The organism is Mesorhizobium sp. CNPSo 4661 (assembly GCF_057784215.1).
In genome coordinates this window covers 111,955-166,685 of record NZ_JBWGIO010000007.1, presented here as the reverse complement: position 1 = coordinate 166,685, position 54,731 = coordinate 111,955, and the positions used below count along the sequence as shown (strand labels likewise).

57 protein-coding genes (2 of these 57 only partly in view) are annotated in these 54,731 nt (G+C 64.1%); 25 read left to right on the top strand and 32 right to left on the bottom strand.

The genetic code is table 11. The features are described 5' to 3' along the window. Positions 1 to 760: the 3' portion of a PhoX family protein gene (locus AC0YKC_RS12485; RefSeq protein WP_488511240.1), read on the top strand. 1,238 nt of this gene lie to the left of the window's left edge; 760 of the gene's 1,998 nt are visible here — the last part of the coding sequence; the start codon falls outside the window, past its left edge; it ends in the stop codon at positions 758 to 760. A gap of 280 nt (positions 761 to 1,040) precedes the next feature. On the opposite strand, the gene AC0YKC_RS12480 is transcribed toward AC0YKC_RS12485, so the two are convergent. Beyond that, the gene (locus tag AC0YKC_RS12480) at positions 1,041 to 1,259 is read right to left on the bottom strand and encodes a GNAT family N-acetyltransferase (protein ID WP_488511239.1); all 219 of its coding nucleotides are present in this window, start codon (positions 1,257 to 1,259) and stop codon (positions 1,041 to 1,043) included. A 94-nt stretch (positions 1,260 to 1,353) separates the two neighbouring features. On the opposite strand from AC0YKC_RS12480, the gene AC0YKC_RS12475 reads away from it, so the two are divergent. Beyond that, positions 1,354 to 2,391, top strand: a complete 1,038-nt coding sequence (locus AC0YKC_RS12475) for a phosphatidylglycerol lysyltransferase domain-containing protein (RefSeq protein WP_488511238.1) — start codon at positions 1,354 to 1,356, stop codon at positions 2,389 to 2,391. 258 nt (positions 2,392 to 2,649) lie between these two features. On the opposite strand, the gene AC0YKC_RS12470 is transcribed toward AC0YKC_RS12475, so the two are convergent. The 8 genes from AC0YKC_RS12470 to AC0YKC_RS12435 all read right to left on the bottom strand — a co-directional run bounded on the left by AC0YKC_RS12470 (position 2,650) and on the right by AC0YKC_RS12435 (position 10,638). Beyond that, positions 2,650 to 3,411 carry an ABC transporter permease gene (locus AC0YKC_RS12470; RefSeq protein ID WP_320293843.1) on the bottom strand — a complete coding sequence of 254 codons (762 nt, stop codon included), beginning with the start codon at positions 3,409 to 3,411 and terminating at the stop codon, positions 2,650 to 2,652. Beyond that, positions 3,408 to 4,334, bottom strand: coding sequence for an ABC transporter ATP-binding protein (locus AC0YKC_RS12465; RefSeq protein ID WP_488511237.1), 927 nt, complete (start codon positions 4,332 to 4,334; stop codon positions 3,408 to 3,410). Before AC0YKC_RS12465 ends, AC0YKC_RS12470 begins: the two co-directional genes overlap by 4 nt. Positions 4,335 to 4,466: 132 nt before the next feature. Next, positions 4,467 to 6,170: a phospholipase D-like domain-containing protein gene (locus AC0YKC_RS12460; protein ID WP_488511236.1), complete on the bottom strand. Its 1,704-nt coding sequence runs from the start codon at positions 6,168 to 6,170 to the stop codon at positions 4,467 to 4,469. A gap of 639 nt (positions 6,171 to 6,809) precedes the next feature. Further along, entirely contained in the window at positions 6,810 to 7,544 is a 735-nt protein-coding gene (msrA, locus tag AC0YKC_RS12455; protein ID WP_488511235.1) for a peptide-methionine (S)-S-oxide reductase MsrA, read from the bottom strand. 285 nt (positions 7,545 to 7,829) lie between these two features. Continuing rightward, the gene (locus tag AC0YKC_RS12450; protein WP_488511234.1) at positions 7,830 to 8,102 is read right to left on the bottom strand and encodes a hypothetical protein; all 273 of its coding nucleotides are present in this window, start codon (positions 8,100 to 8,102) and stop codon (positions 7,830 to 7,832) included. A gap of 89 nt (positions 8,103 to 8,191) precedes the next feature. Continuing rightward, positions 8,192 to 8,878, bottom strand: coding sequence for a DUF1223 domain-containing protein (locus AC0YKC_RS12445; protein WP_488511233.1), 687 nt, complete (start codon positions 8,876 to 8,878; stop codon positions 8,192 to 8,194). A gap of 183 nt (positions 8,879 to 9,061) precedes the next feature. Then, positions 9,062 to 9,433 carry an endonuclease domain-containing protein gene (locus AC0YKC_RS12440; protein WP_488511232.1) on the bottom strand — a complete coding sequence of 124 codons (372 nt, stop codon included), beginning with the start codon at positions 9,431 to 9,433 and terminating at the stop codon, positions 9,062 to 9,064. Positions 9,434 to 9,537: 104 nt separating this feature from the next. After that, positions 9,538 to 10,638, bottom strand: coding sequence for a TadE/TadG family type IV pilus assembly protein (locus AC0YKC_RS12435; protein WP_488511231.1), 1,101 nt, complete (start codon positions 10,636 to 10,638; stop codon positions 9,538 to 9,540). Positions 10,639 to 10,964: 326 nt separating this feature from the next. On the opposite strand from AC0YKC_RS12435, the gene lepA reads away from it, so the two are divergent. Next, positions 10,965 to 12,770, top strand: a complete 1,806-nt coding sequence (gene lepA, locus AC0YKC_RS12430; RefSeq protein WP_320293852.1) for a translation elongation factor 4 — start codon at positions 10,965 to 10,967, stop codon at positions 12,768 to 12,770. 157 nt (positions 12,771 to 12,927) lie between these two features. Here lepA and AC0YKC_RS12425 read toward each other — a convergent pair whose 3' ends face one another. Together AC0YKC_RS12425 and AC0YKC_RS12420 are read right to left on the bottom strand one after the other, a co-directional pair. Continuing rightward, positions 12,928 to 13,488 (bottom strand): ImmA/IrrE family metallo-endopeptidase, encoded by a 561-nt coding sequence (locus tag AC0YKC_RS12425; protein ID WP_488511230.1) that lies wholly within the window; start codon positions 13,486 to 13,488, stop codon positions 12,928 to 12,930. A gap of 2 nt (positions 13,489 to 13,490) precedes the next feature. Further along, positions 13,491 to 13,802 carry a helix-turn-helix domain-containing protein gene (locus AC0YKC_RS12420; protein ID WP_488511229.1) on the bottom strand — a complete coding sequence of 104 codons (312 nt, stop codon included), beginning with the start codon at positions 13,800 to 13,802 and terminating at the stop codon, positions 13,491 to 13,493. A 192-nt stretch (positions 13,803 to 13,994) separates the two neighbouring features. On the opposite strand from AC0YKC_RS12420, the gene AC0YKC_RS12415 reads away from it, so the two are divergent. The 8 genes from AC0YKC_RS12415 (at position 13,995) to AC0YKC_RS12380 (ending at position 18,208) form a co-directional block, all read left to right on the top strand. After that, positions 13,995 to 14,375, top strand: a complete 381-nt coding sequence (locus tag AC0YKC_RS12415) for a YegP family protein (RefSeq protein ID WP_488511228.1) — start codon at positions 13,995 to 13,997, stop codon at positions 14,373 to 14,375. A 56-nt stretch (positions 14,376 to 14,431) separates the two neighbouring features. After that, a complete protein-coding gene (locus AC0YKC_RS12410) occupies positions 14,432 to 14,662 on the top strand; it encodes a DUF2188 domain-containing protein (RefSeq protein WP_488511227.1) in 231 nt (76 codons plus the stop codon). Between the two features lie 9 nt (positions 14,663 to 14,671). Further along, positions 14,672 to 14,884 (top strand): hypothetical protein, encoded by a 213-nt coding sequence (locus AC0YKC_RS12405; protein ID WP_488511226.1) that lies wholly within the window; start codon positions 14,672 to 14,674, stop codon positions 14,882 to 14,884. Between the two features lie 105 nt (positions 14,885 to 14,989). Continuing rightward, the gene (locus tag AC0YKC_RS12400) at positions 14,990 to 15,502 is read left to right on the top strand and encodes a hypothetical protein (protein WP_488511225.1); all 513 of its coding nucleotides are present in this window, start codon (positions 14,990 to 14,992) and stop codon (positions 15,500 to 15,502) included. 11 nt (positions 15,503 to 15,513) lie between these two features. Then, positions 15,514 to 16,023, top strand: coding sequence for a hypothetical protein (locus AC0YKC_RS12395; RefSeq protein WP_488511224.1), 510 nt, complete (start codon positions 15,514 to 15,516; stop codon positions 16,021 to 16,023). A gap of 309 nt (positions 16,024 to 16,332) precedes the next feature. Beyond that, complete coding sequence (locus tag AC0YKC_RS12390; RefSeq protein ID WP_488511223.1) at positions 16,333 to 16,680, top strand: hypothetical protein; 348 nt, start codon at positions 16,333 to 16,335, stop codon at positions 16,678 to 16,680. A gap of 218 nt (positions 16,681 to 16,898) precedes the next feature. Next, positions 16,899 to 17,489 (top strand): DUF308 domain-containing protein, encoded by a 591-nt coding sequence (locus AC0YKC_RS12385; RefSeq protein ID WP_488511222.1) that lies wholly within the window; start codon positions 16,899 to 16,901, stop codon positions 17,487 to 17,489. A gap of 131 nt (positions 17,490 to 17,620) precedes the next feature. After that, positions 17,621 to 18,208: a TetR/AcrR family transcriptional regulator gene (locus tag AC0YKC_RS12380; protein WP_488511327.1), complete on the top strand. Its 588-nt coding sequence runs from the start codon at positions 17,621 to 17,623 to the stop codon at positions 18,206 to 18,208. Positions 18,209 to 18,374: 166 nt separating this feature from the next. Here the strand turns inward: AC0YKC_RS12380 and AC0YKC_RS12375 are convergent, their stop codons facing one another. From AC0YKC_RS12375 to AC0YKC_RS12360, 4 genes are all read right to left on the bottom strand, one after another. After that, positions 18,375 to 19,904, bottom strand: a complete 1,530-nt coding sequence (locus AC0YKC_RS12375; protein ID WP_488511221.1) for a YifB family Mg chelatase-like AAA ATPase — start codon at positions 19,902 to 19,904, stop codon at positions 18,375 to 18,377. Between the two features lie 189 nt (positions 19,905 to 20,093). Then, entirely contained in the window at positions 20,094 to 21,035 is a 942-nt protein-coding gene (gene gshB, locus AC0YKC_RS12370; protein WP_488511220.1) for a glutathione synthase, read from the bottom strand. Between the two features lie 223 nt (positions 21,036 to 21,258). After that, positions 21,259 to 21,624, bottom strand: coding sequence for a GtrA family protein (locus AC0YKC_RS12365; RefSeq protein ID WP_488511219.1), 366 nt, complete (start codon positions 21,622 to 21,624; stop codon positions 21,259 to 21,261). A 114-nt stretch (positions 21,625 to 21,738) separates the two neighbouring features. Continuing rightward, a complete protein-coding gene (locus tag AC0YKC_RS12360) occupies positions 21,739 to 22,743 on the bottom strand; it encodes a glycosyltransferase (RefSeq protein ID WP_320293870.1) in 1,005 nt (334 codons plus the stop codon). A gap of 127 nt (positions 22,744 to 22,870) precedes the next feature. Here AC0YKC_RS12360 and AC0YKC_RS12355 point away from each other — a divergent pair, with 127 nt between their 5' ends. The 7 genes from AC0YKC_RS12355 (at position 22,871) to AC0YKC_RS12325 (ending at position 31,315) form a co-directional block, all read left to right on the top strand. Then, entirely contained in the window at positions 22,871 to 24,667 is a 1,797-nt protein-coding gene (locus tag AC0YKC_RS12355; RefSeq protein WP_488511218.1) for a GtrA family protein, read from the top strand. A gap of 263 nt (positions 24,668 to 24,930) precedes the next feature. Continuing rightward, positions 24,931 to 26,280, top strand: coding sequence for a putative bifunctional diguanylate cyclase/phosphodiesterase (locus AC0YKC_RS12350; RefSeq protein ID WP_217578399.1), 1,350 nt, complete (start codon positions 24,931 to 24,933; stop codon positions 26,278 to 26,280). A 153-nt stretch (positions 26,281 to 26,433) separates the two neighbouring features. Beyond that, on the top strand, positions 26,434 to 27,201 hold the full coding sequence (locus AC0YKC_RS12345) for an SDR family NAD(P)-dependent oxidoreductase (RefSeq protein WP_434724695.1): 768 nt from the start codon (positions 26,434 to 26,436) through the stop codon (positions 27,199 to 27,201). After that, positions 27,198 to 28,133 (top strand): 2-dehydro-3-deoxygalactonokinase, encoded by a 936-nt coding sequence (locus AC0YKC_RS12340; RefSeq protein WP_488511217.1) that lies wholly within the window; start codon positions 27,198 to 27,200, stop codon positions 28,131 to 28,133. The genes AC0YKC_RS12345 and AC0YKC_RS12340 overlap by 4 nt, the downstream gene beginning before the upstream one ends. Beyond that, the gene (locus tag AC0YKC_RS12335; protein ID WP_488511216.1) at positions 28,130 to 28,765 is read left to right on the top strand and encodes a 2-dehydro-3-deoxy-6-phosphogalactonate aldolase; all 636 of its coding nucleotides are present in this window, start codon (positions 28,130 to 28,132) and stop codon (positions 28,763 to 28,765) included. The genes AC0YKC_RS12340 and AC0YKC_RS12335 overlap by 4 nt, the downstream gene beginning before the upstream one ends. Before the next feature lie 2 nt (positions 28,766 to 28,767). Then, positions 28,768 to 29,640 carry an SMP-30/gluconolactonase/LRE family protein gene (locus AC0YKC_RS12330; RefSeq protein WP_488511215.1) on the top strand — a complete coding sequence of 291 codons (873 nt, stop codon included), beginning with the start codon at positions 28,768 to 28,770 and terminating at the stop codon, positions 29,638 to 29,640. Between the two features lie 622 nt (positions 29,641 to 30,262). Then, positions 30,263 to 31,315 (top strand): D-alanine--D-alanine ligase family protein, encoded by a 1,053-nt coding sequence (locus tag AC0YKC_RS12325; protein WP_488511214.1) that lies wholly within the window; start codon positions 30,263 to 30,265, stop codon positions 31,313 to 31,315. 236 nt (positions 31,316 to 31,551) lie between these two features. Here AC0YKC_RS12325 and AC0YKC_RS12320 read toward each other — a convergent pair whose 3' ends face one another. The 9 genes from AC0YKC_RS12320 to AC0YKC_RS12280 form a co-directional block, all read right to left on the bottom strand. Then, entirely contained in the window at positions 31,552 to 31,839 is a 288-nt protein-coding gene (locus AC0YKC_RS12320) for a DUF1330 domain-containing protein (RefSeq protein WP_320293877.1), read from the bottom strand. Between the two features lie 239 nt (positions 31,840 to 32,078). Continuing rightward, a complete protein-coding gene (pyrF, locus tag AC0YKC_RS12315) occupies positions 32,079 to 32,762 on the bottom strand; it encodes an orotidine-5'-phosphate decarboxylase (RefSeq protein WP_488511326.1) in 684 nt (227 codons plus the stop codon). Between the two features lie 23 nt (positions 32,763 to 32,785). Then, positions 32,786 to 33,382 (bottom strand): NADPH-dependent FMN reductase, encoded by a 597-nt coding sequence (locus tag AC0YKC_RS12310; protein ID WP_488511213.1) that lies wholly within the window; start codon positions 33,380 to 33,382, stop codon positions 32,786 to 32,788. 356 nt (positions 33,383 to 33,738) lie between these two features. Then, positions 33,739 to 34,344 carry a phospholipid N-methyltransferase PmtA gene (gene pmtA / locus AC0YKC_RS12305; protein WP_488511212.1) on the bottom strand — a complete coding sequence of 202 codons (606 nt, stop codon included), beginning with the start codon at positions 34,342 to 34,344 and terminating at the stop codon, positions 33,739 to 33,741. Positions 34,345 to 34,476: 132 nt separating this feature from the next. Next, on the bottom strand, positions 34,477 to 35,607 hold the full coding sequence (gene dnaJ / locus AC0YKC_RS12300; RefSeq protein ID WP_320293880.1) for a molecular chaperone DnaJ: 1,131 nt from the start codon (positions 35,605 to 35,607) through the stop codon (positions 34,477 to 34,479). A 202-nt stretch (positions 35,608 to 35,809) separates the two neighbouring features. Beyond that, entirely contained in the window at positions 35,810 to 37,726 is a 1,917-nt protein-coding gene (dnaK, locus tag AC0YKC_RS12295) for a molecular chaperone DnaK (RefSeq protein ID WP_434724702.1), read from the bottom strand. Between the two features lie 462 nt (positions 37,727 to 38,188). Next, entirely contained in the window at positions 38,189 to 39,154 is a 966-nt protein-coding gene (locus tag AC0YKC_RS12290) for a substrate-binding domain-containing protein (protein ID WP_488511211.1), read from the bottom strand. 18 nt (positions 39,155 to 39,172) lie between these two features. After that, positions 39,173 to 40,468, bottom strand: coding sequence for an ABC transporter permease (locus AC0YKC_RS12285; protein ID WP_488511209.1), 1,296 nt, complete (start codon positions 40,466 to 40,468; stop codon positions 39,173 to 39,175). Next, positions 40,465 to 42,045 carry a sugar ABC transporter ATP-binding protein gene (locus AC0YKC_RS12280; protein WP_488511208.1) on the bottom strand — a complete coding sequence of 527 codons (1,581 nt, stop codon included), beginning with the start codon at positions 42,043 to 42,045 and terminating at the stop codon, positions 40,465 to 40,467. The genes AC0YKC_RS12285 and AC0YKC_RS12280 overlap by 4 nt, the downstream gene beginning before the upstream one ends. 218 nt (positions 42,046 to 42,263) lie before the next feature. Here AC0YKC_RS12280 and AC0YKC_RS12275 point away from each other — a divergent pair, with 218 nt between their 5' ends. Next, entirely contained in the window at positions 42,264 to 43,283 is a 1,020-nt protein-coding gene (locus AC0YKC_RS12275; RefSeq protein ID WP_488511207.1) for a LacI family DNA-binding transcriptional regulator, read from the top strand. Here the strand turns inward: AC0YKC_RS12275 and AC0YKC_RS12270 are convergent. The 5 genes from AC0YKC_RS12270 to AC0YKC_RS12250 form a co-directional block, all read right to left on the bottom strand. After that, positions 43,273 to 44,073, bottom strand: a complete 801-nt coding sequence (locus AC0YKC_RS12270; protein WP_320293886.1) for an inositol monophosphatase family protein — start codon at positions 44,071 to 44,073, stop codon at positions 43,273 to 43,275. The genes AC0YKC_RS12275 and AC0YKC_RS12270 overlap by 11 nt on opposite strands. A 72-nt stretch (positions 44,074 to 44,145) precedes the next feature. Next, entirely contained in the window at positions 44,146 to 45,144 is a 999-nt protein-coding gene (locus tag AC0YKC_RS12265) for an LLM class flavin-dependent oxidoreductase (protein WP_488511206.1), read from the bottom strand. 3 nt (positions 45,145 to 45,147) lie between these two features. After that, complete coding sequence (locus AC0YKC_RS12260; protein ID WP_488511205.1) at positions 45,148 to 45,969, bottom strand: arylamine N-acetyltransferase family protein; 822 nt, start codon at positions 45,967 to 45,969, stop codon at positions 45,148 to 45,150. A 121-nt stretch (positions 45,970 to 46,090) separates the two neighbouring features. After that, entirely contained in the window at positions 46,091 to 47,260 is a 1,170-nt protein-coding gene (locus tag AC0YKC_RS12255; RefSeq protein WP_320293889.1) for an AI-2E family transporter, read from the bottom strand. Positions 47,261 to 47,368: 108 nt separating this feature from the next. Continuing rightward, positions 47,369 to 48,430 carry an LLM class flavin-dependent oxidoreductase gene (locus AC0YKC_RS12250; protein WP_488511203.1) on the bottom strand — a complete coding sequence of 354 codons (1,062 nt, stop codon included), beginning with the start codon at positions 48,428 to 48,430 and terminating at the stop codon, positions 47,369 to 47,371. A gap of 222 nt (positions 48,431 to 48,652) precedes the next feature. Here AC0YKC_RS12250 and AC0YKC_RS12245 point away from each other — a divergent pair, with 222 nt between their 5' ends. Further along, the gene (locus tag AC0YKC_RS12245) at positions 48,653 to 49,081 is read left to right on the top strand and encodes a DUF6481 family protein (RefSeq protein WP_320293891.1); all 429 of its coding nucleotides are present in this window, start codon (positions 48,653 to 48,655) and stop codon (positions 49,079 to 49,081) included. 178 nt (positions 49,082 to 49,259) lie between these two features. On the opposite strand, the gene sugE is transcribed toward AC0YKC_RS12245, so the two are convergent. Together sugE and AC0YKC_RS12235 are read right to left on the bottom strand one after the other, a co-directional pair. Beyond that, positions 49,260 to 49,574 carry a quaternary ammonium compound efflux SMR transporter SugE gene (gene sugE, locus AC0YKC_RS12240; protein ID WP_320293892.1) on the bottom strand — a complete coding sequence of 105 codons (315 nt, stop codon included), beginning with the start codon at positions 49,572 to 49,574 and terminating at the stop codon, positions 49,260 to 49,262. Positions 49,575 to 49,769: 195 nt separating this feature from the next. After that, positions 49,770 to 49,895 (bottom strand): hypothetical protein, encoded by a 126-nt coding sequence (locus tag AC0YKC_RS12235; RefSeq protein ID WP_095819016.1) that lies wholly within the window; start codon positions 49,893 to 49,895, stop codon positions 49,770 to 49,772. Positions 49,896 to 50,108: 213 nt separating this feature from the next. Here AC0YKC_RS12235 and AC0YKC_RS12230 point away from each other — a divergent pair, with 213 nt between their 5' ends. From AC0YKC_RS12230 to AC0YKC_RS12220, 3 genes are all read left to right on the top strand, one after another. Further along, complete coding sequence (locus AC0YKC_RS12230) at positions 50,109 to 50,918, top strand: transglutaminase-like domain-containing protein (protein WP_434725601.1); 810 nt, start codon at positions 50,109 to 50,111, stop codon at positions 50,916 to 50,918. 122 nt (positions 50,919 to 51,040) lie between these two features. Continuing rightward, complete coding sequence (locus AC0YKC_RS12225) at positions 51,041 to 52,000, top strand: cation diffusion facilitator family transporter (protein ID WP_320293893.1); 960 nt, start codon at positions 51,041 to 51,043, stop codon at positions 51,998 to 52,000. Between the two features lie 34 nt (positions 52,001 to 52,034). Continuing rightward, positions 52,035 to 52,439: a GFA family protein gene (locus AC0YKC_RS12220; RefSeq protein WP_488511202.1), complete on the top strand. Its 405-nt coding sequence runs from the start codon at positions 52,035 to 52,037 to the stop codon at positions 52,437 to 52,439. A 286-nt stretch (positions 52,440 to 52,725) separates the two neighbouring features. On the opposite strand, the gene AC0YKC_RS12215 is transcribed toward AC0YKC_RS12220, so the two are convergent. Then, entirely contained in the window at positions 52,726 to 53,979 is a 1,254-nt protein-coding gene (locus AC0YKC_RS12215; RefSeq protein ID WP_488511201.1) for a DNA recombination protein RmuC, read from the bottom strand. Between the two features lie 103 nt (positions 53,980 to 54,082). Here AC0YKC_RS12215 and def point away from each other — a divergent pair, with 103 nt between their 5' ends. Further along, positions 54,083 to 54,613 carry a peptide deformylase gene (gene def / locus AC0YKC_RS12210; protein ID WP_434724712.1) on the top strand — a complete coding sequence of 177 codons (531 nt, stop codon included), beginning with the start codon at positions 54,083 to 54,085 and terminating at the stop codon, positions 54,611 to 54,613. A gap of 58 nt (positions 54,614 to 54,671) precedes the next feature. Then, positions 54,672 to 54,731 carry the 5' end (the start) of a methionyl-tRNA formyltransferase gene (fmt, locus tag AC0YKC_RS12205; protein ID WP_488511200.1) on the top strand. The gene runs 876 nt beyond the window's last position, so only the first 60 of its 936 coding nucleotides appear in the window; it begins with the start codon at positions 54,672 to 54,674; its stop codon lies beyond the right edge, outside the window.

Below are 54,731 nucleotides of genomic sequence, written 5' to 3'. Positions count from 1 at the left end.
GATGCCGATCGTCTTCGGTAAGGCGCCGCTGACGGCGGAGAACGGCTTTGCATCCCAGGCCGACGTGCTGATCGAGACGCGCCGCGCCGCCGACCTGCTCGGCGCCACCAAGATGGACCGGCCGGAGGATATCCAGCCCAATGCCGGCAACGGCAAGGTCTATGTCATGCTGACCAACAATTCCAAGCGCAAGGCCGAGCAGGTCGACGCCGCCAACCCGCGCGCCGACAACGCCTTCGGCCACATCATCGAGATTGTCGAGGATGGCGGCGACTTCGCCGCTGCCAAGGGCAAGTGGGAAGTGTTGTTGAAATGCGGCGACCCGTCGGTGGCCGATGTCGGCGCCACCTTCTCGACCGCGACCACCGCCCATGGCTGGTTCGGCATGCCGGACAATTGCGCCGTCGATTCCGCCGGGCGGCTGTGGGTCGCCACCGACGGCCAGGGCCCGAAGGCCACCGGCCGCACCGACGGCCTCTGGGCGGTCGACACCGAAGGCCCGGCGCGGGCGACCTCGAAACTGTTCTTCCGCGTGCCGATCGGCGCCGAAATGTGCGGCCCGCTCTTCGCGCCGGACGACCAGACGGCTTTCGTCGCCGTCCAGCATCCGGGCGACGGCGGCGAGGACTGGGACGGCTTTGGCCGTCCGTCCTACTACGAGGATCCGTCGACCCGCTGGCCGGACTTCAAGCCGGACATGCCGGTGCGGCCTTCGGTCGTCGCGATTACGAAGCAGGGCGGCGGCAAGATCGCGGTGTGAGTTGCTGCCGCATCGGCATGCATGATCACGGACGTTGGGGATTGGCCGAAACCTCCCCAACGTCGTCATTCCAGGGCGGAGCAGGAGCGAAGCTCCGTCGCGGAGACCCTGGAATCCATGCCGTTACCTTGGTCGTAGAGTACAGCGGAGCAGAATTCTGCACCGCTGCAGCGCCGCCTTAGAGTCACGGCATGGATCCTCGGGTCTACGTGTCCGCTTCGCTCCCGCTCCGCCCGTGGATGACGAAGTCACGGCGCCTTGAGCCAATCTCCTACGTCAATTATCCGGCGCGTTGAACCACCGCCATGTTCATCATGCTTCGGAGACGGAAGCCGATGGACTCGTAAAGCCCGATCGCCGCGGCATTGCTCTCATAGGCGTGCAGGTACGGAACCTCACCGCGTGCCGCGATCCGGCCCGCGACGAAGCTCGCGCCCTGTTGCGGCCACCGATGGACGATACGGACGCTTTCGGACGTTTGCCCTTCATTCGCCGCCAATTGCATCCTATATCGCGCTGGCGCGACGTGACCGGCCGCGCGGCGATTCGCGACCTGAGGGCGGCAGGTCATCACTTCTTGGCACGCGGAGCTCATGGCGCCCCTGCGCATCTATTTCGACAGGCTTCTCGATGCCGTGGCGCCCAAGGTTCCGCGGCGCGAACTGGCCGATGAGGAGCGCCTGGCGCTGGTGCGCCGCCACGGCGATTTCTCGCTCGCCTATTCCACCGCCGTGCAGAAGAAACTGTCCTATTTCAGCGATGGCGACGGCTACATCGCCTTCGGCACCAAGATGAGCCGTCACTTTGCGCTGGGCGACCCGGTCGCCGATCCGGCCGACCGCCCGGCCTATATCAAGCGCTTCGTCGAGGCCGCCGGCCGCCCCTGGTTCGTCCAGATCGGCGCCGACACGGCCAAGGTGCTGGCCGGCCTCGGCTACCAGGTCAACCGCCTCGGCATCGACACCAGGCTGCTTTTGCCGGCGCATGATTTTTCCGGCAAGCGCAACGAGACCGTGCGCTATTCCGAGCGCTGGCTGACCAAGAAGGGTTTTACCCTCGCCGAGGCCAGGGGCGACATCCTGCAGGACGAGATCAAGCAGCTGTCCGCCGACTGGCGCAAGGAGCGCATCATCAAGCGCTGGGAGATGGGTTTCCTCAACCGCCGCTTCTCCGAAGAGCTCGGCGCCGACATGCGCCGTTTCCTCCTGCACAGCCCCGAGGGTCGGCTACTCGCCATTCTCGATTTCGACCCGCTGTTTCGCGACGGCAAGGTGATCGGCTACACCACCTCCTTCAAGCGCAAGCAGGTCGACGCGACGCCGCATGCCGAAATCGGCCTGACCAAATTCGCCGTCGACCGCTTTCGCGAGGAAGGCATCTCACAGGTGACGCTCGGCCTCTCGCCGCTGCTCGACATCGAGCCGAGCGGCTTTGCCGAATCGGATTTCTGGCGCGGCGCTTTCCAGCGCGCCTACAACTCGCCCTGGGTCAACCGCTCGCGCTTCAACCTGCAGGGCCAGGCCGCCTTCAAGCGCCGCTTCCACGGCGTCGAGGAGCCGACCTATATCGCGTTCCGCAAGGGGACTTTCGTGGAGATGCTCGGCCTGCTGCGGCTGATCAAGGCGATCTAGCGGAGCTACTAAGAGAAGATCACTAGGCGCCGCGATCCTTCACACCCCCCTCTGTCCTGCCGGACATCTCCCCCGCAAGGGGGGAGATTGGCAGCTTCGGTGGCCGCGCTTTTCCTGCAACGCTGGCGATTGGCGAAAGCGGGGCAACATCCGATCTCCCCCCTTGCGGAGGAGATGCCCGGCAGGGCAGAGGGGGGTGCTGTCCCGCCGGCATTTCGGATTTTCCTGGAACCACAGCTACGACGAACGTCGGTCCGGTCAGTTCCTCAGCCGATATCCGGTCTTGAAGATCCACGCCACGATCGCGATGCAGATAGCCAGGAACACCAGCGTCATGCCGAGGCTGACGCCGACCGAAACGTCGGCCTTGCCGTAAAAACTCCAGCGGAACCCGCTGATCAGGTAGACGACCGGGTTGAACAGCGTGATCGTCTTCCAGATGCCGGGCAGCATGTGGATCGAATAGAAGCTGCCGCCGAGGAAGGTGAGCGGCGTGACGATCAGCAGCGGCACCAGCTGCAGCTGCTCGAAGGTCTTTGCCCAGATGCCGATGATGAAGCCGAACAGGCTGAAGGTCACCGCCGTCAGCACCAGGAAGGCGATCATCCAGAACGGATGCTCGATCCTGAGCGGCACGAACAAGGCCGCGGTGGCGAGGATGATCAGGCCGAGCATGATCGACTTGGTCGCCGCACCCCCGACATAGGCGATGATGATCTCCAGATAGGAGACCGGCGCCGACAGGAGCTCATAGATCGAGCCGACGAATTTCGGGAAATAGATGGCGAAGGAGGCGTTCGAGATCGACTGCGTCAGAAGCGACAGCATCATCAGGCCGGGCACGATGAAGGCGCCGTAGGGGATGCCGTCGATCTCGTTGATGCGCGAGCCGATGGCCGAGCCGAAGACGACAAAATAGAGCGATGTCGAGATGACCGGCGAGATGATGCTCTGCAGCACCGTGCGGAAGGCGCGCGCCATCTCCACCCGGTAGATCGCCCATACTGCGCGCAGGTTCATGGCTCTTGCCTCAGGAGATTGACGAAGATCTCTTCGAGCGAGCTGTTCTTGGTGTCGAGATCGCGGAACTGGATGCCGGCCGCCTCGAGGTCGCGGATCAGTGAGGCGACGCCTGGACGGTCGCTCTGGTTGTCATAGGTGTAGGTGAGCTGATTGCCGTCGGCGGACAGCTCCAATGAATAGCGGGAAAGCCCGTCGGGCATGGCGGAAAGCGGCGCGCGCAGCTCCAGTCTCATCTGCTTGCGGCCGAGCTTGCGCATCAGCTCGGCCTTGTCCTCGACCAGGATGATCTCGCCCTTGTTGATGACGCCGACACGGTCGGCCATCGCCTCGGCTTCCTCGATATAGTGCGTGGTGAGGATGATGGTGACGCCGTCCTCGCGCAGGCGCCTCACCATCGCCCACATGTCCTGGCGCAGCTCGACGTCGACGCCGGCCGTCGGCTCGTCGAGGAACAGCACGCGCGGCTCGTGCGCCAGCGCCTTGGCGATCATCAGCCGGCGCTTCATGCCGCCCGACAGCGTGATCGCCTTGGAATCCTTCTTGTCCCACAGCGACAGGTCGCGCAGCACCTTCTCGACGAAGTCCGTGTTGGGCGCCTTGCCGAACAGGCCGCGGCTGTAATTCACCGTCGCCCAGACCGTCTCGAAGGCGTCGATGGTCAGTTCCTGCGGCACCAGCCCGATCAGGCTGCGCGCCGCGCGGTAATCCTTGGAGATGTCGTGGCCGTCGACGCTGACTGAGCCCGACGAGCGGTTGACGATGCCGCAGACGATCGAGATCAGCGTCGTCTTGCCGGCGCCGTTCGGTCCGAGCAGCGCGAAAATCTCGCCGCGCTCGATGTCGAGATTGATTTCCTTCAGCGCCTCGAAACCGGTGGCATAGGTTTTCGTGACACCGGAGATCGAGATGATGGGCGACATGCTGAAATTCGGCCGGCTGGAAAAGGTGACTTGATATAGGGCGGTTGCCGCCCGGTGCAACCGTGAATCGACGCCGCTGCTGACAGTTCTGGACAGTGAGCCTCTTTCTCCCCGCAAGCGGGGAGAAGGAAATCAGGTCTGCGCCGTCCAGAACGCGATTTCCTGCGCCTTGGTCCGGAGCTCGGTCTTCAGCCATTGATCGTCGTCGTCGAGGTAGCTCCACGGCGTCTTGCCTTGCGCCCGCATCTCGCGGATGTACGAGCGGTAGCGATAGTGGCTGTAGACCGACATCGCGTAGGTGGCATAGGCGGCGCCGAGCTTCCGGTGGCCGCGCACGATCACCAGGTTCTCGTCGTTCTTCTCGCTTGCCGGCGCCGAGAAATTGTGGCTGCCGGTCACCACCACGCAGTCGTTCGAATGCGGGTCGGTTACCAGGATCTTCGAGTGCACGATGGCGTGGCCGATCTGCGACAGGAAGCTCCGCCGGTTGACCTCGGCGATCCACGGTCCGAGCGGCGCGTCGAGGCCTTGCGGCTGCGCCACCGTGTAGCGGTCCGGCGTGAATGTCCGGTCGCTGCTCACCAGGTCGATGTCGAGGAAGTTCTGTTCGGTGCCGCCCTCGTCCGCGCTCAGCGTCGAGACCACGCCGCGCACATACATGCCTTTTTCCCGGGCGCGCTGGCCGGCCAGCGTATGCAGCCCCTGCTTGCCCGGCGTGAACATTAGGAAAAGCACCGCTTGCTTGGCCGATGTGATGACGTCGCGCAACGCCGCCATGTCGGCGCCGTCGGAGGTGCGGGTGAACCAGACGGTCGTCTTGGCTGTCCCGACGGTGAAGGTCTTGGGGGCGTCGTTGTCCGCCATCAGCGCCGGCGTGAAATTGGCCGGGTCGGTCTTCGGCGGCGAGGCGTCCTTGAGCAGATCCCAATGCTGGCGGTAATGCGCTGCCACCGCCGTGTCCTCGATCAGCAACCCGTTGTTGACCTGCGTGCACAGGCCCGTCGTGCTCCAGTTGGTGCTGCCGGTCCACGCCTTCTTCGGCTCGCCGTCTTCCGAGACGACGACGAACTTGTTGTGGCCGAGGCCTTTCGATTTCAGCATCCGGTCGATGGTTGGAATGCCGTGGTCGTTGAGGTTCTTGCGCGCATCCTTGTTGCCGTCGCCGCTCTTGTCGGAGCCGTTGGCGAGGATGAGGTTGAGCCGCGGCCCGAGCCCGATCAGCGCCGTCTCCAGCGTCGCGTCGCCGAGCTCATAGAGCGCGGCATGCAGCTCGTCGCCGGCGCCTTGCGTCAGCCCCACCAGGCGCAGCCCGAGATCGCCTTCCAGGAAAGCGCGGAATTTCGCGTCGCCATTGGTCTGCAGGCTCTTCTTGAAAGCCGCCGGCGAGAGCTTGTTCTTGGCCATGTAGCGGGCGACGAATTGCGACAGCACCAGGCCGCGGTTGAAATAGCAGGAGAAGCCGCCGCCGGCGTCGGTGGCAAGCGTATGCCAGTCCGTCCAGTCGCTCGACACCCCCTTGGTCAGCGGCTTGCCGGGCCCGGCGCTCAGCATCGCGGTCACCCGGTAACGCACGACATTGCCGACATCGGCCGCATGGTCGGTCCAGTTGAAGCGCTGGAACGGCCACACGTCCGACGGCCTGTGGTCGCCAGATTTCGGCTTGTCCTTGGTGAAGCCAACGCGATTCTCCACCGGCTCGATCTTCTCGGTGGCCCCAGCCTTGCGGCCGCGCTCGAGCAGAAAGCCCCGGCATCCGGCGATGAAGTCGCTGGGCGCCCAGGCGACGAAGGCGTCGTCGCCATTGGTGTAGACGGATACTTTTATCTCGACGGCCATTTGTCGTTCCTTCCCGTCTGTCGTTGTTCCCAAAGCGCGCGGCCGGCATGTCCGGCCCACCAATGCAGCCAACAAGTATCCGTGCCGGAAGCAGGGCCCCGGATCGTTTGAAACAGAATGTCGAAAAGGTGACGGCGATGATTATGCGGCGGCAGAAGATCGGATGTCAATGTTTTGCAGCGCCAAGTATAATTCTATGAACTGCTTCACATTGTGTTCTGTTTGCCAGCAAAACAAAGGGCGGATGGTTTTGCGAACCATGTGCGAGCGGCTAGCTTTCCGTTTGTCGGCGGGGAGGATTTTCACCGTTCCTTTTCGTGAAGTCAGCGCAAACCTCGGAGATTGGCGCAAGCCCCTCAGCCTCGTCATTCCAGGGCGGAGCAGCCGCGAAGCGGCGTCGCGAAGACCCTCGAATCCATGCCGTGACTCTGATCAAAGGATGCAGCGGAGTAGAATTTTGCACCGTTGCGGCGCGTCAACGTCACCGCATGGCTCCTCGGGTCTGCGCGCGTCGCTTCGTTCCTTGCTCCGCCCGTGGATGACGAGGCCGGGCCGTTTCGGCCAACCGCCAATGCAAGCCGCCGGCCAGCACAGGCATGGCCGGCGGTCGAAATCCCTATGCCGGGAGACCAGCCTTCGTCAGCTCTTGCTGGAGGCCAGCACGAGCACCGGCTTCTCGCTGTAAAGCTGCGGGAACAGCGACTTCAGATTCTCGATCTTGGGCAGGTCGTTGTAGACGATATAGGGATAGGTCGGGTTCAGCGTCAGGAAGTCCTGATGGTAATCCTCGGCAGGATAGAAGGTCTTGCCGGTCTCGAGCGTGGTGACGATCGGCTTCGGAAACACCTTGGCCTTGTCGAGCTGGGCGATGTAGCTCTCGGCGACCTTCTTCTGCTCCTCATTCTCGGCGAAGATCGTCGAGCGGTACTGGGTGCCTGAATCCGGCCCCTGGTAGTTGAGCTGCGTCGGATTGTGCGCGACCGAGAAATAGACCTGCAGCAGCTTGCCATAGGTGATTTTCGACGGATCGTAGGTGATCTCGACGGATTCGGCGTGCCCGGTACGGCCGGTGCCGACCACTTCATAGACGGCGTTTTCGGCGCTGCCGCCGGTATAGCCGGATACCGCCTTGCTGACGCCCTTGACGTGCTGGAACACGCCCTGCACGCCCCAGAAGCAGCCGCCGGCGAAGATCGCCTTCTCGCTGCCGCTCGCCGCCTTTTCATCCATCGCCGGCGGCGGGATCACCACCGCGTCCTCGGCCGAGCGGGCCGGGCTCTGCCAGAAGACGGCCGCCGCCGCGCTCAGCGCCAGCGCCGCCAGCGCGCCACGGGTCAAGAATGGCCGCGCGGCTTTTGTCGTTATGCCGTTCATGTTGCGTCTCCTTGTTGTTGTTCCATTATATACGACTTGAAGCCGCCGGAAGGTTGTCACTTTGCCGTGGGTCGGTGTGCAACCGCAGACGGCGCTCCCCCTCTCCGTCTCGGCTTCGCCGAGCCACCTCTCCCCGCCTTTGGCGGGGCGAGGAACCCAGGGTTGCGGAGGCCTCGCCCCCCGGCGATTGGCGTTTCCTCGCCCCCGCAAAGCGGGGGAGAGGTGGATCGGCGCGCAGCGCCGAGACGGAGCGGGGGCTGCGCTGCCCTATGCGATTTGCCCGACTTACTGTGCCGGCTTCATGGCGTCCGTGGCCGGCTTCATCGCATCCGCCGGCTTCATCGCATCCGTCGCGGGCTTCATCGCCTGGGTGCTCATCGCGTCGGGCTTCATGGCGTCGGCCGGTTTCATGGCGTCCGTCGCCGGCTTCATGGCGTCGGTCGCCATCGCGTTGGCGGGCTTCATGGCGTTGGTCGCGTCGTCGGCGCGGGCGCCGGCCACGAAGACGGCGGCGGAAAGCGCGAAGGCGAGCGCCGGCAGCGTGAGGAACTTGGTCATGATAGTCTCCTTGGGTTTTGGCGCGCGCATGCGGGCCTTGGTGAAGCGTTGCCGCTCCAATGCGGCCCCGCGCGAAGGGAAAAGAAAAATCAGTTGGCGGCCGCGGCCAGGATCGGCCCGCCGCCTGGCGCCTGCACCAGCACCGCGGTGCTCAAGCCGCCCGTGGCTGCCGGCAGCGGCAGCGTGGTCGCCGCGCCGTGCCAGCTGCCGAGCTTTGTCAGCGCATGCACGACATTGGCATGCGGCAGCGTGCGGCCGGTGTTCTCGCCGCGCGCCACAGGCACCTCGACGACGCCTTTCGTGTAGCGCACCAGCCAGATGTCGGCGCCGCCGCCCGGCGCCTTGCCGGCGCCGATGCTGACCGTGGCCTTGTCGAGCGAAAGCTCGGGGCCCCGCGCCTGACCGCCTTTGGCGATCAGGCTTTGGATCTCGCCCGGCGCGGCGCCGACGGCATCCGCGCGGCCGTTCACAACCACTTGCGGCGTGAACGGTCCGTCATGGCCGAGCGACGGCTCGTAGGTCACCTGGCGGTCGGTGAACTCCTTGCGGCCGAACGTGTCCTTCCAGCCGAGATAGTCCCAATAGGTGACGTTGAACGACAGCGCCAGCACGCCGGGCTGGTCCTTGACCTTGATCAGGTTGGCGTTGGCCGGCGGACAGGACGAGCAGCCCTGGCTGGTGAACAGCTCGACCACGGTGAGCGGCTGCGCGGCCGCGGCGCCGAGCGTGGCCGCAAGCATCGCGCCAGCGAGCAGGCTTGTCTTCAATCCGGTCATGGGAAGCAGTCTCCACTGTGGGGTCATGCTCCCATTTCGCCGCGGTGGAAGGCTTCGTTACAGCTTCACCGGTTTGTGATGGGGGCAGCGCTTCCCCTTCTCCCCTTGTGGGAGAAGGTGGCTCGGCGCGCAGCGCCGAGACGGATGAGGGGTGCTCCAGCTTGGCGTCGAGGTTGACCCAGCTCACCGCCAGGGCTGCAAGCCAGCATCTTTTACATACGCGATAATCGTATCACAGACGCCGTCCATATCCTTCACGACATCGTCGTTCCAAAAGCGCAACACCCGAAACCCTTTCGCCTTCAGCTCAGCTCCGCGAGCCAAATCCGATTCCGAGTCCGCGTGCTGGCTACCATCAAGCTCGACGATGAGACGCGCCTCGAGGCAAGCGAAATCGGCGACGTACTTTCCAATGGGCACTTGCCGGCGAAACTTGATCCGATCAAGCCTACGGTCGCGCAGCTCCTGCCATAGCTTGTGCTCCGCTTCCGTCATTTCACGACGAAGCGTGCGGGCAAAACTGCGTTTGGCTTGAGTGACGGGTTGGTGCGGCATTGCGCCAGATTAGCTGGACGCTGAGCTCCGTCCAACACCCCTCATCCGTCTCGGCGCTGCGCGCCGATCCACCTTCTCCCACAAGGGGAGAAGGAGAGGGCGTTCTACTGCGTCAGCACCGTGTTCGACGGGCGCTGGTTGTAGTCGCACTTGCCCTGCACGGTGTAGAAGAAGTCGGCGTTGGAGACCAGCGCCGGCACCGCGTTGCCGCCGTCTTCCCAGGCCTGGTAGCCGGTCTGGCCGCAGGGCACGGCGGTGAAGATATTGACGGTCTGGCCGGTCGCCACTTCCGGCATGTCGGTCGGGCTTGTGCCGATATAGAGCCGGTTCGAGGTGGTCGGATCGTTGGACTTGAGCACCTTCGGGTTGCCCGACGGCACGTCCATCTCGAGATAGAGCTGGTCCATCTGGCTGACGTCGATCACCGCGCCCGCGCCATTGGCCGGGGTGAATGTATCGACGCAGTAATAGGTCGTGCCGTAACCGTCGGTCTGGATGGTCGTCCCGGACGGCACGCTCTTCTGCAGGCTCTTCAGCGTGCCGGTGGTGCACGCCTGGTTCTGCACCGTCGTCGAGGTCGACCCGTTGACGGTGTTGACCACAGTGGTGCCGTAGCCTTTCGGATCGCCGTAGCCATTATAGGTGTAGCTGATCGTCATCAGCTTCTGGGCGGTGGTCTGGCCGAACTTGGTGCCCCACAGGATCATCGTCTTCGCCCAGTAGCCCGACACCTTCGTCACCTTGAAGGTGGTCTGCACCAGCGCCGGCGTCTTGCGCACCGACGAGCCGACGCCGACCTGCACGTTGTTGATGCGCGCCACCTGCATGAAGGTGGTCGGCATCGGGTAGGTGGCCGTGGCGGTGAAGGTCGCCGTGCCGAAACTGTCGACATTGACCCCGGTCAGCGTCGCCGTGCCTTGCCCGGCATTGGCGGCATAGGCCTGCTGCAGCGACGTCTGCCGGTCGGAGAAGCTTGTCGTGGTGGGCAGCGTGGTGACCGAGATGATCGCGGCGTCGAGCGCGTTCTGCATGTCGCTTCGGGTCGTCACCGCCGAGGTGTAGTCTACGGAAAAGCCGATTGCCGCCACGATCGGGATCGTCAGGATGGCCATCATCGGCATGATCGAGCCGTCGCGGCGCGCGAGGAATTGCATCGCCGTCCTGGCCACCGCGGCCAGGCTGAATTTTCGGGCAGAACTGGACATTCCTGGGCCTTCGTCGTCGCGGCAATGAGCCGGTTTACCATCCGGGGGCGGAGGATGCCCTAAAGCGGTGCATGAATGTTTAAGCGCGTTTGGATATTTCGTGAGCGGGATGTGATGGCGGCGCCTTTTCCTTCTCCCCTTGTGGGAGAAGGTGGCCGCGCAGCGGCCGGATGAGGGGTGCTCCAGGGAAAGCCGACGTCTCACTCCGCTGGAACACCCCTCATCCGTCTCGGCGCTTCGCGCCGATCCACCTTCTCCCACAGGGGGAGAAGGGGAAAAAGGCGTTGCGCTTGCCCCCCAACCCCGCCCCTGCTAAAGCGCGCCGCATGACGACGCCCCTCGACCACATCCGCAATTTCTCCATCGTCGCCCATATCGACCATGGCAAATCCACGCTTGCCGACCGGCTGATCCAGCTCACCGGCACGCTGGAGGAGCGCGACATGAAGGAGCAGATACTGGATTCGATGGATATCGAGCGCGAGCGCGGCATCACCATCAAGGCCCAGACCGTTCGGCTGAACTACCGCGCCAGGAACGGCGAGGACTATGTGCTGAACCTCATCGACACCCCCGGCCATGTCGACTTCGCCTACGAAGTGTCGCGTTCGCTCGCCGCCTGCGAGGGCTCGCTGCTGGTGGTCGACGCCTCCCAGGGCGTCGAGGCGCAGACGCTGGCCAATGTCTACCAGGCCATCGACAACAACCACGAGATCGTCGTGGTGCTGAACAAGGTCGACCTGCCGGCGGCCGAGCCCGAGCGCATCCGCGAGCAGGTGGAGGAGGTTATCGGCCTCGACGCCTCCAACGCCGTGCTGATCTCGGCCAAGACCGGGCTTGGCGTGCCGGATGTGCTGGAGGCGATCGTCCACCAGCTGCCGCCGCCGCGCGAGGGCGACATCAACGCGCCCTTGAAGGCGATGCTGGTCGACAGCTGGTACGACGCCTATCTCGGCGTCATCGTGCTGGTGCGCATCATCGACGGCGTGATGAAGAAGGGCCAGACCATCCGCATGATGGGCACGGGCGCCAAATATCTCGTCGAGCGCACCGGCGTGTTCAAGCCGGCCCGCGTCAATGTCGACGAGCTCGGCCCCGGCGAGTTCGGCTTCTTCACCGGCTCGATCAAGGAGGTGGCCGACACCCGCGTCGGCGACACCATCACCGAGGACCGCCGCCCGACGCAAAAGGCGCTGCCTGGCTTCAAGCCGGCGCAACCGGTGGTGTTCTGCGGCCTGTTCCCGGTCGACGCCGCCGATTTCGAGGACCTGCGCGCCGCCGTCGGCAAATTGCGCCTCAACGACGCGAGCTTCTCCTACGAAATGGAGACCTCCGCCGCGCTCGGCTTCGGCTATCGCTGCGGCTTCCTTGGCCTGCTGCATCTGGAGATCATCCAGGAGCGGCTGGAGCGCGAATTCAACCTCGACCTCATCGCCACGGCGCCTTCCGTCGTCTACCGCCTGAACCTCAATGACGGCTCGGTGAAGGAACTGCACAACCCGGCCGACATGCCCGACGTGGTCAAGATCGCCTCGATCGAGGAGCCGTGGATCCGCGCCACCATCCTCACCCCAGACGACTATCTCGGCGGGATTCTAAAACTCTGCCAGGACAGGCGCGGCATCCAGGCCGACCTCTCCTATGTCGGCAAGCGCGCCATGCTCACCTACGACCTGCCGCTCAACGAGGTCGTGTTCGATTTCTACGACCGGCTGAAGTCGATCTCCAAGGGCTACGCCTCCTTCGATTATCACCTGACCGACTATCGCGAGGGCGACCTGGTCAAGATGTCGATCCTGGTCAACGAGGAGCCGGTCGACGCCCTATCCATGCTGGTGCACCGCACCGCGGCCGAAAAGCGCGGCCGCGCCATGTGCGAGAAGCTGAAGGAGTTGATCCCGCACCATCTGTTCAAGATCCCGATCCAGGCCGCGATAGGCGGCAAGGTCATCGCCCGCGAAACCATCTCGGCGCTGCGCAAGGACGTCACCGCCAAATGCTACGGCGGTGACGTGACCCGCAAGCGCAAGCTGCTCGACAAGCAGAAAGAGGGCAAGAAGCGGATGAGGCAGTTCGGGAAAGTGGATATCCCGCAGGAGGCGTTTATCCAGGCGCTGAAGATGGGGGATTGAGAAGCCGGTTGGCGCGCGCAGCGCGCCAAGCCATCGATCCAGTAAATCGATGGCAGGCTTCGAAAGCGGGGGAGCTGCCGGCAGGCAGCGGGCCCCCCGCCAGCGCGGCGCTGAAGCTGCGCGGTGGAGGTTGGGCGCCTAGTGATACAAGGAAAATCTACTTTCGTCGCTCGACAGATTGAATCATAAATAGATTAGCTACCCTATATGTCATTGCCTGGGCGCTAACACCATACAACTTAGCTACATTTGAAATTTGTTGCTCGTCTTCAAGGTCAATTTTACTAGATCGCAAATCACGAAATACGTTAGGAAACGGCATCAACAATTCTGCAGCAAATTGGTTGGCCTCGATCTCTTTTATATCACCTGCATGTGATGAGCGCTCGTCCCGGTTCAATACAAAAAAGTTTTTGTCAACGTATAGATGGTCAGAGTGTAAGTATAAATGCCCACATTCGTGAGCAACAGTAAACCTCTGCCTGTTCTTATGATGAGCGGAATTCACCGCGATTATAGAGTCACTCCCATTTCGAATAAGCATTCCGGCCAATTCACCATCGTACGGCGCATAGCGGATAGAAGCTCCGAGTTCACGAGCGACGCGATCAATCGGCACAATGCCGCCAACATAGTCAATCCTTCGAAGTAACTCCAAAGCCGCTCTGCGAATCTCAGAGACTCGTTCCGCTTTGAGCCAAAGTTTGGGAGATTTCATACTTAGCGGCCCTGCAGGGAGTCCACCCATGCACGAAGTTTCGGGTCAAAATGACTAGGCAGCGACCGGGACAGCCGCTCGGATCCGGCTTTGCTTTCCCCTAGTGGTAGAAGGTCGATCGGAGAAATACCGAGTACATTCGAGAACTGCATCAACTGAGACACAGTCATCTGCTGCTTACCGTTTTCAAAATTCGCCACTGATGGACGCGAAATGCCAAGTCGCTTCGCGATATCATCCTGAGTAGCGCGAAGCTTTTCTTCTCGAATACTGCGTATTCGTCGACCAATCTCAACGTACAATTCTTCAGACATAAGCATATCCCTTCGCGCTGGCGTCGCGATCATATCTCCAGGCGTGATTTGCGTCAAGGATTCATACGCACTCAATCAACAGAATTATTGTCGTCAGATATATTGACAGCAGGATGTGTGACATGAGAGCGTCGGACATTCGACCTCCCAAGGCGGATATCAACGCTAATTTTCCCATTTAAGGAGAGGGAAATGTACCGCTTCAAAATCAAGAACGCCGCGAATGGCCAGTACCGCGTTCAGTTTGTGTACGGCAGCCAGGTGATCGTCTGGTCGGAAAACTACACCACCAAGGCCAACGCGCAGAACTGCATCGACTCAATTAAAGCCAACGCCCTCTTCGCTCCGGTTGTCGACACGACCGCCGGAGAATCGGCGACCGGTGCTCGGTTCGACATCGTGCTGTCCCGGAACAAACAGTACTTCGTCCACTTCAAAGGCCCCAACGGCGAAACCCTGGTGTGGTCCGAGGAGTACACGGCGAAGCACAATGCCAAGAGTTGCGCCGAGTCGGTCAAATACAACGCACATACCGCGCCGGTTGACGACGAGACGTCTTCGAGAGCTGCCTAATTTGGTGGCGTGAACCCGGCGCCATCCGGCGCCGGGCGATTTCAAGGTACGGAGGAATGCAAATGACCAAGCGTAATCAACATGTCGTGCCGCATTCAGGCGGGTGGGCAGTCAAGGGCGCGGGTGCCGAGCGTGCGTCGTCGGTGCATGTAACCCAAAAGGCTGCGATCGAAGCTGGACGTACTGTCGCCCGCAATCAAGGAACGGAGCTCCTTGTACACGGCCGAGACGGCCGGATTCGGGAGCGAGATTCCCACGGTCATGATCCGTATCCACCCAAAGGATAGGAGGTAGAAATGCCGATCTCATTCAAACATAACGGTCGCAGGGTTTCGTCTGCAAAAGCGATGATGTCTGCTATGCAGCGCGATATCGAGCAGGGTATCGAGCGAACATTCAAGAACGCCGCGTCTTCGGTTGGCGCACGAACAAAGAGGACCTCCAAGGGTCTCGAGGTCGAGGGTTCTCCGGAACAGATTGCTCGGCTGACGAAGCGGCTCGGGAAATAGCAGCGAAGGCGTACGTGAGTGACGTACGCCTTCGCTGTCCAAGCGCTCACACTTCACCACCCCTCCACCTCGTTGTATCCTCTCCCCAGCTTGGGGAGACATCGCATGCGCTCCACCTCGGATACCGTCGCCGCGATCGGTCTCGCCATCGGCGGCGCTTTGGGCATGGCGGGCACTTTCGTTGCCAGCGATGCGCTGCGCGAGACGCTTTGGACCATCGACGGCGTGGGCGTCGTCGTCGCCGCGGCACTCCTCACCCTGAAATACCAGCGGCTTGGCAATGACCTCGTCGCGGCCGGTTTCCTGACCTTCCTCGCCGGCGAAAGCCTGCTTCTGGCCGGCAATGCGGCGGGATTGCAGGCGAGCGTGCCTTCCTATGCCGGCGGCATTGCGCTGTGGGCGGCGGGGCTGGTCATGGCCAGCGCCCAAAACACCTTCGCGCTCTGGATGCGGCTCACGGCTTTCGCCGCCGCGTTGCTCTTCGCCGTCTCGGTCTTGATGATCCTGTGGGGCGCGCCGCTTCTACCCACCTCGTCGCCGCTGCCGGCGCTCGGCTATCCATTCCTGGTCCTCACCTTCATCGGCTGGATCTGGACGTTGCTGAAAGCGGAGCGTTGAGTGGGAAGGCGATGGCCGCGCCGCTCGAAATCCGCAACAGCCTCTCGGGAAAGATCCTCCCCGCCCTCGGTCCATTTCTGCTTGGTGGCATCTTCGGCTTCGGCGCGTTGCAGGGCGTGGCTTCCGGCGCGGATGGCGGGCATGTGCTGTGGATCGCGCTGCTTAGCGCCGCCTGCCTGGGGCTCGGCGTCTTCATCGCCCGCGGCGCCTTCGACACGTCGGTCAAGGTGACGCTGAACAGCCACGGCTTCCGCGATAGTCGCGCCGGCGACGTGCTGGTGCCGTGGAGCAAGGTGCGCAGCGTGCGGCTTGCCGCCGGCGGCAAGGGCGCGGCGATGCTCAATTTCGAGCTCACCGAGGAGCCGCCCGACGCAATCCGATATTCCTCCGCCAACGCTTTCGGCCTGATGCCTTTCGGCAAGACCACCGTGCACATGGAGATCTCCTCGCTCGACGTGCGCGGCGAGGATCTGGTGGATGCAGTGCGGAAGCTTGCGCCGCATGTGGTGGTGAGAAGGTAGGGCTCCCCCTTCTCCCCTTGTGGGAGAAGGTGGCCGCGAAGCGGCCGGATGAGGGGTGTTCCAGCGGAGTGAGGCGTCGGCCATGCGCACGTTGCGGCGAACGTCTTCGCCAAGCTGGAGCACCCCTCATCCGTCCGAGCTTCGCTCGGTCACCACCCGGCCCTTCGCAGGCTCAGGGCGTTCGAAGCTCGAAAAGCCAAGCAATTGGCTTTTCGTCCGCTAAAGCGGACCGCTTCTCACCCCACAAGGGGAGAAGGGAAGGTCGCGCGGCTTCACCACCCGTGCTCTACTCCCCTCGGGGACCTCGCCATGATTCGCGCTCTGCTTGCCGCTCTTCTCCTCACCTCGCCGGCCTTCGCCGCCGACATGTCGGTCTTCGTGCGCAACCAGCGCTCGGATGGCGTTGCGGTGGAGCTGTTCAGCCGCGACAGCCAAAAAGTCTGGCCGGGCGACGACAAGGTCTTCCTCATTCGGCCGAAGGCGCGCAAATCCGTGCCGATCTCCTGCGAGCCGGGCGAGCATATCTGCTGGGGCGCCTGGGTGGTCGGCAACGACCAGGTCTCCGCTGGCGTCGGCCCAGACAACGACCAGCCCTGCGACACCTGCTGCTTCATCTGCACCGAGCATTCGACCGAGACTGTGGATCTGGCGGAGTAGGCGGGGCGCTGAAGAGCGTTTCACCGTTTCACGGAAACGGCGAACCGCTCTATCCCGTTGTTTTTACGCAATTCCGGACGGAGGGCTACGGCGAGTCGCCGAACCTGACCGCTCACACTTTTCCTGGATTGCTCCAGGCGGCCACCTCGAAAATGGCTTGACGGATTGCCATCTACCTTCTAGTAGGTAGGCAGCAAAACCAAAGGAAGATTATCGTCATGTCTGCACAAACGAGCGGTCAGAACCGCGCCCAGTCCTCAAACGCCTGGCTCAAAAGCTACTATTATCTGCGCTTTGCCGTATCGGCTGCCTGGGTCCTGGCGGCCTTCACCGTCGCGAAGACAGTCCCGCAGCTCGCCGCAATCATGCTGGTCGCCTACCCCTTATGGGACGCGCTTGCGAACTACGTCGACGCGCGGCGCAGCGGAGGGCTTCGCGGCAACGGATCGCAGCTGCTCAATTTCGTCGTCAGCATCGTCACCGCGATCGCGGTCGCCATCGCGCTTGGCCGCGGCATGAACGCGGTGCTCGCGGTCTATGGTGTCTGGGCCGTCGTCGCCGGCGCATTTCAACTGCTGACGGCGGTTCGTCGCTGGAAGACCAACGGCGCGCAGTGGGCGATGATCCTGAGCGGCGCCCAGTCGGCGCTGGCCGGCCTCTTCTTCGTCAAGATGGCGGGCAGCGCGGAAGCCATCGGCATCGCCAATGTCGCGCCCTATGCCGCGTTCGGCGCCTTCTACTTCCTGCTGTCCGCCGTGTGGCTTTCCGTCGGCGATATGCTTCGCAAGGCGCGACAGGTCGCGAGTTGAGCTTTCTTCCGCCGGGCGTTAGGCATGATCCCGAAAAGTGGGAACCGGTTTTCGGAGAAAGATCATGCCCCAACAAAAAGTTGGATCGTGATGGCGATTCAACGAAACGCCATCACGATCTAGGCATGTCCATGGATAAGCCCTCGAACACCGCCGATGACATCCTGGCCGCCGCGCGCACGTTCATCGTCGCCGGCGGCTACAACGGGTTCAGCTATGCCGATATCGCCGAGGTGGTCGGTATCCGCAAGGCGAGCATCCACCACCATTTCCCCAGCAAGGTCGACCTCGTGCAGACCCTGGTCCGGCGCTACCTCGAGGATGCCGTGACGGGCATGACGGAGCTTGAGCGCAATGTGCCTGGGCCGCCGGAATTGCTGCGAACCTATGCCGGCTTCTGGGCGCAGTGCATCGAGGACGCGAGCAGGCCGATCTGCGTCTGCGCGCTGCTTGCCAGCGAGCTTCCCGCCCTTCCGCCGGAGGTTGCCGTGGAGGTCCGGGCGTATTTTCAGTTTCTCTCGGGTTGGCTGACCGGCGTCATCGAGCGCGGCGCCGCGCAAGGCTCACTGACGATCGCCGCCGCGCCGCGCGTGGAGGCGGAGGCCTTCATGGCGACCGTGCACGGAGCGATGATTTCCGCGCGGGCCTATGGCGACGTGCTGACGTTCGGCATGATCCTGGCGCCGACGCTGCAGAAGCTGATCCCCACGACCGATTGACGTGGGATCGGTCGGGGCGATCTGGCCTGGCTGCGGATGCGGTCCGATTAGAAACGCATAGGTCTAAAGCATGTCTCCCGAAAGTGGTCCCGGTTTCGGGACAAAGACATGCTTAAGATCAAAGACTTAAAGCAGGTTGCGTGAATCCTTTTTCACGCGACCTGCTTTAGGCCGCCTGCGCCATCCGCTCGGCGCTCATCCGGTAGGAAATCGCCTCGGCGAGATGGATGCGGCCGACCGTCTCGCTGGCGTCGAGGTCGGCCAGCGTGCGCGCCACCTTCAGCACGCGGTGATAGGCGCGCGCCGAGAAGCCGAGCTTTTCGCTGGCGTCCTTGAGCAGCGTCAGGCCGGCACTATCGGGCTTGGCGATCTCCTCGATGATCGAAGGCGGGCAATGCGCGTTGGTGGTGGCGCCGGCTCCCAGTCTTTCCAGCCGCTCGCGCTGCATGGCGCGCGCTCGCGCCACGCGCTGCGCAACCGCGCCACTCGTCTCGGCCTTGTCCGGCCGGATCAGGTCGCTTGCCGAGACCGCCGGCACCTCGATCCGAAGGTCGATGCGGTCGAGCAGCGGGCCGGAAATGCGCGCCTGGTAGTCGGTACGGCATCGCTCGCCGCGCAGGCAGCGATAGCCGGGCTCGCCCGACATGCCGCAGCGGCACGGATTCATCGCCGCCACCAGCTGGATGCGCGCCGGATAGGTGACGCGGTGGTTGGCGCGCGCAATCATGCAGTCGCCGGTTTCCAGCGGCTGGCGCAGCGCATCGAGCGTCTGCGGCGTGAACTCCGGCAGCTCGTCGAGGAACAGCACGCCGTGATGGGCGAGCGAGACCTCGCCCGGACGCGCGCGCAGACCGCCGCCCACCATCGCCGCCATCGAGGCGGAGTGATGCGGCGCGCGGAACGGCCGCCGGTCGGTCAACTTGCCCTCGCCAAGCTCGCCGGCGACGGAGGCGATCATCGACACTTCGAGCAGCTCCTTCGGCGCCAGCGGCGGCAGGATCGAAGGCAGGCGCTGCGCCAGCATCGACTTGCCCGAGCCGGGCGGCCCGACCATTAGAAGGTTGTGGCCGCCGGCCGCCGCCACTTCGACCGCCCGCTTGGCGCTTTCCTGGCCCTTGATGTCGGCGAGGTCAGGCAGGTCGCGCGCGGCGAGCTTTATGCCGGCCTCGGGCCGCGACAGCACCTGCGTGCCGCGAAAATGGTTGGCGACGGCGATCAGGCTGCGCGGCGCCAATATGTCGAAATCCTTGCCGGCCCAGGCCGCCTCCGGTCCGCAGGCGAAGGGACAGATCAGGCCCTTGCCTTCGGCATTGGCGCCGATCGCCGCCGGCAACGCGCCGGCAACGCCTGCGATCGTGCCGTCGAGCGACAATTCGCCCAGCACCACATAGCCGGCCAGCATGTCGCCGGGTATGGCGCCCAGCGCCGCCATCAGGCCGAGCGCGATCGGCAGGTCGTAATGGCTGCCTTCCTTGGGAAGATCGGCCGGCGCGAGGTTCACCGTCACCTTCTTCGACGGCATCGACAGACCCGATGCGTGCAGCGCCGCCTGCACCCGCTCGCGGCTCTCGGCCACCGCTTTGTCCGGCAGGCCGACGATCTGCATGCCGACCTTGCCCGGCCCGACCATCACCTGGACATCGACCGGAACGGCCTCGATGCCCTGGAAAGCGACCGTGCGAACCCGCGCCACCATTTGTCTCAAGCCCCCAATATCGGCTCGCGTGATCCTGCGATCAGGCCGCGAGCGAAATCAGGCTAGACAACCACAGATTTTCGCCTTGGGCAAGAACATTACGAGAACGCGAGCAACTGCGCGCCTCGTTATTCTCCGGCGGCATCGACAAGCCCGATGCTTGGAGCGCCGCCTGCGTCGTGGCGAGAACTACCCCCGCTTCCCCTCCACACAATCCCAGAACAGGCTCGCGATATCCGCGCCGCCGAAGCGCTGCACTTCGCGCACGCCGGTCGGCGAGGTGACGTTGATCTCGGTCATGTAGTCGCCGATCACGTCGATGCCGACCAGGATGAAGCCGCGTTCTTTCAGAGAAGGCCCGATGCGGGCGCAGATCTCGCGCTCGCGCTCCGTCAGCTCGGTCTTCTCGGCGCGGCCGCCGACATGCATGTTGGAGCGGGAATCGTGCTCGGCCGGCACGCGGTTGATGGCGCCAACCGGTTCGCCGTCGATCAGGATGATGCGCTTGTCGCCCTTGCGCACGTCCTTGAGGTAGCGCTGCACGATATAGGGCTCGCGGAACAGCTGGCCGAACATTTCGAGCAGCGAGGCGAGGTTTCGGTCGGCCTCGTGCAGATGGAAGATGCCGGCGCCGCCATTGCCGTAGAGCGGCTTGACGATGATGTCGCCGAACTCCTTGCGGAAGGCGGCGACCTCCTGGGGATCCTTGGTGATCAGCGTTTCCGGCATCAGGTCCGGGAATTCGGTGACGAAGATCTTTTCCGGGCTGTTGCGCACCCAGGCCGGGTCGTTGACCACCAGCGTCTTCGGATGGATGCGCTCCAGTATGTGCGTGGTGGTGATGTAGTTCATGTCGAAGGGCGGGTCTTGCCTCAGCAGCACCACGTCCATCTCGGAGAGGTCGGTGCGTACTTTTTCGCCAAGCGAATAGTGGTTGCCCTTCTCGTCGCGCACCTGCATCTCCTCGATGCGCGCGAACACCTTGCCGTCCCGCAGCGACAGCCGGTCGGGCGTATAGTGGAAAAGCTTGTGGCCGCGCCGCTGCGCCTCGAGCGACAGCGCGAAGCTCGTGTCGCCGGCGATCGACACGGTGGAGACATGGTCCATCTGGACGGCGATCTTCAGCGGCATTTTTTCTCTCCGGCGTGCTCTGCCGCCGATATAAGGAAATCGGCGGCGTCTGCCAATCGTGCTCGCTTGGTGCAGACGCTTAGAGACTGTTTCGAAATTCGCTCTGGCGAGTCATATGGTGGTGGTTTCGAGAACCGGAGCGGAGCGGACATTCAGGTCCGTGAGCACCGGAAGCGCAGAGAACGCCATCAGATGGCCGCCAGAGTAGAATTTCCAAACAGTCTCAGCGGTCGAAGACCAGCCTGGAATATCCAAGGAAGGACAGCGCCATGGCGACGATCGAGGCAAAGGCGAGCGCCGCCAGCGCCGGCATTGCGAAGAGCAGCGCGCAATAGACCAGGTAGTTGACGATGCCGGTGGCGATGCCGACGCCGCCATAGCGCGCGCCTTCCTGCGCGATGCTTCGGCTCGACGGCGAGAAGGTCAGATGGCGGTTGATCTGCCAGGTGACGCAGAGCGCAAAGCCGATCGACAGCACGCGTGCCGAAAGCGCGCCGAGCGGCGTGATGGCTAGCAGCAGCCAGAGCGCCGCCGCGTCGGCGACGAAACCGATGCCGCCGGTGAAGGCGAAGCGGACGAGGCGGCCCACTATGCCACCCACTAGATCGTGATGGCGTTTCGTTGAATCGCCCTCACGGATCTAACTCTTTGTTGGAGCATGATCTTTCTCCGAAAACCGGTTCCCACTTTTCGGGATCATGCTCTAGGCCGCCCTTGGGGCCTTGCCCGGCTCGCTCTTCGGCGCGGCTTGCGCGGATATCCCGCGCTCGGCCCGGCCGGAGGAAATCGACAGGTAGAAGATGCGCTTCTGCTCGGCCCGGCCGCGCGATACCGAATCGAGGATGAGGCCGGTCATCATCGAGAGCATGGCCAGCAGCAGCATGCCGATCGACAGCACCCAGGTCGGCATGCGCGGCACCAGTCCCGTCTCCGCGAATTCGACCAGCACGGGGATCATCAGGCCGATGCTCGCCGCCAGGAAGAACAGCGCGAACGTGCCGAAGAAGCGCAGCGGCTGCGTCTCCTTCACCAGCATGGCGAACATCCACAGAATCCTGGCGCCGTCGCGGAAGGTCGACAGCTTCGACGACGAGCCTTCCGGGCGGCGGCCGTAATCGAGCGCCATCTCGCTCACCGGCAGCTTGAGCTGCGAGGCGTGCACCGACATCTCGGTCTCGATCTCGAAGCCGCCGGAAACGGCGGGGAAGCTCTTGACGAAGCGGCGTGAAAACACCCGGTAGCCGGAGAAGATATCGGTGAAGTCGGTCCCGAACAGGCCCTTGTAGAGGCGGTTGAAGACGCGGTTGCCGAAGGCGTGGCCGTTGCGGCCGGCATCGTCGGTCACGCCGCGCCTGGTGCCCACCACCATGTCGCAGCGCTCGGTCTGCAGCACGTTGATCAGTTGCGGCGCATCCTCCGGCGCGTAGGTGCCGTCGCCGTCGGCCATCACATAGATGTCCGCGTCGATGTCGGCGAACATGCGCCGCACCACATTGCCCTTGCCCTGGCGCGGCTCGCGCACGACGGTGGCGCCGGCGGCGCGGGCTTTCAGCGCCGTGAGGTCCTTGGAATTGTTGTCGTAGACGTAGATCGCGGCCGAAGGCAGCGTCTCGCGGAAGCGCCGCACGACATCGCCGATCGTCAGCTCCTCATTGTAGCAAGGCAGGAGCACGGCGATGACCGGCTCGTGGCGGACTGCATGCGGCATGTCTGTCTCCGGACGCTCGATCAGCCTCCGGCCGCCTTTGTGCCGGCCCCTTCGAGCCGTTTTACTATTTATTGAAGCCGTTAAGGCTAGGTTTAAACCCGATCCTCTCCCTTCAAAGGCCATGGCAATGGGCACAGCCGAGAACGGCGCCGCCACCTGGAAGTCCGATCTGGTGCTGGCGCTGCTGGCCGCCCTGCTCGGCTTCGCCTTCAATGCATGGGCCGGCTTTGGCCAACTGACCGATGCGGGCGGCGACAACGACAACCTGCTGCGCCTCGTCGAGGTCCGCGACCTGCTGGCCGGCCAGGGCTGGTTCGACCTGCACCAGTACCGGATGGGGCTGGAAGGTGGTTTCGTCATGCACTGGTCGAGGCTGGTGGATGCGCCGATCGCCGCCATCGCGCTTGCCGCCTCGGCGCTCACCGGCAGCAGGCCGCTCGGCGAGGACGTGGCGCAGGTGCTGTGGCCGGCGCTGCTGCTTTGGTCGACCTTGTTCTTCACCGCCCGCGCCGCGCGCAGCTTCGGCGGCGGTGGCGCGGTGCTGCCCGCCATCCTGATCGGCGCGGCCGGCTATTATTTCATCGGCATCTACGACCCCGGCGCGCTCGATCACCACAACGTCCAGCTGATGCTCTCCATGGCAAGCCTCGCTTTGCTGCTCGAAGCGCCCGCGCGGCACTGGGCCGCGCTATGGTCCGGCCTCTGCGCCGCGCTGACGCTCGCCGTCGGCATGGAAACCGCGCCCTACGTCGCCACCATCGGCCTTTGCGTGGCGCTGCTGTTCGTCGCCGATCCAAACGGCGAGCGGGCGATCGCCCGGGATTTCGGTCTCGGCTTCGCCGGCGTTGCGGCACTTGTCTTCGTCACCACCGTCTCGCCGTCCGCGTGGGGCGTGGCACAGTGCGATGCCTTCTCGGTCGCGCAGTTCGTCGTCGCGGCCATTGCCGGCGTGGGGCTGGCGGCAATCGCCTCCGTCGAGCCCGCCGCCGGCAGCTTGCGGCGCAGGCTGGTGTCGCTTGCGGCGCTGGGCGTCGCCCTCGGCGTGGTCGTGGCGGTTCTGTTCCCGCAATGCCTCTCAGCCCCCTACGCCTCCCTCGATCCGCGCCTCAAGGAACTGTGGCTCGACCATATCGACGAGGCCCAGTCGCTGTTCACGCTGCTTGTCCGCGATCCGGCGCGCGTGGCGGCGCGTTACGCCACGCCGCTGGTCGCGATCATCCTGATGGCGCTGCGTTTCCGCCGCGGCGGCTGGCGGCGGCAGGACAGCCTCGTCACGGCACTGCTCGCCGTCGCTTTCGCGGTCGGCGCCTGGCAGGTGCGCGGCACCACCTTCTCGATCGCCTTTGCGGTCGTTCCGCTGTCGGCCTGGATCGCCAAATGGCGGGCGCGGGCCGAAACCAGTTCCTCGCTCGGCGTGGCGCTGCGCCTTGCGGCCGTCTGGCTGGTCTCGATCAATCCGGTCTGGACGGGCGTCGCCGCGGCCGCCTCGGTGGCGTTGGAAAAAGGCAAGGCCGTCGCCGAGGGCGGCGCTGTAGACAAGACCTGCGAGAAGAAGGTCACCTTCGCGCCGCTCGGCGCCATGGCCGACACCACCGTGCTGACGATCTCCAATCTCGGGGCGCCGGTCCTCGCCTATAGCGGCCATCGCGCCTTCGCCGGCCCCTACCACCGCAATGTCGCCGGCAATCTCCTGGCGCTGGACGCCTTTCTCGGCTCGGCCGATGATGCGCGGGCAATCGTCGAGGCACATCGCGTCGGCGTCGTCGCCGTCTGCCCCGGCAATGCCGAGACCCTAATCCTGACCCGGAAGGCTCCGCAAGGCTTCCTCGCCGGCCTGCTGCGCGGCTCCGTGCCGGCCTGGCTCGAGCCGGTCGGCGAGAAGGGCGGCCCGATCGAACTCTATCGTGTCAGGCAAGCCGGCTAGGCAATTCCCGAAAGCTCGAAACGGCCTTTCATCTGCAACTGCTTGAACGGAAGCTATATCTCGGGAAAAGACCGTTCGATATTTCCATTAGAAATTACGCATAAACGAATATTTGGGCTGGGTTGCCCTCTCTTGCCGTTAAGCTGAACAGCCGCCGGCGAGCCAAGCAACTCCCAGACGATGGAAAATCGATTTTCCGATACTTTTCCTAAACGCTTTGCTGCCAGTCTGGCCGAAAATACCGACATCAGAACAGAGGCATGATGCAAACGACGTTTGGCACCGGTCAGCCAGGCAAGGAAAACACGGATCTGGCCTTCACGGATTCGTTGACCGGGCTCGGCAACCATCGTCGCTTCTTCGACAAGGTCGATCGCCTGATAAGCGACCGCGCCGACGATCCCGCGCCCTTCACCGTCGGCATCCTCGACCTCGACGGCTTCAAGCCGATCAACGACCTGTTCGGCCACAAGGCCGGTGACGACATCCTGATCCAGGTGGCGATGCGGCTGCGCGCCTCGATGGATGGCTATTCCACCGTCTGCCGTATCGGCGCCGACGAATTCGCCTATCTCTACCCGATGGTGTTCTCGGAGGAGCAGGCGGCCGAGAAGTCGCGCATGCTGATCGAGATCCTGTCGGCACCCTATGATGTCGGCGAGCGCACCGCGAGGCTTTCGGCCTCGGTCGGCTGCTCGCTGTTCTATTCCGGCGATGAGACCACCGAGATCCTCGTCAACAAGGCCGAGACCGCGCTCTATCACGCCAAGCGCTCGGGCCGTGGCCGCGTCGTCGTCTATACCCGCGAGATGGAGGAGGCGGCCAAGCGCGTCACCCGCATCGAGCAGGCGCTGCGCCGCGCCGTCTCGGCCGGCGAGGTCGAGCCGCATTTCCAGCCGATCGTCGACTTGAACAGCCGCCGCACCATCGGCTTCGAGACCCTGGCGCGCTGGACCGATCGCGACCTCGGCGTCGTGCCGCCATCCGTCTTCATCCCGATCGCCGAGGAACGCGGCATCATCGGCCCGCTGTCGCAGCTGGTGCTGCGCAAGGCGACCGAGGCGGCGCGTAGCTGGCCGAAGGAACTGTTCTTGTCCTTCAACCTGTCGCCCTCGCAGCTCGTCGACCAGAACACCGGCCTGCATATCCTGGCCATCCTCGACCGCACCGGCTTCGATCCGCGCCGGCTGGAGATCGAGATCACCGAGACCGGCCTGATGAACGATCCGGCCTCGGCCGAGAAGATCGTCGAGGATCTGCGCCGCGTCGGCATCCGCGTCTCGCTCGACGATTTCGGCACCGGCCAGTCGTCGCTCGGCCGCCTGCGCGAGTTCCATTTCGACAAGCTGAAGATCGACCGCGCCTTCGTCTCCTCCATCCTCGACGACCGGCCCTCGGAGCACATCATCCGCGCCATCCTCGCCATGTGCGAAGGGCTCGGCATGGATGTCGTCGCCGAAGGCATCGAGGACGAGGCGCAGGCCGATCGCCTCGTCCAGTTCGGCTGCGCCGGCGGGCAGGGCTATCTGTTCGGCAAGCCGGCCGATGCCGACGCCACGCTCGGCTATCTGCGCGATTCCTATCGCGGCGCGCTGCACGCCAAGGCGATCTGATCCCGGCTTTCCGGCCGTTCCGATGGCTGGCGGCCGCTGCTCCGGCACGGCCCCGATCATTTGTCTGACATTTAGACCGGAAATCCAATGTTCCCGCTTGCTCCCGCGCCTTGTCTGGCTAGGATGCGCGCCGGCCAAACGGGAGAACAGATCATGATGCCATCGGCGCGGTTCGCCGACCTCGACGGCGCCTCGGTGCTGATCACCGGCGGCGGCTCCGGCATCGGCGCGGCGCTGACCGAAGGCTTTATGCGCCAGGGCGCCAGGGTCGCCTTCATCGACATCGCCGACAAGCCAAGCACCGCCCTCGCCGACCGGCTGGAGAAGGAGCTTGGCCGCCGCCCGCTCTATCTCAAGGCCGACCTGCGCGACATCGAGGCGCTGCGCGCCGCCGCGGCCAGGGCGGCAGAGGCGCATGGCGACGTGACCACGCTCGTCAACAACGCCGCGCTCGATGACCGCCACGCGGTCGAGGACGTCACGGTCGAGTTCTGGGACAACAACCTCGCCATCAACCTGCGGCCGCATTTCTTCACCGCGCAGGCCGTGGCGCCCGGCATGAAGCGCGCCGGCGGCGGCTCGATCATCAACTTCACCTCCACCTCCTATCTGATCAACCACCCCGATATGCCTGCCTACACCGCTGCCAAGGCGGGCATACTCGGTCTCACCAAGGGCCTCGCCGGCAAGCTGGGCGCCGACCGCATCCGCGTCAACGCGGTGGCGCCGGGCTGGGTCATCACCGAGCGCCAGCGCGAGCTCTGGGTCACGGATCAGGGGCTTGCCGCCCATGTCGCCAAGCAATGCATCAAGGACGTCATGCAGCCCGACGACATGGTGGGCACGGTGCTGTTCCTGGCGTCGGACGCCTCGCGCATGCTCACCGCGCAGATGCTGATCGTCGATGGAGGTTTCCTGTGAGCCCGGCGCCCGCGGTTGCCGCGCTCGACTGGGGCACGACCAGGCTCAGGGCATGGCTGCTCGACGGCTCGGGCAAGGTGCTTGCAGAGCGGCGCGGCGACGACGGGCTGATCACCGCGCGCGAAAAAGGTTTTGCCAAGGTGCTGGAAGGCCATCTTGCCGCCATGGGCGCGCCGGAAACGCTGCCGGTCATCATCTGCGGCATGGCTGGTTCCCGACAGGGCTGGATCGAGGCGCCTTACGTCACCGTGCCGGCGCCGATCGGCGCCATTTTGCGCGGCGCTGCCCGCGTCGACGGTGCGAGCCGCGACATCCGCATCGTGCCCGGCCTCGCGCAGCGCCTGGCCGAGGCACCGGATGTCATGCGCGGCGAGGAAACCCAGCTTGCCGGCGCCGGTTTGCCGGCAAAGGGACGCCATCTCGTCTGCATGCCCGGCACCCATTCCAAATGGGTCGCGGTCGCGGACGGTGCGGTCGAAGGTTTTGGCACCTGGCCGACCGGCGAATTGTTTTCGGTTTTAGCCACGCACTCGATCCTGAAACATTCGCTGGGCGAGCATCCCGCTCCGGTCGCCGCGGACAGTCCGTTCTTCCGCCAATGGTGCGAACGGGCGCTCGGCGAAGGCGGCGACGTCACCTCGAAACTGTTTGCCATCCGCGCCGCCGGGCTCTTGCAGGATCTGCAGCCCGCCGATGCGGCGGCATGCCTGTCCGGCCTTCTGATCGGCGGCGAGATCGCCTCGGCAAGGCGCCGCTACGGCGCGAGCGACGCGCCGGTTGCTTTGATCGCCTCCGGCGCGCTGGCGACGCTTTATGGCGCGGCGCTCGGCTTTGCCGGCCTTGCTTTTCGCACTGTCGACGCCGATGAAGCGGTGCGCGCCGGTCTCGTCGAGGCCGCGCGCGAGAACGGCATGACTGGAGGCGCTTCATGAGCCAGACCGCACCCTTCCCGAAATTGAAACGCGGCCTTGTCGCCATCCTGCGCGGCCTCAAGCCGTCCGAGGCCGTGGCGATCGGCAGGGCGGTATATGACGCCGGCATCGAGGCCATCGAGGTGCCGCTCAATTCGCCGGAGCCGTTCGTCTCTATCGCCGATCTGGTCAAGGCGCTTCCGCAAACCGCGCTGGTCGGCGCCGGGACGGTGCTGACCGCCGCCGATGTCGATGCCCTGCACAAGGCCGGCGGCAAATTGCTGGTCAGCCCCAACATCGATGCCGAGGTCATGGGCCGCGCCATGCATCACGGCATGGTGACGATGCCGGGCGTGTTCACGCCCACCGAGGCCTTCCAGGCGATCCGGTTAGGGGCCTCGGCGCTGAAATTCTTCCCGGCCAGCGTGCTTGGATCGAGCGGCATCGCGGCGATCCGCGCGGTGCTGCCGGCGGCGACTCTGGTCGGCGCCGTCGGCGGCGTTTCCGACAAGGATTTTGCCGGCTACAAGGCGGTCGGCGTCAGCGTATTCGGCCTGGGCTCGAGCCTCTACAAGCCGGGTGCCAGCGTCGAGGACGTCGCGCAGTGCGCCCGCGCCGCGGTCGCTGCCTGGGACGAAGCTTTCGGAGGATGACGATGGACGGCGTTTCGGTTTTTTCCGACCACATCTGCGAGCTCGGCGAAGGCCCGAGCTACGATCCCGCCACCGACACGCTGTTCTGGTTCGACATCGTCAACGGCAAGCTCCTGGAAAAGCCGCTCGCCGGAGCGCTGAAAATTCATGACCTGGGCGTCATGGCGAGCGCAATCGCCGTCATCGACGCCGATAGCCAGCTCATCGCAACCGAGATCGGCCTTCAGGTACGTGACGTCAAGACCGGCAGGCTGACGCTGCACACGCCGATCGAGGCCGACAACCCGCTGACGCGCTCCAACGATTCCCGCGTCCATCCCTGCGGCGCCTTCTGGACCGGCACGATGGGCAAGGACGAGGAGAAGGGCGCCGGCTCGATCTACTGGTTCTTCAAGGGCGAATTGCGCCGGCTGTTTTCGGGCATCACCGTCTCGAACTCCATCTGCTTCTCGGAAGACGGCAAGATCGCCTACTACACCGACACCGCGACCGGGCTTCTGATGCGTGTGGCCTGCGATCCGGCGACCGGTTTGCCGGCAGGCGAAGCGAAAGTGTTCGTCGATCATCGCTCCTCGAAAGGCTATGTCGACGGCTCGGTCGTCGACCGCGACGGCGTGCTGTGGAATGCCGTCTGGGGCGGCAGGGCGGTGAAGGCCTATGCGCCGGACGGCACGCTGCTGCGCGAGATCGCCATGCCGGTCACGCAGGCTTCCTGCCCGGCCTTTGTCGGCCAGAAAGCCGACCGCCTGGCGGTGACCTCGGCCTGGAAAGGCAAGGACGAGAAGCAGCGCGCTCTCGATCCGCAGGCTGGCATGACCTTCCTGCTCGATATCCCGGTCAAAGGCCGTTTCGAGCCGCGCGTGCTGATCGCTTAAAGCGCGTCGCGCCGAAACGGCTTCAGGCGACGCGCTTTAAGTCTTTGTTTTGATGCATGTCGTTGTCCCAGGAACCGCTGCGCACTTCTGGGCGACATGCATTAATTCTTCGATAGAGAGATTTTGAAAGATCGCCGTTTGTCGAGGGGCAAGGCTTTCACCGCTCATTCCATGAAATCAGCGCAAACGCTGGAGATCGGCCGAAGCCTCTCAACCTCGTCATTCCAGGGCGGAGCAAGGAGCGAAGCGACGCGCGCAGACCCTGGAATCCATTCCGTGACCTCGGCCGAATGGCACAACGGAACAGAATTCTGCACCGTGAGCGGTGCTTCGACGTAACGGAATGGATCCTCGGGTCTGCGCGCGTCGCTTCGCTCCTTGCTCCGCCCGTGGATGACGATCGTGATGGGCGTTTCGGCTAATCTCCAAGGCATGCCGCCCCCAAGGCAAACAAATCCCTGCGCTGGGAACTGGAGCAATTCCATGAAAAGCGTGAGAACGGTTCGGCGCCTTCGCCGTAGCGACTGGCTTATTATCGCGCAACCGCCCGGCCCGGTCGGTTTCCCGCAAGCCGATTGCAGCAGCCATGCGATGGTACGCCTGATTTCGCCCGGAGCTTTCGATGCCGCAGCCGACGCTGATCCTTGTCTACGAACCGGAAAAGCCCTGTTTCGACCGGCTTATCGCCGAGGGCTATCCAACGGAGCGCGCCATCGAGATCTCGTCTTACCTGGCGCAGTCGACCGATCTCGCGCCGGAATTCGGGCAGCTGACCGCGGCTTGCGAGAAGCGCGGCCTCGCTTTCAAGCCTGTCGAGCTCGACGATGCGGCGCCGGTTCTGGCGAAAGCCGACCCGGCGACGACGCTGGTCTGGACGCTGACCGACGGCATCGCCTATTTCCGCGGCGGGGCGGCACCCGCAATGGCGCGGCTGAATGGCTTGCGCACCATCGGCGCCGACGATTCCCTTTTCGCGCTCTGCCAGGACAAGCTCCGCTGTGGCGCCGTGCTTGGCGCGCTCGGTCTTCCGGCGCCGCAAGCCGGCCTTGCCCGCAATGGCGAATGGCTCGTCGAGCCGCCGGCCTCGCCCAAAGGCTGGTTCGTCAAGCCCAACCGGCTCGGCGCCAAGATCGGTATCTGGCCGGATTCGCGCATCAGCGATCTCGGCCATGCGCTGGAGCTTAGCCGGCGCGTCTTTGCCCATTATCGCGACGATGTCGTCGTCCAGCCCTATGTCGCCGGCCGCAACGTGCGGGCGAGCTTCCTTGGGCTCAAACACGAAACCGGCACCGATGCGCTCGGCATCTTCTTCGTCGATTCCGGCGGCGACTTTCAGACCATGGCCGATAGCATGGCGCTCTATGGCGAGACCGGCCAGGCCGCGAAGGATGCAGGCACTTATGTCGAGCCGGAGCTTGAGGCCGTGGGCGCCAGTCAGCCGGAGGCTGATCGGAAAATCCGCGCCATCGCGCAGAAACTGATAAGCGGTCTCGGCCTGAAAGATGTCTTTTCCGTCGATTTCAGGGTCGAGGCCGACGACACCGCGCATCTCATCGAGTTCGAAGTCTGCCCGGGCCTGCCTTGCTTCGATTTCCGCGATTATTGCCGTAGGCAGTGGGGCATGGAACTCGCCGACGCGATGGCGCAGACGGCGGCCAACAGGCTGTCGTTGTGACATTCATGATTGGCTAAGACCTAACGACTTCGTCATTCCAGGGCGGAGCAAGGAGCGAAGCGACGCGGCGCAGACCCCGGAATCCATGCCGTTGCCTCGGCCGTGGAGTGCAGCGGTGCAGAATTGTGGACCGTAGCGGCGCGCTGAAGTCACGGCATGGATCCTCGGGTCTGCGCCGCGTCGCTACGCTCCTTGCTCCGCCCGTGGATGACGACAAGGTGGACGCCCGCGACGAACTAAACCCCCTCGACCAGGACGATCTCGCCGTCGGCCACTTTCTGGCGGATGGCGACGGCGCGCTGATATTCAGGCGAGTGGTAGCACTCATGCGCCGCCGCAAGCGATTCGAACTCGATGATCACGTTGCGGGCGCGTCCAGGTCCCTCGGCCTTTTCATGCTCGCCGCCGCGCGCCAGGAACTTCCCGCCGAAGCGCTCGAAAGCCGGCTTCGCGGCGGCGACATAGTCCTTGTAGCCCTCGGCGTCGCGCACATCGACACGCGCGATCCAATATCCCTTCGGCATAATTTTTTCTCCTGTCTGTCTTTCGCGAGCGAGGACCAGTTCGGAAAGTCGCTCCGGTGAGGCAGTTGGTGGTGTTTTCGAGAACCGGCCTACGCCGACCGTAGCCTCATAGAGCGCAGACACTTATGAGGGCTTCGGCCGGCGAAGGCCGGAGCGGAGCGTACTTAAAGTACGTGAGCACCGGAAGCGCAGAAAACGCCGCCGGATGACCGCCGGAGTAGAGTTTCCGAACTGGTCCTTCAGGCGGATTGCATTTCGGCGAGGATCGCCTCGGCCGCGGCGCGGCGGTCCGGCGCCGCGACGATCGGCCGGCCGACGACAAGGTGGCTGGAGCCGTTGCGGATCGCCTGTGCCGGCGTCACCACGCGCTTCTGGTCGCCATGGTCGCTGCCCGACGGACGGATGCCCGGCGTCACCACCGCCATGTCGGGTCCGACGATCCGGCGCACCGCCTCGGCTTCCTCGGCCGAGCAGACGATACCGCCCATGCCGGCATGCAGCGCCTGTTCGGAGCGCCTGAGCACCAGCGTGTGCGGGTCGTACTCATAGCCGGCGTCGATCATGTCCTGCTCATCCATCGAGGTCAGCACGGTCACCCCGAGCAGGCACAGATCGCTGCCCTTGGCCGCCTCGACCGCTGCTTTCATGGCCTTGGGATAGGCATGCAGCGTCAGCATCGAGACGCCCATCTTGACGATGTTCTCGACACCCTTGGCCACCGTGTTGTCGATGTCGAGCAGCTTCATGTCGAGGAACACTTTCGTGCCGCCGCTTGCGAGTTCCCGAGCGAAATCGAGCCCGCCGGCGAAGGCAAGCTGGTAGCCGATCTTGTAGAAGGAGACGGCGCCCTCGAGCTCGCGCACCGCTCTTTCGGCCTCCTTCAGCGTCGGCAGGTCGAGCCCGACGATCAGCCGGTCGCGCATCGTGTCGGCCTCCGCGAAATTGATCACGCCTCGATCCGGGTGGACAGCATGCGCGAGGTTTCGATCAGTGTGCGGCATAGGCGCTCCATCGATTGGTGTAGTCTGGCGTCCTTGAATTGTCCGTCCTCGGCGAACGCCTGATCGGCCTCGGAGACCGAGCATTCCGGCGTGATCACCTCCATCTGGCAGCGCACCAGCACCGCGCGCAAATGGTTGATGCAGCGTATGCCGGCGAATTTGCCCTCCGAGGACGAGCAGAGCCCGACCGGCTTGCCGGCAAGCGGCCTGAACGCGCGGCTGCCGTCGCGCCGTATCCGGCTCACCCAGTCGATCGAGTTCTTGAGCAATGGTGGGATCGAGCCGTTATATTCAGGCGTCGCGATCAGCAGCCCGTCATGGGCCGCGATCTGATAGCCGAGCTTGATCGCGTTCTCGGGGATGCCTTTTTCCTTTTCCAGGTCCTCGTCCATGATCGGCAGCGCATAGTCGCCGAGCGAGATGCGCGTCACCTCCGCGCCCTGCATGGCGAGTTCCTTCCGCGCCACATCGGCGGTCCGGCCGCTATAGGCGCCGGTCCGGACCGAGCCGGCGAAGACGAGGATTCTTGGGATCAATGCCATCGGCCACCCTTGTTCGGGGACAGGTACAGCCAAGGGTAATTCAAATCAACGCGTAGAGGGCAGAAAACGTCGAAGGATTGGTTGCGACCTACGAACTTCGTCATCCACGGGCGGAGCAGCCGCGAAGCGGCGTCGCGAAGACCCGAGGATCCATTCCGTTACCCTGATCGTAGAGCGCAGCGGAGCAGAATTCCGGATCGTCGCGACGCTTCGAAGTCACGGAATGGATCCTCGGGTCTGCGCCGCGTCGCTTCGCTCCTTGCTCCGCCCGTGGATGACGAAGTGGCGGCGTTTTAGGCCAATCACCAATGACGCTGCCATCGCTGGGGATTGGCGAACGGTTTCACGTTTAGAAACTAATGCGCCTCGCGCCGATAGATCCACAGCTGCGTCGGCGGGATGTTGCGGATGATGAAATCGAAATGCTTGACCGTGTAGTCGCCGCGGCCGGGCGGGATCGGCGACAGCGGGCCGTAGGTCAGCTGCACGATCGGCCTGCCGACGGGAATGCGGTCGAGCAGGCTTTCGATATAAGCGATGCGCTGGGCGACCGGGAAGTTGAGCAGCGGCACGCCGGAGACAACCGAATCGAACACCATGTCGCGCTTGTCGCCGAGCGTGGCGTTGAGATTGAAGGCGTCGCCCTCGATCACGTTGACGCCGGGATAGAGCCGGCGCAGATGGCGCACGAAGTCGGTCGAATATTCGACCGCGTAGAGGTTTTCCGGCTTCACGCCCTGGGCGAGGATGGCGCGGGTGATGACGCCGGTGCCGGGCCCGACCTCGAGCACAGGCAGGCCCGATCTCGGATTGACGATCGAGGCCATCTTGCGGGCGGTGATGGAACTGGTGGGAACGATCGAGCCGACCGTTTTCGGCTTGTCGATCCAGCCTTTGAAGAACTTCAGCTCGTCGTCGAATTTTTCGGCCAGCGCTTTGCGCAACCCGGGACTACGTGCCATGCGAGCTCTCCTCAATGCTCAGCCCCCGATCCGCTACTTAGCAGGTGGGTGGGACAAGGCAAGGCGTCAAGCTGGCATAAGATGTTGATGACGCTTGGGAACCGTCCGCACCGGAACGCGGGCCCGTAGTGATCAGCTCTCGCCGAACGACTCGAAAAAGTCCTTCATGCGCGCGAAAAAGCCGCTCGACTGGGGCGAATTGTCCTTCGAGGAGAGCTGCTCGAACTCCTCCAGCAATTCGCGCTGGCGGCGCGTCAGGTTCTGCGGCGTCTCGACCGCCGTCTGGATGTAGAGGTCGCCGACATTGGGCTGGCGCAGCACCGGCATGCCCTTGCCCTTGAGCCGGAACTGGCGGCCGTTCTGCGTGCCTTCCGTCACCTTGACCTTGGTCTGGGTGCCATCGAGCGTGGTGACCTCGAAGGAGCCGCCAAGCGCCGCCGTCGTCATCGAGATCGGCACCTTGCAATAGAGATCGGCGCCGTCGCGCTGGAAGAATTCGTGCGGCTTGACCGCCAGGAAGATGTAGAGGTCGCCGGAAGGTCCGCCGCGCAGGCCGGCCTCGCCCTCATTGGCCAACCGGATGCGGGTGCCGTCCTCGATGCCGGCCGGGATGTTGACCGACAGCGACCGCTCCTCGGTGACCCGGCCTTGTCCGGCGCATTTCGGGCAGGGATCCTTGATCGTCTGGCCGCGACCCTGGCATTGCGGGCAAGTGCGTTCGATCGAGAAGAAGCCTTGCGTGGCGCGCACCTTGCCGTGGCCGTGGCACATCGAGCAGGTCACCGGCTGCGTGCCGGGCTTGGCGCCGCTGCCGGAGCATTCCGAGCAGGAGATGGAGGCTGGCACGCGAATCTGCGCCGTCTTGCCGGAAAAGGCTTCTTCCAGCGTGATTTCCATGTTGTAGCGCAGGTCGGCGCCGCGTTCGCGGCCGCCGGAGGAACGGCGCTGGCGGCCGCCCATCATGTCGCCGAAGATGTCCTCGAAGATGTCGGCGAAGCCGCCGGCGCCAAAGCCGTGCGCCGCGCCGTTCATGCCGCCCTGCTCGAAGGCGGCGTGGCCGAAACGGTCATAGGCGGCGCGCTTCTGCGGATCCTTCAGCGTCTCGTAGGCTTCGTTGATTTCCTTGAACTTGTGCTCGCAGGCACCGTCGCCGGGATTGCGGTCGGGATGGAACTGCATGGCGAGCTTGCGGAAAGCGCTCTTGAGTTCCTTCTCGTCGGCGCCTTTTTGCACGCCCAGCGTTTCGTAGAAATCAGCTTTCATTTTTTCCCGCTGTCCGGATGCTCAATGTCTTCAAGCATTGTTGGCGACGTTTGCCGGCATGGTCTTGGATTTAGGAGCGATGTTTCTCGGATGCTAGTACCAAGCCGGGCTCGCTCCGGGTTTTTCCGTCACTTTTTCAGGCAAGGTTGCAAAAAAGCCCGGCTTCGCGCCGGGCTTTTGCACTTATTCGCCGTCAGCCGGCTCAAGCCGACTTCTTCTTGTCGTCGTCTTCGTCGATTTCCTCGAAGTCGGCGTCGACCACGTCCGAATCCTTGGCGGCATCCGCCTTGGCGTCGGCTTCGGCCGCTTCCTTCTGCGAGGCTTCGTACATGGCCTGGCCGAGCTTCATCGAAGCTTCGGCGAGCGACTGCGACTTGGCCTCGATGTCGGCCGGGTCGTCGCCTTCCGCAGCGGTCTTCAGCGCGGCGATCGCGTCGGAGATCGCGGTGCGGTCAGCTTCCGAGACCTTGTCGCCATAGTCCTTGAGCGACTTCTCGGACGAATGCACCAGCGCTTCCGCCTGGTTGCGGGCCTCGACGAGGGCTCGGCGCTTCTTGTCCGCGTCGGCATTGGCCTCGGCGTCCTTCACCATCTTCTCGATGTCGGCATCGGACAGACCGCCTGAAGCCTGGATGCGGATCTGGTGCTCCTTGCCGGTGCCTTTGTCCTTGGCCGAGACGTTGACGATGCCGTTGGCGTCGATGTCGAAGGTGACCTCGATCTGCGGCACGCCGCGCGGGGCCGGCGGAATGCCGACCAGGTCGAACTGGCCGAGCATCTTGTTGTCGGCCGCCATTTCGCGCTCGCCCTGGAAGACGCGGATCGTCACCGCCGACTGCGAATCCTCGGCGGTCGAGAAGGTCTGGCTCTTCTTGGTCGGGATCGTCGTGTTGCGCTCGATCAGTCGGGTGAACACGCCACCCAGCGTCTCGATGCCCAGCGACAGCGGCGTCACGTCGAGCAGCAGCACGTCCTTGACGTCGCCCTGCAGCACGCCGGCCTGGATGGCGGCGCCAAGTGCGACGACCTCATCCGGGTTGACGCCCTTATGCGGCTCCTTGCCGAAGAACTGCTTCACGATCTCCTGGATCTTGGGCATGCGGGTCATGCCGCCGACCAGCACCACCTCGTCGATCTCAGCCGCCTTCAGGCCGGCATCCTTGAGCGCCGCCTTGCAGGGCTCGATCGTGCGCTGGACAAGGTCGTCGACCAGCGTCTCGAACTTGGCGCGGGTCAGCTTCATCGTCAGGTGCTTCGGCCCGGTGGCGTCGGCGGTGATGAAGGGCAGGTTGATCTCGGTCTGCGTCGTCGACGACAGCTCGATCTTGGCCTTCTCTGCCGCTTCCTTGAGGCGCTGCAGGGCAAGCTTGTCGTTCTTAAGGTCGATGCCCTGTTCCTTCTTGAACTCGGCCGCCAGATACTCGACCAGGCGCATGTCGAAGTCCTCGCCGCCGAGGAAGGTGTCGCCATTGGTCGACTTCACCTCGAAGACGCCGTCGCCGATCTCGAGCACCGAGATGTCGAAGGTGCCGCCGCCAAGGTCATAGACGGCGATGGTCTTGCCGTCCTTCTTTTCCAGGCCGTAGGCAAGGGCCGCCGCGGTCGGTTCGTTGATGATGCGCAGCACTTCCAGGCCGGCGATCTTGCCGGCGTCCTTGGTCGCCTGGCGCTGGGCGTCGTTGAAATAGGCCGGAACCGTGATGACCGCCTTCTCGACCTTTTCGCCGAGATAGGCTTCCGCCGTCTCCTTCATCTTCTGCAGGATCATGGCCGAGATCTGGCTGGGCGACTGCTTCTTGCCGCCGGCCTCGACCCAGGCGTCGCCATTGTCGCCCTTGACGATCTTGTAAGGGACAAGCTTCTTGTCCTTCTCCGTCACCGGGTCGTCATAGCGGCGGCCGATCAGGCGCTTGACCGCGAAGATGGTGTTTTCCGGGTTGGTGACCGCCTGGCGCTTGGCCGGCTGGCCGACGAGACGTTCGCCGTCATTCGAGATGGCGACGATCGAAGGCGTCGTGCGCGCGCCTTCAGCGTTCTCGATCACCTTGGGGTCCTTGCCATCCATGATGGCGATACAGGAATTGGTAGTGCCGAGATCGATACCGATAACTTTTGCCATTGTTCTAGTCTCTCCTCTAAGCAGGCTCTCAGGACCCTTCAAAAGGCGTTCCGACGAAAGCCCCTGTTCACAAGAAATCCCATCGCGGTCCCCGCTTTTCGGAGCCGGACGGCTGGCGCGTATATAAGAACAGGCGACACAAGGCGCAAGCATTCTGCGCAAGGTGTCCGTCGTCTCGGCGCGGGCCGGAAAGCGACATGCGGCGCTTGGCGGCGGGATCGGCGCGCTATCGCGCTATCGCGTTGTTCCAGATTGCTTTTTTGGGACAGGCGCCGTCGACGACGCGCAAAGTTGCCTTGCGGGAAGGGCAAGGCTCGCCCTGTCGGGCGTGACTTTCGGTCGCGAAAGGGCCGGAAATCCGCGTCGCCGCTACGATTTTGGCACCTGGCGACGGGACTTGAGGAGCGCCCGGCGCTTGGGCAAAGCCCTGCCGGGCGCGTGGCCCGGCAGGGTATCCTGGGCTCAGAGCCCGTTGTCCTTGAGGATCTTGGCCGCGTTCTCCTTGGTGATCCTTTCCGTCGGCAGCGTGATGGTCTTCTCGACCTTCTCGCCGTTCAGGAACTTGATCGCCTGGCGCAGGCCCTCGGCGCCCGGCGTGACATAGGTGAAGGTCGCCGTCAGCTCGCCCTTGTTCACCATCTGCACGCCTTCGTTGGGCAGGCCGTCGATACCGATGAACTTGATGTCCTTCTCGCGCCCGACGTCCTTGGCCGCGAGATAGGCGCCATAGGCCATCGGATCGTTGTGGCCGTAGACGAGATCGATCTTCTCGTTGGTCTTCAGCGCGTTGGCCATGATGTTGTAGGCCTGGTCCTGCTTCCAGTCGCCCGATTGCTGGTCGAGCAGGTATTTGATGCCCGGCTCCTTGTCGGTGAATTCATGGAAGCCGTCATGGCGGTCATGCGCCGGCTGTGTGCCCATGCCGCCCCAGATCTCGACGACGTTGCCGGCGGCCTTGCCCTTGCCGCCCAGGAGCTCGACGGCATATTCACCAGCAGCCCGGCCGATCAGCTTGTTGTCACCGCCGACGAACTGCGTGTAGTCCTTGGTGTCGACATTGCGGTCGAGCAGGAAGACCGGGATCTTGGCGTCGATCGCCTGCTGCACCACGCCGGTGAGACCGGCCGATTCCTTCGGCGACACCAGCAGCGCGTCGACCTCCTGGCGGATCAGGTTCTCGACATCGGCGACCTGCTTTTCGGTCTTGTCTTCGCCGTCGGTGATGATCAGCTCGACTTCGGGATGCTTGGCGGCCTCGGCGATGATGTCCTTGTTGAACTGGGCGCGCCAGGGTTCGATGGTGGTCACCTGCGAGAAGCCGATCTTCCACTTCTTGCCATCGGCAAAGGCATGGCTGGAAAAGAGCGCTGTCGTCGTCAGAAGTGCGGCTGCGAAAGTCGCAAGCTTCAGCATGTCACGTCGTTTCATGGTCCTGTTTCCTCCGGATTATAGAGACGAGGTCTCCTGTGACGGCCGCTTGGCCGCGGCCGTTTCCTTTTGCGCCGCCCGTCCGTTGGGCAGGCTCAGATAGCTGAGAAGGTCGCCGGCGTTGCGCTCCTGCACGAGCACGGTGCCGATGATGATCGCCCCCTTGAGCACCAGCTGGAGGTTCGAATTGATGTTGTGCAGTTGCAGGATGTTGGACAGCAGCCCGAAGATCAGCACGCCGCAGAAAGTGCCGATCAGGCTGCCGCGCCCGCCCATCAGGCTGGTGCCGCCGATGACCACGGCGGCGATGGCGTCGAGCTCCAGCCCGGCGCCGGCGTCCGGCTTGCCTTGCCGGTATTGCGCCACGTAAAGCACCGCCGCGATGCCGGCGAGCAGGCCGGACACCGCATAGGTGGCGATCTTGACACGCCCAGCGGCGATGCCCGAAAGCCGCGCCGCCTCCTCATTGCCGCCGATGGCGTAGACGTAGCGGCCGAAGGGCGTGAAGCGCAGCACCGCGCCGTAGATCACGATCGCGCCGAGGAAGAACAGGCCGGGCATCGGCACGACGCCGAACACCAGCGAGCGCAGGATCTCGAATTCGGCGGTGGCGTTGGAGCCGGTATAGACCGGCAGCACCGCATTGTTCTGGCCGGCGGTCAGCCTGGCGACGCCGAGCGCCGTCACCATCATCGCCAGCGTGACGATGAAGGGCTGCAGCCGCCCGGCGACGATGATGAAGCCGTTGATGGTGCCGAACAGAAGGCCGACGCAAGGCGCCACCAGCAGCACGCCGAGCACGCCGAACTTGGTCTCGACCTGCGGTAGCAGGTACCACAGCGAAAGGCAGCAAAGGAACACGCCGACCACGCCCGGAATGACCAGCCCGCGCACCCTGTCCAGCCGCACCTCGCGGCTGGCGTCCGCCCCGGCGCGGGACTTCTCGATGTTGAGCAGGATGAAGCGGGTGAGAAGCGCGCCGAGGCAGAGAGCCACCAGCGCGGTTGTCGGCACGCCGAGCGCCGCCGACGGCGTGACGCCCGGCACGGTCAGCAGCATGGCGCAGACGACCGAGCAGATCGCCATCAGCGAGCCGACGGAAAGATCGATGCCGCCGGTCAGGATCACCGCCGTCATGCCGGTGGCGATCAGGCCGGTGGTCGACACCTGGCGCAGCACGTCGAGCAGGTTGCCGTAAGACAAAAAGATGTTGTTGCCCTTGGAGCTGATCGGCGAACCGAACACGCCGATCAGGAAGATGGCGATCAGCCCCCAGTAAAGCTTGGTGCGGGAGAGAAGGCTGATGAGGCTCATGCGGCAGGTCTCGCGGTCCTTCGTGGCGCGGCAAGCCGCATGATCGCCTCCTCGCTGGCTTCCGCTCGGGACAGGATTCCGCGCTGGCGGCCCTCCGCCATGACCAGGATGCGGTCGGCCAGATGCAAAAGCTCGGGCAGTTCGGAGCTGATCACGGCGATCGCCAGCCCATCGCCGGCCAGCTTGAAGATGAGGTCGTAGATTTCGCGCTTGGCGCCGACATCGATGCCGCGCGTCGGCTCGTCGAGCAGAAGCACGCGCGGCTGCGTCGCCAGCCACTTGCCGATCACCACCTTCTGCTGGTTGCCGCCCGACAGTGTGCCGGCGGCCTGCTCGATGCTTTCGCAGCGTATGCCGAGCGCGCTCACCGCCTCGCGGGCCAGGCCCTGCTCGCCCGCGCGCGAGCGCAGCCCGAAGCGCGCCAATGCGCCGACCAGCGGCAAGGCGACGTTGTCGGTGATCGAGGCCTTGAGATGCAGGCCTTGCGTCTTGCGGTCCTCCGTCACCAGGGCGATGCCAAGCCGGCGGGCCTCGCGCGGCGAGCCCATCTCGACCGGCGCGCCGTCCAGCTGGATTTCGCCGCCGGTCCGGCCGCCGCTGGAGCCGAAGATCGCTTCCAGGATTTCGGTACGGCCGGAACCCAGCAGCCCGCCGATGCCGAGGATCTCGCCGGCGCAGAGGTCGAAGCCGACGCCGTCGATCACCATGCGCCAGCCATTCCGGTCGGGCTTCGAAAGCGACAGGTCCCTGACCGAGAGCACCACCTTGCCGCCGGGGCCGCGTTCGTGGCCGGAGGAACCCAGAAGATCGCGCCCGACCATGGCGGAGATGATGGCGTCTTCGCTCAGTCCCGCCATGTCCTGCGTCAGCACATGGCGCCCGTCGCGCAGCACCGTCACCCGGCTTGCTAGATGCATGACCTCGTCGATGCGATGCGAGATGTAGACGATCGCAACGCCGCTTGTCGCGAGCTGGCCGATGATGCGGAACAGTCTCTGGCACTCGGCCGGCGACAGCGCCGAGGTCGGCTCGTCCATGATCAGGATGCGCGCCGACTTCGACAGCGCCTTGGCGATCTCCACCAGTTGCTGCTCGCCCACCCTGAGCGCGCCGACCCGCGCTTCCGGATCGAGCTCGATGCCCAGCCGCTGCAGCAGCGCGCTGGCCGTGCGGCTGCTCGCCTTGCGGTCGACGACCAGCCCGGCGATCAGCTTTTCGCGGCCGAGGAAGATGTTGTCGGCGACGCTGAGTTCAGGGACGAGGTTGAGCTCCTGGTGGATGATGGCGATGCCTGCGTCCTCGGCGTCACGGACACCGGTGAAATGAACGGTCTGGCCGTCGATCGCCACGGCGCCTTCATAGTCGGTATAGACGCCCGAGAGGATTTTCATCAGCGTCGACTTGCCGGCGCCGTTCTCACCCATCAGCGCATGCACCTCGCCGGGCCTGAGATCCAGCTTCACGTCGGACAACGCGGTGATGCCGCCAAATCGCTTGGAAATGCCTGTCGCGCTCAGGACGACGGCGGGACCGTCGGCGGCCGCATTGCCAGTCGTGTTGGAATCAGCGCGCTGCATGGCAAAGGACGGCCTCCCTCCGTCGTCTTCGATTGCCTGAACGCTAATCGAAACGTTTCGAACGTGTCAAGCGCATATCTGGTTGTTGAGGATTGGTGCATTTCAATTCTTGCGAAAAACGCCGGGTTTACGTAGGTTTAGCCAAATAAGGGTGGCTAAACGTTTCGAAAATGACGATGTCAGGGCGGAAAAAACAGCGGAAATCCACGGCGCCGACCATGCTGCATGTGGCGGAGGCGGCGCGCGTGTCCGTGGCCACCGTGTCAGCATTGCTCAACGGCACCGCCACCGTCAGTCCCGAGCTTACCCAGCGCATCGAGCAAGCGATCCGCGACATCGGCTACAAGCGCAACGCCATTGCCCGCAGCCTCAAGATGGGCACCACGCGAACCATCGGGCTGACCGTCCCTCACATCACCAACCCGTTCTTCACCGATGTCGTTTCGGTCATCCAGCAGGCGTTCGACCGCGCCGGCTATGCCGTCATGCTGTGCTGCACGGACGAGGATTTGAACACGCAGGACGAGCAGATCCGCCTGCTGCTCGATCGCATGGTCGACGGGCTGATCGTGGCGCGCGTCGGCGACGGCGGCATTTTGAAGGGCATCGTCGAGGACGCCAATGTGCCAGTGGTGCTGCTCGACCGCCTCTGCCAAGGCGTCGACACCGATGCGGTGGTGCTGGACAACCAGCGCGCCGTGTTCGACGCCATCACCTATCTGATCCATCTTGGCCACAGGCGCATCGGCTACATTACCGGCACCTCCGACATATCCACCATGCGAGACCGCATGACCGGCTACCGCGAGGCGCTGCAGGCGGCTGGCCTGCCGGTGGCGGAGGAGCTCGTGCGCTCCGGCAATTTCCACGAGATCGACGGCTACAACGCGACCATGCAGCTCTTGTCGCTGCACGACCGGCCAAGCGCGATCTTCTCGGCCAACAACCCGATGGTGATCGGCACCATGAAGGCGATCCGCGACATCGGCCTTAGCTGCCCCGAGGACATTTCGGTCGCTTGCTTCGACGATTTTCCGTGGTCGGACGTGTTCGTGCCGCAGCTGACCACGGTGGCGCAGCCGGTACAGGCGATCGGCGAGCAGGCGGCGAACCTCCTGCTCGACCGGCTGGCCGGCAACCGCGACGCTCCGCCGCGCAAGCTCGTGCTGAAGGGCCGGCTGATGATCCGCAATTCTTGCCGGCCGCTCGGCGCGGTCGCGCAGACCGTCAGCGCGTAAATCCGAAGGAGCTCTCGCAGAGCAGCTGCAGCCTCGGAAAGATGCGCCGGCCGCCGGCGGTCACCCGGGTGCCTTTGCCTAGCACCGTCTTCGGATCCGCTTTCAGCACCGTGCCGCCCGCCTCCTCGACCAGCAGCATGCCGGCCAGGCAGTCCCAGGCGTTCATATGCTCTTCAATATAGCCGAGCAGCCGGCCGGACGCCGCATAGGCAAGCATCAGCGCGCCCGAGGCGTTGCGGTAGAAGACGCCGCCCTCCCCCAATATCAGGGTGATGAGCACGACGACATTCTTGGTCGAAACGCGGTTGGAAAGCCCGGTGCCGACCGAGCCTTCGGACAATGACGCCGCGTTGCTGGCCTTGATAGGCTTGCCGTTGAGGAAGGCGCCGCCGCCGCGGCGGCCGTAGAACGTCTCGTCGGTCGAAGGCTCATGGATGACGCCGACAATCGTCTCGCCATCCTTGGCGCAGGCGATCACCACGCACCAGGCCGGAATGCCGCGCACGAAATTGGCGGTGCCGTCGATCGGGTCGATCACCCAGACATGACCGGTTGTTCCGGTTACCGCCGCGTGCTCCTCGCCGATGATGCCGTCGCCGGGATAGGCCTCGGCGATCGCCGCGCGGATGAACAGCTCGACCTCGCGGTCGCCCTCGGAAACCAGGTCCTGATGGCCCTTGCTCTCGACGGTCAGATTGTCGAGGTCGCGAAAGTATTTCAGCCCCAGCTCGCCGGCGCGCCGCGCCAGGTCGATGGCAAAATGCATGCGGTCGTCGAGGTCATGGGTCACGGGAAACTCTTGGCTGAGAACGGACGCCTGTGCCCTTAGCAGACCAATATGTCAGGCAAAAGCCGTGCGCGATCAGGCGGCCTTCGACATCGATTTGTGCACGTCGGCGAGGATCTCGAAGGAACGCACGCGCGCCGCGTGGTCGAAGCACTGCGCCGTCACCATCAATTCGTCGGCGCCGGTGCGGCGTACGAAGGCATCGATGCCCTGGCGCACCGTCTCCGGCGAACCGACGACGGCGCAGGACAGCGCCTGGGCAAGCATGCTCTTCGCCATCGGATCGAGATCGCGGTCGTAATTCTCGACCGGCGGCGGCAACTGGCCGGGCCGGCCGCTGCGCAGATTGACGAAGGCCTGCTGCAGCGAGCTGAACAGAAGCTTCGCCTCGGCGTCGGTCGGTGCTGCAAAGACGTTAAGGCCGAGCATCACATAGGGCTTGTCGAGCTGCGCGGACGGCTGGAAGCGCGTGCGATAGACGTCCAGCGCATGGTCGAGCTCGGCCGGCGCGAAATGCGAGGCAAACGCATAGGGCAGGCCAAGCAGTGCTGCGAGCTGCGCGCCATAGAGGCTGGAGCCGAGGATCCAGACCGGCACGGTCTGGCCCTCGCCGGGCACGGCGCGGATGCGCTGGCCCTCCTCGGCCGGCTGGAAATAGCCCATCAGCTCGACCACGTCCTGCGGGAAGTTGTCGGCGCTTTCGAGGTTGCGGCGCAAGGCGCGGGCCGTCAGCATATCGGTGCCCGGCGCGCGGCCGAGGCCTAGATCGATGCGGCCGGGGAAAAGGGCGGCCAGCGTGCCGAATTGTTCGGCGATCACCAACGGCGCATGGTTTGGCAGCATGATGCCGCCGGCGCCGACGCGGATCGTCTTCGTCCCTCCGGCGACATGCGCGATCACGACGGACGTCGCGGCGCTCGCAATGCCCGGCATGTTGTGGTGCTCGGCCAGCCAGTAGCGCCTGTAGCCCAGCCGTTCGGCATGGCGGGCAAGGTCGAGCGAATTGGCCAGCGACTGTGTGGCAGTGCTGCCTTGCGTGATCGGCGACAGGTCGAGAACCGAAAGGGCCGTCATTGCTCAGGTCTCCACGATGCGTTTTTCCCGCAGCCTCGCCTCGAAGGCGGGGCGGTCCGGGATGACGATGGCGAGCTGGTTCTCCAGCACGTCGGCGAGTTCGATGGCCGTCGCGATCTCGCGCTGCTCGCTGCGGCCGCCGGCATGGTGCGTCGACAGCCGGTTGTTGCGCAGCGCATAACGCCGGTCGGGCAGCGCCAGCGCGGCCACCAGTGTCGACAGGAAATGCGAGCTTGGATGCGTCGACAGGAAGTGGCTGGCGACCCGGTAGTCGACCTCATGGGCCTGGCTCATGTCGAAGCGGTAGAGCGTGCGCCAATCATCGCCGATATTGGCCTGCAAGCGGAAATGGTCGCCGGTCTCGACAATGCGAAAAGCTTCGTGCGGCGTGTCTTGCTCCAGCCCGGGTTCCAGCAGCAGCGGCGCCGTCAGCGTCAGGCCGCCGAAGCCGACATCGGCGATATAGATGCGGCCGCCAAGCTCGATGCGCAGCAACATGTGGCTGCGCGCGGTAATAGTGTCATCCGGCTGGCCCCACAGCACACGGGCGGCGAGCCCGCTGACGGCGAAGCCCAGCGCTTCAAGCGCGTGCATGAAGATCAGATTGTGCTCGAAGCAATAGCCGCCGCGACCCTGGCGAAAAATCTTGTCCTGCAGCGAGGCGATGTCGAGCCCGACCGAAACGCCCATCAAGGCATCGATGTTCTCGAACGGGATCGCCCGCGGGTGGGTGGCGTGCAGCGCCTGCATCGTGCCGAGCGAAACCTCGGTCGGCCCGCCGTAGCCGATGCGGGTGAAATAGCCATCGAGATCGAAGTCGCTCATTCAGGGGACAGGTCCGGCTTGACCGGTCCGATATAGGCACTGGTCATCGGTGTCGCAAACAACGGCCGAGGTTTGGGATTGGGCCAGTGTCAGGGTCTGGAAGTGTCAGGCTGTGGAAGTGTCAGGGTGTGGATTTGTGATTGTTTTCGGCCGGCTCTTCCTCGATGGCCATGGATTGCTGCGCCGCGAGGAAGTTGCCGACATGGCTCAAGCCCTCGAAATGGTCGCAGAAGACCTTGATGACGACCAGCAACGGCACCGCCATCAGCGCGCCGACGAAGCCCCATAGCCATGACCAGAAGGCGATGGCGATGAAGATCGCCACCGCGTTGATCTCGAGGCGCCGCCCGACCACCATCGGCGTCACGAACTGGCCCTCGACGATGTCGCACAACACCACGAAAGCCGGCGCCAGCAGCGCATAGGCAATCGTGTCGAAGCTGATCAGCGCGATGACGGCGACGAGCAGGATAGTCGTCAGCGCGCCGACATAGGGCAGGAAATTGAGCAGCGCCGCCGTCGCCCCCCAGACCAGCGGATTGGGCATGCCGAGCCCCCACAGGCCCAGCCCGATGACCGTGCCGAGGCCGGCGTTGATGACGGAGACCGTGAGCAGATAGTGCGAGATCTCGCGCTCGACGTCATAGACGACGCGCAACGCCCGCTTCTTCTGGGTCATGCTGGTGAAGGACTGGACGATCTTCTCGTAGAACAGCGTGCCGGAGGCGAGCAGGAACAGTGACAGCACGAAGACGATGGTGATCGAGGTGCCCGCTTCCAGAATATTGCTGGCCGCCGTGGACAGGAAGCCGGAAGGCGCCACCGTCACCCGCTGCACGCCCGGCTCCTGCGAGGTCTCGGTCAGCGCCTCGAGCTGATGCGCGAGATCCATCACCCGCTCGAGCGGCCGCTTGAACGGCGCCAGCCGCTCGGTCAGCTGCTGGCCGATCGAATAGGAGTTGTTGATGAGATCGATGACCGGGCCGCTGAGCAAATAGCCCGCGGCGGCGAAGACGAAGATGGAGAAGAGCACCAGAAACGTCGCCGAAACCACCTCCGGAACGCCATGCTTGCGCAGGAAGCGCACGATCGGTGTCAGCGTCAGTGCCAAAAGGAAGGCCAGCATCACCGGCATGAAGAATGCGCGGGCGAAATACAGCGCTGCGATCGTCATCAGAATGAAGATCCCGATCACCAGCGACCGCGTGAGGCGCATGTCCGCGCGCGCATCGGCACGCGCATCAGGGCTTTCGGCAACGCTCGCGCCCGAAGCGATCGGTTCGGCTTTCATCGGTTCCCTCAGGAGCACCGCACCCAGTGCAATCGCCGAAGAAAACGTGCCCGCCGCGCCAAGGTTCCGTTAGCCGGCGGTCCTCACAAGGCCAGCGGCAGCCGCCGATCAGGCGGCCGGCGCCGCGATGGCGGGCGCGGCCTTGGCCGTTTCCTTGCGCACGATCGGCGCCACCCTGGTGCCATAGAGCTCGATCGCCTTCATGATCTTGGCGTGCGGCATGGTGCCGATCGCCATTTGCAGCAGGAAGCGGTCGTTGCCGAAGATCTTGTGCTGGGCGACGATCTTTTCCGCCACAGCCTCAGGATTGCCGACGAAGAGTGCGCCGTTCGCCGCGCGCGCCTGATCGAAATGCGCGCGCGAGGTCGGGCCCCAGCCGCGCTCGCGGCCGATGCGGTTCATCACCTCGGCCTGCGGTCCGTAGAAATCGTCGGCCGCCTGTTCGGTCGTCTCGGCGATGAAGCCGTGCACGTTGATGCTGGTGGCAAGCGTTGCCTGATCGGTGCCGGCGCGCCGCGCCGCCTCGCGATAGATATCGAACAGCGGCGCGAAACGCGCCGGCTCGCCGCCGATGATGGCCAGCGCCAGCGGCAGGCCGAGCACGCCGGCGCGGGCGGCGGATTGCGGTGTTCCACCGATGGCGATCCAGATCGGCAGTTTTTCCTGCAACGGACGCGGATAGACACCGCGGCCGTTGATCGGCGCGCGCAGCTTGCCCTGCCACGTTACTGTCACCTGGTCGCGGATGGCGAGCAACAGGTCGAGCTTCTCGGCGAAGAGCTCGTCATAGTCCTCGAGATTGTAGCCGAACAGCGGGAAGGATTCGATGAAGGAGCCGCGCCCGGCCATGATCTCGGCGCGGCCGTTGGACAGAAGGTCGAGCGTCGCGAATTGCTGGAAGACGCGCACCGGATCGTCGGAGGAAAGCACCGTGACCGCGCTGGTCAGGCGGATGCGCTTCGTGCGTTCGGCCGCCGCGGCCAGCGCCACGACCGGCGCCGAGGCGGCATAGTCGGGGCGGTGATGCTCGCCGAGGCCGAACACGTCGAGGCCGACCTGGTCGGCCAGCTCGATTTCCTCGATTAGGTTGCGCAGCCGCTCCTGCGGGCCGATCGCGCCGGCACCCGGCTCCGGGCTGACATCCGCGAAAGTATAAAGGCCGAGTTCCATTGCCGGTGTCCTTAGCTGTCATGTTCGCTTGGTGTTTCGGCGCTAGAGGTAGCGCCGCGCCGCGCCACCCACCAGTGGCGCGAACGGTGAACAGTCCATCGACGCTGGGCGTAGCTCCACGGCAACAGCTCAGATTTTCATGGCTGGCATACCGTTTTGGCGCTTGAACTCCCCGGTTTCGCGCGTATGTAAGCGTCGCGAATAGACTGCAAGGAAGTGGACTTGGCTATCTACAGGGAAAAAGACATTTTCGAGCGGCGCAATGCCGCGAACGAGGCAAAGAAGGCGCTCCTGGAGCGCTTCAAGGCAAAGCCGGCGGCGGATGATCCCGCAGTGTTGGCCAAGCAGGCCGAACGCAAGGCGATCCTCGAGGCCCGCGCCATCCGCGAGGCGGAAAAGGCAAGGCTGAAGCAGGAAAAGCTGGCGCGCGAGGCGGCTGAGAAGGCCGAACGCGAGGCAGCAGCCGAAGCGGCGCGTATTGCAGCCGAAGAGGCGGCGCAGGCCGAGGCCAAAATCCGTGAAGCCGAGGAGAACGAGCGTATCTCCCGTCTGCTTTCGGATGAGGCTGAACGCAAGGCCAAGCGTGACGCACGCTATGCCGCCCGCAAGGCACGCGTCGGCCGCACGCCTCCGGGCTTCTCCGCCCGCTAAGTTCGGGTTCGTCAGGAAAATGGCTCAGGGTCGCCGAAAGCGGCCCTGAAGGCGTTTGTGCTACGGATAGCGAGCTAATGCATGTCGCCCAGAAGTGCGCAGCGGTTCTGGGACAACGACATGCATCAAAACAAAAACTTAAAGCGCGTCGCCTGAATCCGTTTGAGCGCGACGCGCTTTAGGCGACCAGTTTCAGGCCGACGATGCCGCAGACGATCAGGCCGATGCAGGCGAGCCGGACAATCGTCGCCGGCTCGCCGAGCAGCCAGATGCCAAGCAGCGCCGTGCCGACGGTGCCGATGCCGGTCCACACCGCATAGGCCGTGCCGACGGGCAGCGTCTTCAGCGCCAGGCCGAGCAGGCCGAGGCTGACGATCATCGAGGCAATGGTGAGAAGGGTCGGCAGCAGCTTGGAGAAGCCGTCGGTATATTTGAGGCCGATCGCCCAGCCGATCTCGAACAGGCCGGCGAAGAAAAGAAAAATCCACGACATCGAAAACACTCCGTCATTCCAGCATCGCTTGAGATGCTTGGTGGCGGGTCGTCCCGGCCGGTTTTTCGGGGAAGCGAGGTCGTCCTCGCTCCTTTGATATAGGGCGGCCTGTTTTCCGATCACCAAAACACCGGCAGCATTGTCATGCCGCCGGTTCAAAAGTCTGCCTTGAGCCGGATCGACCGAATTCGGCCGCTACTTTTCCTTGATGCGCATCGCCTTGACCGGCGGCGCCTTCGGAGCCGGGGCTGCAGCGGGCTTCTTGGCGTCCTTCTTCGGCTTGCGGGCTTCCTTGCCCGCCTTCATCGCACCTTTAGCCATGATTCGCTCCTCCGATTATGGACGTGCAAGTGAAACAAGAGAAATGCTGGACCGCAAGAGGGTAGCGCCTGTCGCAGCCGACAGCCGCGCGCTTTCAACCGGTTTCTAATTTGCTCGTAAACCGCGTCGGTCCGTGCAATGGTCTTCTTCGCACTGCAGCAGCATCAGCCGGCCTTCGCCGGAGCGATGATCAAGCAGCCGGTCAGGGAGAAAATGCGAATTCACATCGGCTGCGAGATGGCCTTCGACTTTCCGCAAGAAGCGCCACTGATCGCCATGCTCAACGTCCACTACTCCCGCGCTTCCGATCTTGAGCGGCCGGATTTCCTGACCTCTACGCCGCCAGTGCCGATCCAGAGCTACCGCGACAGCTTCGGCAATTGGTGCAACCGACTGGTTGCCCCTTCGGGACGTTTTACCTTCGGCACCGATGCCGTCATCCGCGATACCGGTACCTTCGAGATGGGTGACCTGTTGGCCTCGCAACACGAGGTGCGTGACCTGCCATCGGACACACTCTTGTTCCTGCTGCCCAGCCGTTATTGCGAAAGCGATGTGCTGGCAAACGACGCCTGGCGGTTGTTTGGCCACACCCCTCTCGGCGTTCCGCGCGTCCAGGCAGTCTGCGACTTCGTTCACAACCATATCGTCTTCAACTACGGCAATGCGCGGCCCACGCGCACCGCGGCGGAGGCCTACCGCGAGCAGAGCGGCGTCTGTCGCGATTTTGCCCATCTCGCTGTCGCCTTTTGCCGTGCGCTTAACATTCCGACCCGCTATTGCACTGGCTATATCAGCGACATCGGCCTGCCAAAACCCTGGGCTTCGATGGATTTCGCCGCCTGGATGGAGGTCTATCTCGGTGGGCGCTGGCACGCTTTCGATCCGCGCAACAATGCCCCGCGCATCGGCCGCATCCTGATTGCCTCCGGCCGCGACGCGGCTGATGTGCCGCTGACCCATATCTTTGGACCGGGCACGCTTGCCGGTTTCAGAGTATGGACCGACGAAGTCGTCGAATAACAGTTTCGCGTCACGAGCCGCCTCCCGCTTTGAACGACCGGACCGTCAGCGCGTTGTGCATATCTGTGGAGCTTTGGCCGGCAGGCCACTAAGGTCGGTCGTATCGGACAGGTCAGGAACAGATGGCAGGCCACGCCGGCTCGAAAAAAGTGATTTACGCAGCGCTAGCCGGCAATCTGGCGATCGCCGTGACCAAATTCGCGGCGGCCGCCTTCACCGGTTCGTCCGCCATGCTGTCGGAAGGCGTGCATTCGCTGGTCGACACAGGCAACGGCGCGCTGCTTCTCTATGGCATGCACCGCGCCGCGCGGCCGCCCGACCGCACCCACCCGCTCGGACACGGGCGCGAGCTTTATTTCTGGAGTTTCATCGTTGCGCTTCTGGTGTTCGCGCTCGGCGCCGGCGTTTCCTTCTACGAAGGCGTCATCCACATCATGGCGCCGGAGCCGGTCGTCAACGCCAAGGTCAACTATGTCGTGCTTGGTCTGTCTTTCCTGTTCGAAGGGAGCTCCTGGCTGGTGGCGCTGAAGGAATTCCGGCAGCAGAAGGGCGGCCAGGGCTGGTTCGAGGCAATTCACCGAAGCAAGGATCCGAGCGTCTTTACGGTGCTGTTCGAGGACAGCGCCGCTTTGCTTGGCCTGATCGTCGCCTTCGCCGGCATACTGGCGGCCGAAATCATGAAAATGCCCGAGCTCGACGGCGTCGCCTCGATCGGCATCGCGCTGATCCTGGGCGCGACGGCGATCTTCCTGGCGCGCGAAAGCAAGAGCCTGCTGCTCGGCGAGCCGGCCTCGCCGCAGGTGCAGAAGCGGGTGCTGGCGATCGCCCAGCAAGACCCTGCGGTGCAGCGGGCGAACGGCATATTGAGCGTCCATATCGGTCCGGAGGAAATCGTCGCCGGCTTGAGCATCGAATTCGAGGATCACCTCACCGCGCCCGAGATCGAGGCCTGCGTCGAGCGCCTGGAGGCAAGGCTCAAGACGGAAATGCCGCAAATCTCAAGGCTCTTCGTCAAGCCGCAGGCGACTGGCACATGGGAGCAGCGGCGCAAGGCCATCGCCGAGGTCTCGGAGGAGGGTTAGGTTCAATGCAGCGAGTTTGTGAGGAGAAGGAACGATGAAGATCGACGGCGGATGCCATTGCGGCGCGATCGCCTACGAGGCGGAGGTCGATCCGGAAAAGACCTCGATCTGCCACTGCACCGACTGTCAGCAACTGACCGGCACCGCCTTCCGGGTTACCGTCCCGGCGCCGGAAAGCGACTACCGGATCACCCGGGGCGCGCCGAAGATCTACATCAAGGTCGTGGCAAGCGGCGCCAGGCGCGCCCAGGCTTTTTGTGCCGATTGCGGCTCGCATCTTTACGCGACGTCGGTCGGCGATGGTCCGAAGGTCTATGGGATCAGAGTCGGGACCGCCAGGCAGCGTCAGGACTTGGTCCCGAGACAACAGAAATGGCACCGGTCAGCCCTGCATTGGCTCCCGGAATTCGAGGGCATGGCGACGACGGAAGAGCAGTAGCGCTGTCGGATCGGCCCGCTGGCGCAAGCCTCGGCAATTGGCCGAATCCTGCGCGTCTTCGTCATCCTCGGGCTGGACCCGAGGATCCATGCCGAGACCTTAGCCGAAGTGTGCAACGGTGCGGAATTCTGTAACCGTTGCAACGTCTTAGCGTCACGGCATGGAGTCTCGGGTCTGCGCGCGTCGCTTCGCTCCTTGCTCCGCCCTGGAATGACGAAGCGATGGGCGTTCTGGCCAATCTCCAAGGTATGCGACCTTGCAGGCGAGGAAGTCCGCGTTCAGCGGCCTACTCGTCGCCTTCGACGACGCGCAGCCTCAACTGGCCGGTCTTTGAATCGGCCACGCGCGGACCGCCTTCGGCCTTTGGCGCCGCACTTCGCGCGGCCTCGGTCTCGCCCTCGGCGAATTCCAGCGCCTCGATCTTCTGGCCGCGCTTGGTCACCTTCGATGTCGAAACCAGGATGTCGTCGATGTCCCGCGCCGCCTGGCCGAAATGCGTCTGCAGCCGGCGCACGCGCTCGTCGACGCGCCCCACGTCCTCCATCAGCCGAATGACCTCGCCCTGGATCAGATGTGCCTGCTCTCGCATGCGGGCGTCCTTGAGGATCGCCTGGATGACCTGGATCGACAGCATCAGCAACGAGGGCGAAACGATGACGACGCGGGCGCGATGCGCCTTCTGCACCACCGCCTCGAAATTCTCGTGGATTTCGGCGAACACCGATTCCGACGGCACGAACATGAAGGCGGTGTCCTGCGTCTCGCCCTGGAGCAGGTATTTTTCGGCGATATCGCGGATATGCACCTCGATGTCGCGCCGGAAAGCCTGCGCCGCCGCCTTCTGCATGTCGGCGCCTTCGGCGGCACGGATGGCGTTCCAGGCTTCGAGCGGGAACTTGGCGTCGATGGCCAGCATCGGCGCGCCGTTGGGCATCCGCACCAGGCAATCGGGCCGGCTGCCGTTGGAGAGGCTGGCCTGGAATTCATAGGCGCCATGCGGCAGGGCGTCGGCGACGATCGCCTCCATACGCGACTGGCCGAAGGCGCCGCGTGTCTGCTTGTTGGAAAGGATCGCCTGCAGCTGCACGACCTGGCCGGCCAAGGACTGGATGTTGCCTTGCGCGGTGTCGATCACCGCCAGCCGCTCCTGCAGCTTGGCAAGGCTTTCATGCGTCGACTTGGTCTGCTCGGCCATGGTCTGGCCGAGACGGCCGGTCATGGCGTCGAGCCGTTGTCCGAGCGACTGGGTAAGCTCGGCCTGCCGCGTCCCGAACACTTCGGCGATCGCGCCCATGCGTCCGTGCATCTCAGCCTGCGACCGCAGGACGTCGGCGATGCGCGCCTCGGTGTCCCGGGCATGGTCGGCCGCTTCGGCCGCGGCCACCGCGCGCGCCTTGCCCGCGCGCCACAAGGCCACGGCCAATCCTACAAACAGCGACAGCAGCAGCAACACGCCGAAACCCAGCGCCTGGCCGAGCGTGATCGTGGAGGCGCCGAGCCGCGCGATCGGTTGTGAAAGGATGGTGGTCATGTCGTTCATTTGGCCAGCATAACCGATTCGGCCGCGTGGCACAGATCAAAACGTGAACAGGCCGATTCCACACCGGTTGACGCTTTTCCAACGACGTCTTAGGTGAGACGCCATGTCGATCAAGCCGCTCATCATTCTCCCCGATCCCGTCCTGCGCCAGCTTTCCAAGCCGGTCGAGCGCGTCGATGCCGATTTGCGCAAGCTGGCCGACGACATGCTGGAAACCATGTATGACGCGCCGGGCATCGGCCTTGCGGCCATCCAGGTCGGCGAGCCGCGACGGCTGCTGGTCATCGACCTCGCCAAGGAAGGCGAGGAGCCTCAGCCGCATGTCTTCATCAATCCGGAAGTGCTCGAGAGTTCCGACCAGCGTTCCGTCTATGAGGAAGGCTGCCTGTCGATTCCCGACTATTACGCCGAGGTCGAGCGCCCGGCCTCGGTGCGGGTGAAGTATCTCGACCGCGACGGCAGGCTTCAGGAGATTCAGGCGGAGGGGCTGATGGCCACCTGCCTGCAGCACGAGATCGACCATCTCAACGGCGTGCTGTTCATCGACCACATCTCGAAGCTGAAGCGCGACATGGTGGTGCGGAAGTTCAAGAAGCTCGCCAAGGACAAGGCGCCGGGCAAGATGGTGGGCTAAGGGCCGTTTCGGTCGCGCGAGCACCTGAGCCTACCGCAAGACAGGATCGCAGGACATCATGCCGCTTCGCGTCATCTTCATGGGCACGCCGGATTTTTCCGTGCCGACCTTGCGCGCC

Coding starts and splice junctions, on each gene's coding strand:
- AC0YKC_RS12320 (WP_320293877.1), bottom strand. CDS start 31,839: ATGCCGAAGGGATATTGGATCGCGCGTGTCGATGTGCGCGACGCCGAG.
- AC0YKC_RS12405 (WP_488511226.1), top strand. CDS start 14,672: ATGCCGATCTCATTCAAACATAACGGTCGCAGGGTTTCGTCTGCAAAA.
- AC0YKC_RS12470 (WP_320293843.1), bottom strand. CDS start 3,411: ATGAACCTGCGCGCAGTATGGGCGATCTACCGGGTGGAGATGGCGCGC.
- AC0YKC_RS12465 (WP_488511237.1), bottom strand. CDS start 4,334: ATGTCGCCCATCATCTCGATCTCCGGTGTCACGAAAACCTATGCCACC.
- AC0YKC_RS12435 (WP_488511231.1), bottom strand. CDS start 10,638: ATGTCCAGTTCTGCCCGAAAATTCAGCCTGGCCGCGGTGGCCAGGACG.
- AC0YKC_RS12235 (WP_095819016.1), bottom strand. CDS start 49,895: ATGGCTAAAGGTGCGATGAAGGCGGGCAAGGAAGCCCGCAAGCCGAAG.
- AC0YKC_RS12390 (WP_488511223.1), top strand. CDS start 16,333: ATGATTCGCGCTCTGCTTGCCGCTCTTCTCCTCACCTCGCCGGCCTTC.
- AC0YKC_RS12395 (WP_488511224.1), top strand. CDS start 15,514: ATGGCCGCGCCGCTCGAAATCCGCAACAGCCTCTCGGGAAAGATCCTC.
- AC0YKC_RS12310 (WP_488511213.1), bottom strand. CDS start 33,382: ATGGCATTGATCCCAAGAATCCTCGTCTTCGCCGGCTCGGTCCGGACC.
- AC0YKC_RS12275 (WP_488511207.1), top strand. CDS start 42,264: ATGCTGCATGTGGCGGAGGCGGCGCGCGTGTCCGTGGCCACCGTGTCA.
- dnaJ (WP_320293880.1), bottom strand. CDS start 35,607: ATGAAAGCTGATTTCTACGAAACGCTGGGCGTGCAAAAAGGCGCCGAC.
- AC0YKC_RS12415 (WP_488511228.1), top strand. CDS start 13,995: ATGTACCGCTTCAAAATCAAGAACGCCGCGAATGGCCAGTACCGCGTT.
- AC0YKC_RS12385 (WP_488511222.1), top strand. CDS start 16,899: ATGTCTGCACAAACGAGCGGTCAGAACCGCGCCCAGTCCTCAAACGCC.
- AC0YKC_RS12250 (WP_488511203.1), bottom strand. CDS start 48,430: ATGGAACTCGGCCTTTATACTTTCGCGGATGTCAGCCCGGAGCCGGGT.
- AC0YKC_RS12475 (WP_488511238.1), top strand. CDS start 1,354: ATGGCGCCCCTGCGCATCTATTTCGACAGGCTTCTCGATGCCGTGGCG.
- AC0YKC_RS12220 (WP_488511202.1), top strand. CDS start 52,035: ATGAAGATCGACGGCGGATGCCATTGCGGCGCGATCGCCTACGAGGCG.
- AC0YKC_RS12425 (WP_488511230.1), bottom strand. CDS start 13,488: ATGAAATCTCCCAAACTTTGGCTCAAAGCGGAACGAGTCTCTGAGATT.
- AC0YKC_RS12375 (WP_488511221.1), bottom strand. CDS start 19,904: ATGGTGGCGCGGGTTCGCACGGTCGCTTTCCAGGGCATCGAGGCCGTT.
- AC0YKC_RS12330 (WP_488511215.1), top strand. CDS start 28,768: ATGGACGGCGTTTCGGTTTTTTCCGACCACATCTGCGAGCTCGGCGAA.
- def (WP_434724712.1), top strand. CDS start 54,083: ATGTCGATCAAGCCGCTCATCATTCTCCCCGATCCCGTCCTGCGCCAG.
- AC0YKC_RS12225 (WP_320293893.1), top strand. CDS start 51,041: ATGGCAGGCCACGCCGGCTCGAAAAAAGTGATTTACGCAGCGCTAGCC.
- AC0YKC_RS12410 (WP_488511227.1), top strand. CDS start 14,432: ATGCAAATGACCAAGCGTAATCAACATGTCGTGCCGCATTCAGGCGGG.
- pyrF (WP_488511326.1), bottom strand. CDS start 32,762: ATGCGCGACCGGCTGATCGTCGGGCTCGACCTGCCGACGCTGAAGGAG.
- AC0YKC_RS12230 (WP_434725601.1), top strand. CDS start 50,109: ATGCGAATTCACATCGGCTGCGAGATGGCCTTCGACTTTCCGCAAGAA.
- pmtA (WP_488511212.1), bottom strand. CDS start 34,344: ATGGCACGTAGTCCCGGGTTGCGCAAAGCGCTGGCCGAAAAATTCGAC.
- AC0YKC_RS12450 (WP_488511234.1), bottom strand. CDS start 8,102: ATGACCAAGTTCCTCACGCTGCCGGCGCTCGCCTTCGCGCTTTCCGCC.
- AC0YKC_RS12260 (WP_488511205.1), bottom strand. CDS start 45,969: ATGAGCGACTTCGATCTCGATGGCTATTTCACCCGCATCGGCTACGGC.
- gshB (WP_488511220.1), bottom strand. CDS start 21,035: ATGCCGCTGAAGATCGCCGTCCAGATGGACCATGTCTCCACCGTGTCG.
- AC0YKC_RS12360 (WP_320293870.1), bottom strand. CDS start 22,743: ATGCCGCATGCAGTCCGCCACGAGCCGGTCATCGCCGTGCTCCTGCCT.
- lepA (WP_320293852.1), top strand. CDS start 10,965: ATGACGACGCCCCTCGACCACATCCGCAATTTCTCCATCGTCGCCCAT.
- AC0YKC_RS12460 (WP_488511236.1), bottom strand. CDS start 6,170: ATGGCCGTCGAGATAAAAGTATCCGTCTACACCAATGGCGACGACGCC.
- msrA (WP_488511235.1), bottom strand. CDS start 7,544: ATGAACGGCATAACGACAAAAGCCGCGCGGCCATTCTTGACCCGTGGC.
- dnaK (WP_434724702.1), bottom strand. CDS start 37,726: ATGGCAAAAGTTATCGGTATCGATCTCGGCACTACCAATTCCTGTATC.
- AC0YKC_RS12380 (WP_488511327.1), top strand. CDS start 17,621: ATGGATAAGCCCTCGAACACCGCCGATGACATCCTGGCCGCCGCGCGC.
- AC0YKC_RS12215 (WP_488511201.1), bottom strand. CDS start 53,979: ATGAACGACATGACCACCATCCTTTCACAACCGATCGCGCGGCTCGGC.
- AC0YKC_RS12325 (WP_488511214.1), top strand. CDS start 30,263: ATGCCGCAGCCGACGCTGATCCTTGTCTACGAACCGGAAAAGCCCTGT.
- AC0YKC_RS12345 (WP_434724695.1), top strand. CDS start 26,434: ATGATGCCATCGGCGCGGTTCGCCGACCTCGACGGCGCCTCGGTGCTG.
- AC0YKC_RS12255 (WP_320293889.1), bottom strand. CDS start 47,260: ATGAAAGCCGAACCGATCGCTTCGGGCGCGAGCGTTGCCGAAAGCCCT.
- AC0YKC_RS12400 (WP_488511225.1), top strand. CDS start 14,990: ATGCGCTCCACCTCGGATACCGTCGCCGCGATCGGTCTCGCCATCGGC.
- AC0YKC_RS12265 (WP_488511206.1), bottom strand. CDS start 45,144: ATGACGGCCCTTTCGGTTCTCGACCTGTCGCCGATCACGCAAGGCAGC.
- sugE (WP_320293892.1), bottom strand. CDS start 49,574: ATGTCGTGGATTTTTCTTTTCTTCGCCGGCCTGTTCGAGATCGGCTGG.
- AC0YKC_RS12285 (WP_488511209.1), bottom strand. CDS start 40,468: ATGAGCCTCATCAGCCTTCTCTCCCGCACCAAGCTTTACTGGGGGCTG.
- AC0YKC_RS12445 (WP_488511233.1), bottom strand. CDS start 8,878: ATGACCGGATTGAAGACAAGCCTGCTCGCTGGCGCGATGCTTGCGGCC.
- AC0YKC_RS12420 (WP_488511229.1), bottom strand. CDS start 13,802: ATGTCTGAAGAATTGTACGTTGAGATTGGTCGACGAATACGCAGTATT.
- AC0YKC_RS12355 (WP_488511218.1), top strand. CDS start 22,871: ATGGGCACAGCCGAGAACGGCGCCGCCACCTGGAAGTCCGATCTGGTG.
- AC0YKC_RS12350 (WP_217578399.1), top strand. CDS start 24,931: ATGCAAACGACGTTTGGCACCGGTCAGCCAGGCAAGGAAAACACGGAT.
- AC0YKC_RS12335 (WP_488511216.1), top strand. CDS start 28,130: ATGAGCCAGACCGCACCCTTCCCGAAATTGAAACGCGGCCTTGTCGCC.
- AC0YKC_RS12280 (WP_488511208.1), bottom strand. CDS start 42,045: ATGCAGCGCGCTGATTCCAACACGACTGGCAATGCGGCCGCCGACGGT.
- AC0YKC_RS12440 (WP_488511232.1), bottom strand. CDS start 9,433: ATGCCGCACCAACCCGTCACTCAAGCCAAACGCAGTTTTGCCCGCACG.
- AC0YKC_RS12290 (WP_488511211.1), bottom strand. CDS start 39,154: ATGAAACGACGTGACATGCTGAAGCTTGCGACTTTCGCAGCCGCACTT.